Annotated in this window: 57 protein-coding genes and 1 pseudogene; 16 read left to right on the top strand and 42 right to left on the bottom strand. The window is 66.2% G+C overall.

From position 1 onward, the window contains the following. Positions 1-388: 388 nt before the first annotated feature. From ASE63_RS03570 to ASE63_RS03605, 8 genes are all read right to left on the bottom strand, one after another. Positions 389-1,543: a CoA transferase gene (locus ASE63_RS03570; protein ID WP_056796704.1), complete on the bottom strand. Its 1,155-nt coding sequence runs from the start codon at positions 1,541-1,543 to the stop codon at positions 389-391. After that, positions 1,543-2,703, bottom strand: a complete 1,161-nt coding sequence (locus ASE63_RS03575) for an acyl-CoA dehydrogenase family protein (protein WP_056797084.1) — start codon at positions 2,701-2,703, stop codon at positions 1,543-1,545. Before ASE63_RS03575 ends, ASE63_RS03570 begins: the two co-directional genes overlap by 1 nt. A gap of 35 nt (positions 2,704-2,738) precedes the next feature. After that, entirely contained in the window at positions 2,739-3,644 is a 906-nt protein-coding gene (locus ASE63_RS03580) for an isocitrate lyase/PEP mutase family protein (RefSeq protein WP_056796708.1), read from the bottom strand. A gap of 101 nt (positions 3,645-3,745) precedes the next feature. Further along, the gene (locus ASE63_RS03585; RefSeq protein ID WP_056796710.1) at positions 3,746-4,489 is read right to left on the bottom strand and encodes an ABC transporter permease subunit; all 744 of its coding nucleotides are present in this window, start codon (positions 4,487-4,489) and stop codon (positions 3,746-3,748) included. Further along, positions 4,486-5,238, bottom strand: coding sequence for an ABC transporter permease (locus ASE63_RS03590; RefSeq protein WP_056796713.1), 753 nt, complete (start codon positions 5,236-5,238; stop codon positions 4,486-4,488). The genes ASE63_RS03585 and ASE63_RS03590 overlap by 4 nt, the downstream gene beginning before the upstream one ends. Further along, entirely contained in the window at positions 5,235-6,068 is an 834-nt protein-coding gene (locus ASE63_RS03595; protein WP_056796716.1) for an ABC transporter ATP-binding protein, read from the bottom strand. The genes ASE63_RS03590 and ASE63_RS03595 overlap by 4 nt, the downstream gene beginning before the upstream one ends. Beyond that, a complete protein-coding gene (locus ASE63_RS03600) occupies positions 6,065-7,063 on the bottom strand; it encodes an ABC transporter substrate-binding protein (protein WP_082609633.1) in 999 nt (332 codons plus the stop codon). Before ASE63_RS03600 ends, ASE63_RS03595 begins: the two co-directional genes overlap by 4 nt. Before the next feature lie 166 nt (positions 7,064-7,229). Then, positions 7,230-8,228: a LysR family transcriptional regulator gene (locus ASE63_RS03605; protein ID WP_082609634.1), complete on the bottom strand. Its 999-nt coding sequence runs from the start codon at positions 8,226-8,228 to the stop codon at positions 7,230-7,232. 128 nt (positions 8,229-8,356) lie between these two features. On the opposite strand from ASE63_RS03605, the gene ASE63_RS03610 reads away from it, so the two are divergent. The 6 genes and pseudogenes from ASE63_RS03610 to ASE63_RS03635 all read left to right on the top strand — a co-directional run. After that, complete coding sequence (locus tag ASE63_RS03610) at positions 8,357-9,622, top strand: aconitase/3-isopropylmalate dehydratase large subunit family protein (RefSeq protein ID WP_056796726.1); 1,266 nt, start codon at positions 8,357-8,359, stop codon at positions 9,620-9,622. Beyond that, complete coding sequence (locus ASE63_RS03615; protein WP_056796729.1) at positions 9,619-10,140, top strand: hypothetical protein; 522 nt, start codon at positions 9,619-9,621, stop codon at positions 10,138-10,140. Before ASE63_RS03610 ends, ASE63_RS03615 begins: the two co-directional genes overlap by 4 nt. Before the next feature lie 469 nt (positions 10,141-10,609). Beyond that, entirely contained in the window at positions 10,610-11,080 is a 471-nt protein-coding gene (locus ASE63_RS03620) for a MarR family transcriptional regulator (RefSeq protein ID WP_244491268.1), read from the top strand. An 11-nt stretch (positions 11,081-11,091) separates the two neighbouring features. After that, a complete protein-coding gene (locus tag ASE63_RS03625) occupies positions 11,092-12,285 on the top strand; it encodes an efflux RND transporter periplasmic adaptor subunit (RefSeq protein WP_056796732.1) in 1,194 nt (397 codons plus the stop codon). Further along, a complete protein-coding gene (locus ASE63_RS03630; protein ID WP_056796736.1) occupies positions 12,282-15,407 on the top strand; it encodes an efflux RND transporter permease subunit in 3,126 nt (1,041 codons plus the stop codon). The genes ASE63_RS03625 and ASE63_RS03630 overlap by 4 nt, the downstream gene beginning before the upstream one ends. A gap of 315 nt (positions 15,408-15,722) precedes the next feature. Beyond that, positions 15,723-15,929, top strand: a pseudogene (locus ASE63_RS03635) (alpha/beta hydrolase); the annotation flags it as partial. Between the two features lie 113 nt (positions 15,930-16,042). On the opposite strand, the gene ASE63_RS03640 reads toward ASE63_RS03635, so the two are convergent. The 5 genes from ASE63_RS03640 to ASE63_RS03660 form a co-directional block, all read right to left on the bottom strand. Further along, positions 16,043-16,489: a PaaI family thioesterase gene (locus tag ASE63_RS03640; RefSeq protein WP_056796741.1), complete on the bottom strand. Its 447-nt coding sequence runs from the start codon at positions 16,487-16,489 to the stop codon at positions 16,043-16,045. A gap of 492 nt (positions 16,490-16,981) precedes the next feature. Next, complete coding sequence (locus ASE63_RS03645) at positions 16,982-18,274, bottom strand: TRAP transporter large permease (protein ID WP_056796744.1); 1,293 nt, start codon at positions 18,272-18,274, stop codon at positions 16,982-16,984. 2 nt (positions 18,275-18,276) lie between these two features. Then, positions 18,277-18,777: a TRAP transporter small permease gene (locus tag ASE63_RS03650; protein ID WP_056796747.1), complete on the bottom strand. Its 501-nt coding sequence runs from the start codon at positions 18,775-18,777 to the stop codon at positions 18,277-18,279. Positions 18,778-18,874: 97 nt separating this feature from the next. Then, a complete protein-coding gene (locus tag ASE63_RS03655; RefSeq protein ID WP_162261712.1) occupies positions 18,875-19,870 on the bottom strand; it encodes a TRAP transporter substrate-binding protein in 996 nt (331 codons plus the stop codon). Between the two features lie 86 nt (positions 19,871-19,956). Further along, the gene (locus ASE63_RS03660) at positions 19,957-21,315 is read right to left on the bottom strand and encodes a Gfo/Idh/MocA family oxidoreductase (RefSeq protein WP_056796753.1); all 1,359 of its coding nucleotides are present in this window, start codon (positions 21,313-21,315) and stop codon (positions 19,957-19,959) included. Positions 21,316-21,471: 156 nt separating this feature from the next. Between ASE63_RS03660 and ASE63_RS03665 the strand changes: the two genes are divergently transcribed. Then, positions 21,472-22,521, top strand: a complete 1,050-nt coding sequence (locus ASE63_RS03665; protein ID WP_082609636.1) for a LysR substrate-binding domain-containing protein — start codon at positions 21,472-21,474, stop codon at positions 22,519-22,521. A 625-nt stretch (positions 22,522-23,146) separates the two neighbouring features. Continuing rightward, entirely contained in the window at positions 23,147-23,365 is a 219-nt protein-coding gene (locus ASE63_RS03675) for a hypothetical protein (protein ID WP_056797090.1), read from the top strand. 123 nt (positions 23,366-23,488) lie between these two features. On the opposite strand, the gene ASE63_RS03680 is transcribed toward ASE63_RS03675, so the two are convergent. Then, positions 23,489-23,692 carry a CsbD family protein gene (locus ASE63_RS03680; RefSeq protein ID WP_056796763.1) on the bottom strand — a complete coding sequence of 68 codons (204 nt, stop codon included), beginning with the start codon at positions 23,690-23,692 and terminating at the stop codon, positions 23,489-23,491. 77 nt (positions 23,693-23,769) lie between these two features. Beyond that, on the bottom strand, positions 23,770-23,967 hold the full coding sequence (locus ASE63_RS03685; RefSeq protein WP_056796766.1) for a hypothetical protein: 198 nt from the start codon (positions 23,965-23,967) through the stop codon (positions 23,770-23,772). A 447-nt stretch (positions 23,968-24,414) separates the two neighbouring features. On the opposite strand from ASE63_RS03685, the gene ASE63_RS03690 reads away from it, so the two are divergent. After that, positions 24,415-24,642 carry a hypothetical protein gene (locus ASE63_RS03690; RefSeq protein ID WP_156410174.1) on the top strand — a complete coding sequence of 76 codons (228 nt, stop codon included), beginning with the start codon at positions 24,415-24,417 and terminating at the stop codon, positions 24,640-24,642. 27 nt (positions 24,643-24,669) lie between these two features. Here the strand turns inward: ASE63_RS03690 and ASE63_RS03695 are convergent, their stop codons facing one another. Next, on the bottom strand, positions 24,670-25,290 hold the full coding sequence (locus tag ASE63_RS03695) for an alpha/beta hydrolase (protein WP_056796771.1): 621 nt from the start codon (positions 25,288-25,290) through the stop codon (positions 24,670-24,672). A 70-nt stretch (positions 25,291-25,360) separates the two neighbouring features. After that, on the bottom strand, positions 25,361-26,293 hold the full coding sequence (locus ASE63_RS03700) for a ring-cleaving dioxygenase (RefSeq protein ID WP_056796773.1): 933 nt from the start codon (positions 26,291-26,293) through the stop codon (positions 25,361-25,363). Positions 26,294-26,495: 202 nt separating this feature from the next. On the opposite strand from ASE63_RS03700, the gene ASE63_RS03705 reads away from it, so the two are divergent. Together ASE63_RS03705 and ASE63_RS03710 are read left to right on the top strand one after the other, a co-directional pair. Further along, positions 26,496-26,921, top strand: coding sequence for a DoxX family protein (locus tag ASE63_RS03705; protein WP_056796777.1), 426 nt, complete (start codon positions 26,496-26,498; stop codon positions 26,919-26,921). A gap of 69 nt (positions 26,922-26,990) precedes the next feature. Next, on the top strand, positions 26,991-27,974 hold the full coding sequence (locus tag ASE63_RS03710; protein WP_244491269.1) for a LysR family transcriptional regulator: 984 nt from the start codon (positions 26,991-26,993) through the stop codon (positions 27,972-27,974). Positions 27,975-28,177: 203 nt separating this feature from the next. Here ASE63_RS03710 and ASE63_RS03715 read toward each other — a convergent pair whose 3' ends face one another. Beyond that, positions 28,178-28,681 (bottom strand): ferritin-like domain-containing protein, encoded by a 504-nt coding sequence (locus ASE63_RS03715; protein ID WP_056796778.1) that lies wholly within the window; start codon positions 28,679-28,681, stop codon positions 28,178-28,180. Positions 28,682-28,894: 213 nt separating this feature from the next. On the opposite strand from ASE63_RS03715, the gene ASE63_RS27050 reads away from it, so the two are divergent. Then, a complete protein-coding gene (locus ASE63_RS27050) occupies positions 28,895-29,059 on the top strand; it encodes a hypothetical protein (protein WP_156410175.1) in 165 nt (54 codons plus the stop codon). Between the two features lie 10 nt (positions 29,060-29,069). Here the strand turns inward: ASE63_RS27050 and sugE are convergent, their stop codons facing one another. Continuing rightward, positions 29,070-29,384, bottom strand: a complete 315-nt coding sequence (gene sugE, locus ASE63_RS03720) for a quaternary ammonium compound efflux SMR transporter SugE (RefSeq protein ID WP_056796781.1) — start codon at positions 29,382-29,384, stop codon at positions 29,070-29,072. Between the two features lie 217 nt (positions 29,385-29,601). Between sugE and ASE63_RS03725 the strand changes: the two genes are divergently transcribed. Continuing rightward, the gene (locus ASE63_RS03725; RefSeq protein ID WP_056796784.1) at positions 29,602-30,081 is read left to right on the top strand and encodes a hypothetical protein; all 480 of its coding nucleotides are present in this window, start codon (positions 29,602-29,604) and stop codon (positions 30,079-30,081) included. Positions 30,082-30,088: 7 nt separating this feature from the next. Here the strand turns inward: ASE63_RS03725 and ASE63_RS03730 are convergent, their stop codons facing one another. From ASE63_RS03730 to ASE63_RS03755, 6 genes are all read right to left on the bottom strand, one after another. Further along, positions 30,089-30,553 carry a MerR family transcriptional regulator gene (locus tag ASE63_RS03730; protein ID WP_056797096.1) on the bottom strand — a complete coding sequence of 155 codons (465 nt, stop codon included), beginning with the start codon at positions 30,551-30,553 and terminating at the stop codon, positions 30,089-30,091. A 35-nt stretch (positions 30,554-30,588) separates the two neighbouring features. Further along, on the bottom strand, positions 30,589-30,903 hold the full coding sequence (locus ASE63_RS03735) for an integration host factor subunit alpha (RefSeq protein ID WP_056796787.1): 315 nt from the start codon (positions 30,901-30,903) through the stop codon (positions 30,589-30,591). 188 nt (positions 30,904-31,091) lie between these two features. Continuing rightward, positions 31,092-32,069, bottom strand: coding sequence for a beta-ketoacyl-ACP synthase III (locus tag ASE63_RS03740; RefSeq protein WP_056796790.1), 978 nt, complete (start codon positions 32,067-32,069; stop codon positions 31,092-31,094). A 12-nt stretch (positions 32,070-32,081) separates the two neighbouring features. Beyond that, on the bottom strand, positions 32,082-33,173 hold the full coding sequence (plsX, locus tag ASE63_RS03745; RefSeq protein ID WP_056796793.1) for a phosphate acyltransferase PlsX: 1,092 nt from the start codon (positions 33,171-33,173) through the stop codon (positions 32,082-32,084). 115 nt (positions 33,174-33,288) lie between these two features. Then, positions 33,289-33,843, bottom strand: a complete 555-nt coding sequence (locus ASE63_RS03750) for a DUF177 domain-containing protein (RefSeq protein ID WP_056796796.1) — start codon at positions 33,841-33,843, stop codon at positions 33,289-33,291. Beyond that, positions 33,833-34,387: a ubiquinol-cytochrome C chaperone family protein gene (locus ASE63_RS03755; protein WP_056796798.1), complete on the bottom strand. Its 555-nt coding sequence runs from the start codon at positions 34,385-34,387 to the stop codon at positions 33,833-33,835. Before ASE63_RS03755 ends, ASE63_RS03750 begins: the two co-directional genes overlap by 11 nt. A 141-nt stretch (positions 34,388-34,528) precedes the next feature. Between ASE63_RS03755 and ASE63_RS03760 the strand changes: the two genes are divergently transcribed. Further along, on the top strand, positions 34,529-35,023 hold the full coding sequence (locus ASE63_RS03760; protein ID WP_082609637.1) for an outer membrane protein assembly factor BamE: 495 nt from the start codon (positions 34,529-34,531) through the stop codon (positions 35,021-35,023). A 94-nt stretch (positions 35,024-35,117) separates the two neighbouring features. Here ASE63_RS03760 and ASE63_RS03765 read toward each other — a convergent pair whose 3' ends face one another. From ASE63_RS03765 to ASE63_RS03775, 3 genes are all read right to left on the bottom strand, one after another. Further along, positions 35,118-35,435, bottom strand: coding sequence for an Atu4866 domain-containing protein (locus ASE63_RS03765; protein WP_056796802.1), 318 nt, complete (start codon positions 35,433-35,435; stop codon positions 35,118-35,120). Between the two features lie 89 nt (positions 35,436-35,524). Further along, positions 35,525-35,995, bottom strand: a complete 471-nt coding sequence (locus ASE63_RS03770) for a nuclear transport factor 2 family protein (protein WP_056797102.1) — start codon at positions 35,993-35,995, stop codon at positions 35,525-35,527. A 135-nt stretch (positions 35,996-36,130) separates the two neighbouring features. Next, a complete protein-coding gene (locus tag ASE63_RS03775; RefSeq protein ID WP_056796808.1) occupies positions 36,131-36,853 on the bottom strand; it encodes an SDR family oxidoreductase in 723 nt (240 codons plus the stop codon). A 93-nt stretch (positions 36,854-36,946) separates the two neighbouring features. Between ASE63_RS03775 and ASE63_RS03780 the strand changes: the two genes are divergently transcribed. Then, complete coding sequence (locus ASE63_RS03780; protein ID WP_056796811.1) at positions 36,947-37,834, top strand: LysR family transcriptional regulator; 888 nt, start codon at positions 36,947-36,949, stop codon at positions 37,832-37,834. A gap of 52 nt (positions 37,835-37,886) precedes the next feature. Here the strand turns inward: ASE63_RS03780 and ASE63_RS03785 are convergent, their stop codons facing one another. The 13 genes from ASE63_RS03785 to glyA form a co-directional block, all read right to left on the bottom strand. Next, on the bottom strand, positions 37,887-38,822 hold the full coding sequence (locus tag ASE63_RS03785) for an EamA family transporter (RefSeq protein ID WP_056796813.1): 936 nt from the start codon (positions 38,820-38,822) through the stop codon (positions 37,887-37,889). 216 nt (positions 38,823-39,038) lie between these two features. Next, entirely contained in the window at positions 39,039-41,195 is a 2,157-nt protein-coding gene (locus tag ASE63_RS03790; RefSeq protein ID WP_056796816.1) for a sodium-translocating pyrophosphatase, read from the bottom strand. Between the two features lie 219 nt (positions 41,196-41,414). Next, entirely contained in the window at positions 41,415-42,215 is an 801-nt protein-coding gene (gene allE / locus ASE63_RS03795; protein ID WP_056796819.1) for a (S)-ureidoglycine aminohydrolase, read from the bottom strand. 52 nt (positions 42,216-42,267) lie between these two features. Next, positions 42,268-43,473, bottom strand: coding sequence for an MFS transporter (locus ASE63_RS03800; RefSeq protein WP_056796822.1), 1,206 nt, complete (start codon positions 43,471-43,473; stop codon positions 42,268-42,270). A 42-nt stretch (positions 43,474-43,515) separates the two neighbouring features. Then, positions 43,516-44,517: a thiamine-phosphate kinase gene (gene thiL, locus ASE63_RS03805; RefSeq protein WP_056796826.1), complete on the bottom strand. Its 1,002-nt coding sequence runs from the start codon at positions 44,515-44,517 to the stop codon at positions 43,516-43,518. A gap of 100 nt (positions 44,518-44,617) precedes the next feature. Beyond that, on the bottom strand, positions 44,618-45,085 hold the full coding sequence (gene nusB, locus ASE63_RS03810; RefSeq protein ID WP_056796828.1) for a transcription antitermination factor NusB: 468 nt from the start codon (positions 45,083-45,085) through the stop codon (positions 44,618-44,620). Continuing rightward, the gene (ribH, locus tag ASE63_RS03815) at positions 45,082-45,591 is read right to left on the bottom strand and encodes a 6,7-dimethyl-8-ribityllumazine synthase (RefSeq protein ID WP_056796831.1); all 510 of its coding nucleotides are present in this window, start codon (positions 45,589-45,591) and stop codon (positions 45,082-45,084) included. Before ribH ends, nusB begins: the two co-directional genes overlap by 4 nt. A gap of 184 nt (positions 45,592-45,775) precedes the next feature. Continuing rightward, positions 45,776-46,423, bottom strand: coding sequence for a riboflavin synthase (locus ASE63_RS03820; RefSeq protein WP_056796836.1), 648 nt, complete (start codon positions 46,421-46,423; stop codon positions 45,776-45,778). Next, positions 46,423-47,571, bottom strand: a complete 1,149-nt coding sequence (gene ribD, locus ASE63_RS03825; RefSeq protein WP_056796839.1) for a bifunctional diaminohydroxyphosphoribosylaminopyrimidine deaminase/5-amino-6-(5-phosphoribosylamino)uracil reductase RibD — start codon at positions 47,569-47,571, stop codon at positions 46,423-46,425. The genes ASE63_RS03820 and ribD overlap by 1 nt, the downstream gene beginning before the upstream one ends. Then, positions 47,564-48,067 (bottom strand): transcriptional regulator NrdR, encoded by a 504-nt coding sequence (nrdR, locus tag ASE63_RS03830; protein WP_056796843.1) that lies wholly within the window; start codon positions 48,065-48,067, stop codon positions 47,564-47,566. The genes ribD and nrdR overlap by 8 nt, the downstream gene beginning before the upstream one ends. Positions 48,068-48,076: 9 nt before the next feature. Continuing rightward, entirely contained in the window at positions 48,077-48,544 is a 468-nt protein-coding gene (locus ASE63_RS03835; RefSeq protein WP_056796845.1) for a PIN domain-containing protein, read from the bottom strand. Further along, positions 48,541-48,762: a hypothetical protein gene (locus tag ASE63_RS03840; RefSeq protein WP_056796849.1), complete on the bottom strand. Its 222-nt coding sequence runs from the start codon at positions 48,760-48,762 to the stop codon at positions 48,541-48,543. Before ASE63_RS03840 ends, ASE63_RS03835 begins: the two co-directional genes overlap by 4 nt. 88 nt (positions 48,763-48,850) lie before the next feature. Beyond that, complete coding sequence (glyA, locus tag ASE63_RS03845) at positions 48,851-50,149, bottom strand: serine hydroxymethyltransferase (protein ID WP_056796852.1); 1,299 nt, start codon at positions 50,147-50,149, stop codon at positions 48,851-48,853. Between the two features lie 679 nt (positions 50,150-50,828). Between glyA and ASE63_RS03850 the strand changes: the two genes are divergently transcribed. Beyond that, on the top strand, positions 50,829-53,333 hold the full coding sequence (locus tag ASE63_RS03850) for an autotransporter outer membrane beta-barrel domain-containing protein (RefSeq protein WP_162261713.1): 2,505 nt from the start codon (positions 50,829-50,831) through the stop codon (positions 53,331-53,333). Positions 53,334-53,491: 158 nt separating this feature from the next. On the opposite strand, the gene ASE63_RS03855 is transcribed toward ASE63_RS03850, so the two are convergent. Continuing rightward, on the bottom strand, positions 53,492-54,733 hold the full coding sequence (locus ASE63_RS03855; RefSeq protein WP_082609641.1) for a L,D-transpeptidase family protein: 1,242 nt from the start codon (positions 54,731-54,733) through the stop codon (positions 53,492-53,494). Positions 54,734-54,932 lie beyond the last annotated feature (199 nt).

Here is a 54,932-nt window from a genome sequence, read left to right on the forward strand (position 1 = left end):
TACAAGCCGCCAGCACCGCCCGCCGTGCTCTGGCCGGCTGCACAAACCCAACCCACTTCGCGGGCCATCTCAACCGTGGCCGCCAAGCCCACCATGCATTAGATTAAAACCGGGCCACCTGATGGGGGCAGGCCAAACGCAGCCTCGAGCATTTCCGACGGATCGAGGGTCTTGTGAAAGCTCTCGACGACGTCTCAACGCCTCAGGATCGCGACCGCGTTTAGGGCGAAGTTATTCGGGGCGTCGGGTTCCCATACAGGTTTCTCGCCGGCGCGCCTCAGATCGTTAAGCAGGCTGACTCGGATCCACATCAGGACGCCGCAATGTCCGCTTTCTCGCGATCAGCCAATGTCAGGAAGTGGCGCGGTTGTTCGCGGCAGCAGAGTGATCAACCACCGCCACGCCGCGACGGCCCTGTCGGAGGTACTCTCTGCAATTTGGTTGTGGAACGGCTGAATTTGATCGGCGAACCGATTCCACGATAGCCGCCCCTCTCGATGATCATCTCACGATGCGCACTATGAGGATGAGCTAATGCCTGCGCGACGCTGAGCACTGGCGAGCATGGCACGCTATGACGGATTAGCTTTTCGGCAATGGTGACTGCGTCATCTTTTCTGAATGCGTCTTCCAAGATCTCCCTCAGCGCCTCGCGGTTTGAAACGCGGCTGCGATTGCAAACGAAGCGTTTATCCTCGGCAAGACCATTGAGGCCCAGGATCTCACATAGCCCTCTGAACTGGCGGTCGTTTCCGACGGCCAGGAAAATCTGGCCATTACCTGTGTCGAAGCTGTCATAGGGTGCGATGTTGGGGTGGGCGCTGCCGGTCCGCTGGGGCTCGAGCCCCGAGAACAGAAAGTTCGCCCCCTGCGGATGGAGCAGGGATAAAGCACAGTCGTACAGCGCGATATCAACGAACTGTCCGCGCCCGCTGGACCGTCTTTCCTGCAAGGCCAACATGATCCCGAGCGCCGCGTTCAGGCCGGTCGTGAGGTCGACCACCGGAATGCCGATCCTTACCGGCTCGCCACCTGCCGCGCCATTGAGGCTCATGAGTCCTGAAATGGCCTGGATCGCCGCGTCATAGCCGGGCAGGCCGCCGAGCGGCCCATCGGCGCCAAAGCCGGATATCGAGCACTGCACGAGGCTTGGAAACCGCTCCGAAAGTTGCTGGCGTCCGAAGCCCCAATTCGCCAGAGTGCCCGGCTTGAAGTTGTCGATCAGGACGTCGGCCTCGACGAGGAGTTCGGAGAGCTGGGCGCGGCCCCCCTCGCTCGCAAGATCGAGCACCATGCCCCGCTTGTTGCGATTGACGCCCTCGAAATAGGCGCTGCTCTCACCCCCGACGAAAGGCGGGCCCCAGTTGCGCGTCTCGTCCCCCTGCGGCGGCTCGATCTTAAGAACGTCGGCGCCATGGTCGGCGAGGATCTGCGTGCAATAAGGGCCCGCAAGAACACGGGTAAGATCAATCACGCGCAATCCGGCGAGGGCGCCCGCAGCCTCCAGTTGAGATGTGACATCGGCTCCGAAGCGCGCATCCATCAGTATGACCTCGGCAGATCCAGAACTTTCTCCGCGATGAAGTTCTTGATCATCTGCGGGCTCACCGGCGCGAGGCGGGGGATCAGGCACTCACGTAGATAGCGCTCGACGTGATACTCTGCCGCATAGCCCATGCCGCCGTGCGTGAGGATGGCGGTCTCGCAGGCGCCGAAGGCCGCTTCGGCTGCGAGATATTTCGCCGAATTGGCCTCGGCGCCGCAGTCCCGGCCGGCGTCATAGAGCTCGGCGGCACGGCCGACCATCAGATTGGCCGCCTCCAGCTGCATCCAGTTGGTCGCCAGCGGATGCTGTATGGCCTGATTCTGGCCGATCGGCCTGTCGAAGACGATACGCTCGCGGGCATAGCGCGTCGCCCGGCGCAGCGCGGCCCTGCCGAGCCCCACCGCCTCGGCCGCGATCAGGATGCGCTCGGGGTTGAAGCCGTGCAGGATCTGGCGAAAGCCGTCGCCCTCGACTCCGATCAGGTCGGCGGCAGGCACCGCCCAGTTCTCGAAGATCAGCATGTTCGAGTCGACCGCATGCCGGCCCATTTTCTCGATTTCCCGGATCTCGACCTGGCTGCGGTCGAGATCGGTGTAGAACAGGCTCAGCCCGTCCGTCGGGCGTCGGACCGCCTCAAGCGGGGTCGAGCGCGCCAGCAGCAGGACCTTGTCAGCGACCTGCGCCGTCGAGATCCAGATCTTCTGGCCGCTCAACAGGTAATGATCGCCCTCGCGGCGCGCGCGAGTCCGCAGCTTCGTGGTGTTGAGCCCGGCATCGGGCTCCGTCACGGCGAAACATGCCTTCTGCTCGCCCCGGATCAGCGGCGGCAGCATGCGCTGCTTCTGGGCCTGGCTGCCGAACACGACCACAGGCTGCAGGCCGAAGATGTTCATGTGCACCGAGGATGCACCGCTCATCCCTGCGCCGCTTTCGGCGATCGTGCGCATCATTGTCGCGGCCGCGGCCATTCCCTGGCCGGCTCCGCCGAACTCGACAGGCATCGCGATGCCGAGCCAGCCGCCATCGGCGATCGCACGGTGGAACTCCTCGGGAAACCGTCCCTCGCGATCGCAGCTCAGCCAGTAATCGTCGCCGAAGCGCGCGCAGATCTGCGCGATCGCCGCGGCGATCTCCTCATGCGCGAGCTTTTCCTGCATGTCCGCACCCGGCTCAAGCGTGGAGGCCGGGGCGATCATTCCGCCGCCTGCCTGCCGCTACGATCCCAGCGCGCCTCGAATTCCCAGACGTCCGGAAAGCCCATCAGCTTGTGCATCTCGGCGGTCGGGAACATCGGCACGGGCATGTCGGTCTGGATGCCGTGCCGTTGCAGATGGCCATAGGCCGACTGCAGGGCCCCGGCGGCCGCCTTGTGTGCCATGCCGGCATAGATCGCGATGCTGTAGCCCATTCGCTTGAGCTCGGCTGCGGCGATGTCCGGCGTGCGCCCGTCATAGACGCAGTTGAGCAGGAGATGCGCGCCGCAGCCGCCCAGCTCGGCGGGAATGCGCGCGATCTCGGCCAGCGTCTCCGGCGCTTCGATGAAGATGATGTCTGCGCCGGCCTTGGCATAGGCGACTCCGCGCCTCAGGGCTTCGTCGAGACCGAGGCTCGTGCGGGCGTCGGTACGGGCGACGATGATGGTATCGTCCTTCTGCCGCGCCTCCAGCGCCACCTCAATCTTCAGCACCATCTCCTCGATCGGGATCACGCTGCGGCCCAGCGTGTGCCCGCACTTCTTGGGCATGGTCTGGTCCTCGATCTGGATGCCGGCTGCTCCGGCCGCCTCGTAGCCCCGCACGGTCCGCCGCACGTTCAGGAGCCCACCATAGCCGGTATCGGCATCCGCGATGAGCGGGGTCTGTGTCTCGCCGCCGAGCCTGGCGACGCGCTCGACCATCTCGCTATAGGTGGCCAGGCCCGCATCGGCGATGCCGAGGGAGGAGGCGACGACGCCATAGCCCGTCATGTAGAGCGAGCTGAAGCCCATGGCGTCGGCTATCCGTGCCGAGATCATGTCGTAGACACCGGGCGCGATCACGAGCTCGTCGCCGTTCAGGGCCGCGCGCAGCCTGCCGGCCTTGCTTTGATCCTTGCTCATTGCCGTCTCCTTTCGTCTTGAGGTTCCGGATCGCTGGGCGATCGGCGCAAAGCTCCGCCGGCGGCCTTGTACGGCCACCGTCATCGCCGGCTGCGAGCCCGTCAGGTCACGTGGCGCAGTCGTTTCTCGATCGCGAGCAGAATTCCGGCGAGCACGAGAACGAACACCGTGATCAGGAGGACGATCGCACTCACGAGCTGGATGTCGTTGCGGTGAATCGCGCCGATCAGCAGGAAGCCGAGCCCCCGCTGCGAGGCGAACAGCTCGCCGATCAACGTGCCGAGAAAGGCCAGGGCGATGCCGATCCTGACCCCGGTGAAGATCTGCGGCAGCGCCGCCGGGAGCAGTACGTGACGCGCGGTCTGCCAGCGCGACAACCGCATGGCGCGCGCGCTGCGCAAGAGGATCGGGCTCGTGCCGTGGACCGCGTTCATCGAGAAGATCAGGATCGGGAATATCCCGTGCAAGGCGCCGAAGGCGATCTTGGCGGAGATGCCGAGCCCGAAAATCAGCAGCGCGATCGGGTACAGCGTCACCTTCGGCAGCGAATAAAGCGACATGATGATCGGCTCCATCACCTCGCGCGCCATCGGCCGGGCACCCAGCACGAGGCCGAAGCCGATACCGAGGACGATCGCGATGATCGCGGCCAGGACGAAGGCCTTCAGCGACTCCGTCGCATGCGGCAATACGGTCTCGTCTTGCAGAAGGTCGAACGCGATCGCCACGGCCCGTGCCGGCGCCACGACGGCGCTGGTGCCGAGCCACAGATGCATGAGCTGCCAGGATATCAGCACGATCACGCAGAGCAGGAGGAACGGGCCCTGGCGCTGGATCAGCGTCATCGCACACCTCCCCCGGGCAGGCGGCGCTCGTAGAAGCGGAAGCAGGAATTGATCAGCGCCGCGATCACGCAGGTCAGCAGGATCAGACCGTACATCCGCGTGGTATCGTAATTGTCGTAGGCATAGGCAATCTCGTAGCCGAGGCCGGCCGTCGACAGGATGAACTCGCCCGCGACCACGCCGATGAACGAGTAGACGAAGGCCAGCTTCAGCCCCGTCATCAGGTGCGGCAGCGCGGCCGGCAGCGTGATCAGCCTGATCCGCGCCAGGGCGCCGAGCTGCGCGATGCGGGCCACCTTGTCGAAGACGCGCCGTTCCTTGTCGAGCCCGTCGATCGTCGCCGCGATCATGCTGACGATGGCGAGCTTGACGCCCAGCGCGACCAGCGCCGGCCGGCCGAAACCCAACAGGACGATGAACAGCGGATAGAAGGCGAAGCTCGGGATCGCATACCATGCCGCGAGGATCGGCGCCGTGGCACGGCGCAATACGTCGTAGCGATGGATCAGGAGGCCTAGCACCGTGCCCAGGGTCACCGAAATCGCATAGGCCCCCAGGATGGTGAGCACCGTCATCGACAGGCTCGCATAGATCTCGCCATCCGCCATGATCCCTGCCAGCGACAACGCCATCTCGCTCGGCGCGATCATCGTGCGGGCATTGATCCAGCCGGCGCGGCAGGCGATCTCGAGCCCCAGCACGAAGCCGGCGACGACGGCGAAACGGATCCAGGCGACGCTGCCCCTCATTTCGTCATCCCGAGGGCGATGCGGGATTCCTCGCGGAGGAGGCTCCAGAGGCGCGCCGTGAGCTGGCCGAACTCGCCGCGCTCGGCCAGGCGGGAATCGCGCTCGCGCGGCCATCCCGTCTCGATCGTGTCGATGATCCGGCCCGGCCGGGCCGACATCACGCCGATGCGGTCCGAGAGCAGGTTTGCCTCGTCGAGCGCATGGGTGATGAAGAACACGGTTGCGCCCGTCTCGCGCCAGAGACGCAGCAATTCATCGCCCATCAGCAGGCGCGTCTGCTGGTCGAGCGCGCCGAAGGGCTCGTCCATCAGGATGAAGCGCGGCTGCATCACCAGGGTCCGGCCGATGCAGACGCGCTGGCGCATGCCGCCCGACAGTTGCGCGGGATAGGCCTTCTCGAAACCGCGAAGCCCCATGAAGCCGATCGCGTAGTCGACACGACGCTGGATCTCGGCCGGGTCGGTGCCGGTGCGGCGCAGGGTAAAGGCGATGTTGTCGCTCACGGTCAGCCAGGGAAACGAGGCGTCCTCCTGGAAGACGACGCCGATCCCGGGTGGAACGGTTCCGCTTATGTCCTGCCCCTCGAACCGGGCCCGGCCCTGGCTCGGCGCCGACAGCCCCGCCAGCAGGTCGAGCAGGGTCGACTTGCCGCAACCGGAGGGGCCGACCACGCTGAAGAATTCCCCCTTGCGAAGCGAGATGTCGAGGCCGTCGAGCGCCGTGACCGGACCTTGCCCGCCACTGCCCGGAAAGGTCTTGCTGACCCCCAGGAGCTCGGCATGCACGCTCGCAGCCACGACCTTCGGACGCAGGGCCGCCACGCTCGTCATGAGCCGGTCTTCAGGTCGGCCGGCAGGAAGCGCCGATCGATCATCTCGTCGAGATTGACGGGACGCTCGATCTGCCCGGCCTTGACCATGTCGTCGATGACCGTCTCCATCGCCTGCCGGTCGAAGGCGCCCTCGCTCCACCAGCGCTCGGAGACCAGGCTGACATTCTTGATCATGCTTTCGACAATGTCGGGATCAAGCCGCATGTCCTTGGAGGACAGCTTGGCGGTTTCGGCGAGGTTCTCGTAGATGAACTTCACCCCGCGGCGCCGCGCCTCGATGATGCGCCGGATCTCGTCGCCCTTCTTTTCGATGTTCTCGACGGTGGCGATGCCGACCGTCTGCATCGGTGGCGGCACGTCGCGGTCGACCCAGCGGATCGGCTGGAGCTTCATCCCGTTCCGCAGCGACATCGTGTAGGCGGGCTCGGTGGCCAGCGCGATATCGGCCTTCTTGTTGACGAGTGCCGTGATGCCCGGCGCGATGTCGCCTGCCGCCAACATCTTGACGTCTGACAACGGCACCTTGTGCAGGTTCAGGAAGGAGATGACCTGCGCCTCGGAGGAGGAGCGAGGCCGCGAAAACGCGATGGTCTTTCCCTTCAGATCGGCGGGCGTCTCGATCTTGTCGCCCTCCCGGATGACCCAGAAGCCGTTGCGGCCGATCGTGCCGGCGTTGACGATCTTGATCGGGAAGCCTTCCTTGATCGCGGAGATCGCGGCGGTCAGCGCAACCTCGCCATAGACCGTCCCGCCCGCCATCAGGTTGCGCACGCTGGTACCGCCGCCCTTCGAGGTCAGGATACCCTTGACGTCGATGCCCGCTTCCTTGAACCAGCCCTTCTCCAGCGCCACGGAATAGGGAATGCCGTACATGCCGGCACCGTAATGGGTGACGACGATCTCGGTCGCCGTAGCAGCCGCAGGAGCCAGCGTCACGGCGCCGGCCACGGCCATCCCTCGCGCCGATCGCGCGATCATCTTCAAGAAGCGCATTCGTTTCCTCCTCGGGTCGTTCCCTCGGTCTCCGGTCTGGTGCCGGATGATCCGGCCTTCATGCGAGGCCGGCTCTTGCGGAAACTATGGCGGGGCGACGCCCTGCTCCGCCAGCGCTCGCCTGCCACTACCAGCTATACATGCTGAACATAGGAGAGGCGCTGGATCAGGCCCTGCGCCGCGTCGCTCCGCCATAGGCGCGGCCCCGCAGGGCGCCGGCAGCGACATGGCCGCAGACGGCCTCGCGGACGAGATCGATCAGGATCCTCGTGGCGGCGCTGATGGGGCGGTTCAGCGCCGTCGCCATGACGAGCTTGGCCTTCATATGCGGAGAGGAAAGCTGGATCGCGCTCAACCTGCCCTCGGCCACCTCGCGATGCACCGCCCCGAAAGGCAGGATCGTATCCGCTTCTCCCCGCTCGGCCAGCTGCTTCAGCGCCGTGACCGAATCGATCTCGAGATATGTCGGTTGCGGAATGCCCTCCGCCTGCACGGCCAGGTCGACCACCCGTCGCAGGCCGTGCCCCGCCCCGACCAGCGCCAGGCGCGAGAAGTCCAGCCCCTTCGTCGCCAGAGTCGATCTCGGGGCAGGCACGCCGGCGGCACGTACGAGGAACAGGTCCTCGAGCAGAAGCGGCGTCACGTTCGTGGTGCCGCCGCGCCGCGCGTCGTACAGGATCGCGAGATCGACCTCCCCGGCCTCGATCCACTCGGCCAGCCGGCCGCTGAAGCCTTCGAGCACGCGCAACGACGCCGCCGGGCAGGCCTGGCGGAATGTCGAGACCAGCGGCGCGACGATGGTGGCGCCGATCGACGGCGGAATTGCGAAGGTGACGACGCCGCCCGGCGCATTCGCGTGCTCGGAGATGTCGAGGCGAACATCGTCGAGCTGAGCCAGCACGGGAACGACGGTCTCGTAGAAGCGCTTTCCCGCGTCGGTCAGAGCGATGCCCCGGCCGTGGCGATAGAAGAGCTGCGCCTTCAAACTCTGCTCGAGCCCCTGAATCTGCCGGCTCACCGTCGGCTGTGCCAGGCCCAGCCGCAACGACGCTCGCGAAAAGCTGCCGGCATCCGCGATCGCCACGAAAGTGCGTAACTCCTGAAGGTCCATCGGTTCGGCGTTTCTCCCGCCTGCAGCAAACCATGCGGGCGGGGGCCGGTCCATAGCGAGCGGTAATAGCTGGTGTGTTCCGAGGCGGCGATGCGCCGGCCCGGGGCATGCCCGATAGTGGCCGGAAAGGCGAAGCAGGCCCGCAGAGGCCGCGCATGAGGAAACGCCCGGGAGAACTGCCGATGGGCATGACGATCATCGAGAAGATACTTGCCCGCGCCAGCGGCGCTAAAGAAATCCGCGCGGGCGACCTGGCCGTGGTGAATGTCGATACGGCCGTGATCCTGGACACCAATTTCTACTGGACGGTGCGACGAGACATCAAACGGCTGCACGATCCAGAGAAGGTCGTGATCATCTACGACCACATGGTGCCGGCGCCGGACCAGACCGCGGCGGAGGCGCACAAATACGGGCGCGAATTCGCCAAGCGGTTCGGCATCAGACGTTTCCACGACATCGGGGCGCGGCAGGGCATCAGCCATGCGGTCGTGGCGGACAATGCCTACGCGCTGCCCGGCAGCGTACTGGTCTGTTCGGATTCGCACACCTGCGCGGCGGGCGCGTTCAATGCCGCGGCGCGCGGCATCGGCGCCCCCGACATGGTCTATGTGCTGACGACCGGCCAAACCTGGTTCCAGGTCGGCGAGACGATCCGCTACGATCTCGTCGGCGAATTGCAGCCCGGTATCTCGGCCAAGGACATCTTCCTTCATCTCGCCGGCATCTATGGCGATCACGCCAATCAGAACATCGAATTCGGCGGTCCGGCGCTGGCGGGTCTGAGCCTGAACGCCAGGCGCACCCTCGCCACGATGGGGGCGGAACTGTCCGCGGAGTTCGTCACCTTCGAGGCGGACGCCCGCCTGACCGAATATGTCTCCGCACGCAATCCGGCCGCGTTCGAAGCCCAAGCGCCCGACGCCGACGCGGTCTATGGCGCCAGGCACAGTATTGACCTTTCCCGGATCGAGCCGCTCGTCGCGCTGCCGGACACGGTCGTCAAGAATTCCGTCGCGCTCGACGCGGTGGCAGGCCAGTCGATCCACCAGGCCTTCATCGGCTCCTGCGCCAACGGCACGCTCGACGATCTCGCTGAGGCGGCCCGGGTCGTCGCGGGCCAGCAGGTGGCCCCGGGCGTGCGTTTTATCGTGACGCCGGGATCGCAGGCCATCTACAACGACGCCCTGCGCGCGGGTTACGTGCAGACGCTGATGGATGCGGGCGCCATCGTCACCACAGCGACCTGCGGTGCGTGCTTCGGCGGCCATATGGGCGTACTTGCGCCGGGCGAGATCTGCATCACGGCGAGCACTCGCAACTTCAAGGGACGGATGGGCGACCCTACGTCGCGCATCTTCATGGCGTCGCCGGCGACAGTTGCCGCCTCCGCCGTCGCCGGCACGATCGTGGCCGCAGGCCGCCAGCATGAGGGGAGCGCGACATGAGCATCGCCGGGAACGTCTGGAAGTTCGACGACAACGTCAACACCGACCTGATGGTGCCGGGGTTTGTGCTCTATGCGACCGAGGCAGAACAGGCTCGCGCCGTCTTCTCGGCCAATCGTCCAGGCTGGGTCGACGAAGTGCAGTCCGGAGATGTCATCGTCGGCGGTCACAATTTCGGCATGGGCTCGAGCCGCCCGGCCGCGCGCTCGCTGAAGAATTGCGGCGTCTCGGTCCTGCTGGCCGAGACGATCAACGGGCTGTTTTTTCGCAATGCGGTCAATTTCGGGTTCCTGGCGATCGAGTGCCTCGGCGTCCACGACGCCTTCGAAGAGGGCGACCGCGCGGAAGTCGACCTCGACAGCTGGACCGTGCGAAATCCGCGATCGGGCCTGGAGCTCAAGGCCAAGCCGATCCCCCCGGCATTGCTTTCCCTGATGCTCGAAGGCGGCATATACCCGCATCTCGAGAAACGGGGCCTGATTGGAGGGCGAGCTAGCGATCCTGCGGCCCGCCAGTGAGTAAAGCTAGACCACCCAGAAGCGAGCGCAACCATTCCTCGAAAGGTTTTTTGCTCGCCTAGCCAAGCGAGCGGGGGAAAGCATTCGCGGCGTTCAGCCCCGAAAGAGGCCGCACTTGCGCGTCCGCGTCCGGGCAACTCGCTAATGTCTGGTTGGGGCGCACTGGAACATCGCGGTGTCCTTCAAATCATCGCCCCGATGTGCGGCTGCACACCACAGATTCCGCGCCAGCACGTTAGGCAAGACTGTCGACTGTCGTCGGTCTCGAGAACGCTGATCTCTCCCGGGTTCGCCACGTGCGGGCGCCCCAGAAGCGTCCCTATACGGGAGGCTGTCGTCCGCCGTCGGACGCTGTGCGTCACTGCCGTGAGGTTCGCCATTTAAGACGCCACCCGATTCCCTCCAACCTCCCGCAGAAACGCCGTAATGCGGCTCGATAGTAAGCCTGCTTATAATAAGGAGACTTGGGTTGGTCACGCGCTCGCTCCGCCGCGAATTGATCTTCCAGCTCGTCGAGACGGCGCGCCTCATGCGCGGCCATGTCGACCAGCGCGCCCGCCAGCGCGGGACCACGCGCGCGCAATGGGGCGTGCTTTCGCGGCTGCGCCGCAACGAAGGCATGAGACAGGCGGAACTCGCCGACATCCTCGACATCCAGCCGATCTCGGTGACGCGCATGGTCGACAGGCTGGAGCAGCAGAACCTGGTCGAACGCCGGCCCGACCCCGCCGACCGCCGGGCCTATCGCCTCTATCTCACGAGCGAGGGGCTCACGCTCGTCGACGAGCTCGACCCGTTGCGGCAGGACATCGCCGATAACCTGCTTGCCATCGTCGACGACGCCACGATCACGACGATGCTGACCGCGCTGGCCAGCATCCGCGAGCAGGCTCGGCCTACCGCCTCGGAAACGGCTCCCGCCATCGAAACAACCGCGTGACGAGGACGCCCATGAAGCCCGTGCACCTCCTGATCATGACCTGCCTGGCCGCGGCGGCCGCTGGCGGCATCTGGTTCGGCAGATCGCATGGGGCGGTCGAGCCCGCGACGCTTCGTCAGGCACGCGGCTCCGAGGGTGTTCCGGTGGCGGTGGTCACCGCGGCGGCCGAGGCGGCCGACATGCCGGTCGTGAAGCGGGCGATCGGCTTCGTCGAAACGCCGGCAAGCGTGGTGATCCGCTCGCGCATCGACAGCCAGATCGTCGAGCAGCACGTCACGGACGGGCAGTTCGTCAAAAAGGGCGACCTGCTCTTCACGCTCGACGACAACGACATCAAGGCCCAGATCTCCAAGGACGAGGCGGCGCTCGCGCGCGACGAGGCTCTCCACACGCGCAGCCAGAGCGACCTGTCGCGCTACCAGCAGCTTCTCGCCCGCAATGCGGGCACGCAGGCGCAACTCGACCAGGCCACCGCCGACGAGCGCTCGAGCGCGGCCACGATCCAGTCCGACAGGGCCACGCTCGAGGCCGACCGGCTGAAGCTCGGCTATACGCGCATCCTGGCGCCGATCGATGGCCGCGCCGGGGCCGTTCAGGTCACGCCCGGAAACCTCGTCGCCGCCAATGCGTCGGGCACGGCGCTCGTGACATTGACGCAGATGAAGCCGCTGCGCGTCGCCTTCACCTTGCCGGAGCGGGAACTACCGGTCCTGCAGGCGGCGCTCGATCGCGGCGCTCCGGTCCCCGTGCTGGCGCGCATACCCGATTCCGGCAGCAAGCCCGCCCAGGGCGCCCTGAACTTCGTCGATTCCAGCGTCGACACGACATCCGGCACGATCACCGCCAAGGCCGCCTTCGCGAATGACGACCTTTCGCTCTGGCCCGGGCAATATGTCGATGTCGAGGTCGATGTCGACGTGCTGCGGAATGTCACGCTGGTCGCCACCGTCGCGGTACAGCCCGGCCAAAAGGGCCCTTACGTCTATCTCGCCAAGGGCGACGGCACCGTTTCGCTGCGGCCGGTCAAGATCGCGCTGGCCGATGGCGGCCGCACCGCGCTGAGCGAGGGCGTCAAGCCCGGCGAACGCGTCGTCGTCGATGGGCAGTTGCTGCTGAAGGACGGCGCGAAGTTCCGCGAGCGCGATCCGCAAACGCCTGCTGCCAGGCCCGGCACGGCAGCCATCGCCGAAAGAAGCGCGCCATGAACGTCTCGGCATTCTGCATCCGCCATCCCGTCGCGACGATCCTGATGTCGGTCGCGCTCGTCCTCGCGGGGGCCTTCGCCTATCGCGTCCTGCCGGTCGCGGCGTTGCCGCGCGCGGAATTCCCGGTGGTGAACGTGTCGGCGCAGCTGCCCGGCGCCTCGCCGGACACGATGGCGACATCCGTCGCCACGCCGCTGATCAAGCAGTTCGCGACGATCGCGGGCATCGACAGCATCTCGACGACGAACTCGCTGGGTGCGACCTCGATCGCGATCCAGTTCGTGCTCAACCGCAACATCGACGCCGCCGCGGCCGATGTGCAGGCGGCGATCACGCGGGCACAACGCCAGCTCCCGCAGGAGATGACCACGCCGCCGAGCTATCGGAAGGTCAATCCGGCCGATGCGCCGATCATCCTGATGGCGCTGAAGAGCGACGTCATCCCGCTCTCGCAGCTCGACGCCTTCGCCCAGCAGGTGATCTCGCCGGCGCTGTCGACTGTCGACGGCGTGGCGCAGGTGCTGATCTTCGGCAGCCAGAAATATGCGGTGCGCGTCCAGATCGACCCCGTCGCGCTCGCCTCGCGCGGCATCGGCGTCGACGAGTTGCAGCTTGCGATCACGGCGAGTAACGCCAATACGCCGGTCGGCACGCTGCAGAACAATGCGCAGCAGCTAACGATCCAGGCGCGCACGCAGCTCGCCGACGCCAGCCAGTTCGCGAATGTCATCATCGCCACCCGCAACGGCAAGCCGGTGCGGCTGGGCGACGTCGCCAAGGTGATCGACTCTGTCGAGAACACGCAGACATCGAGCGCCTATGACGGCACGCCCGCGATCGTGCTCGCGGTCCAACGCCAGCCCGACGCCAACACAGTCGAGGTGGTCGACCGCGTCAAGGCGATGCTCCCCGCCTTCGCCGGACAGATGCCGGCCGCCGCCTCGATCTCGTTGCTGAACGACCGCTCGACCTCGATCCGCGCCGCCGTCGAGGACGTGCAGTTCACGCTGGCGCTGACCGTCGCGCTCGTCGTGATGGTGATCTTCGTCTTCCTGCGCCGGGTGGCCGCGACCTTCATCCCCGCGATCGCCGTGCCGATCTCGATCGTCGCGACGCTGGCCGCGATGTATCTCTTCGGCTTCGCCATCGACAACATCTCTCTGCTGGGCCTGACGCTGTCGGTGGGGCTCGTCGTCGACGACGCCATCGTGATGCTCGAGAACATCGTGCGCCACATGGAAGAAGACGGGCTATCGGCCTTCGACGCGGCCCTGAAGGGCTCCTCGGAGATCGGCTTCACCATCGTCTCGATCTCGCTCTCGCTCGTCGCCGTGTTCATCCCGGTCCTGCTGATGGGCGGCGTGATCGGCCGCATCTTCAACGAGTTCGCCGTGGTGGTGACGGTGTCGATCCTGGCCTCCGCCTTCGTCTCGCTGACATTGACGCCGATGCTGTGCGCGCGCGTGCTCTCGGGCTATGGCGAGCATCACCGGGAGAACGCCGTCGGACGCGCGCTGGAGCGCGGCTTCTCGGCGCTGGTCGCGGGCTACGACCGGGCGCTCGGACTGTGCCTGCGGGCCAAGCCGCTGATGCTGCTGTGCTTCTTCGCCACCATGGCGGGATCGGTCTGGCTGCTGCAAACCGCGCCGAAGGGCTTCTTCCCGCAGGAGGATATCGGCCAGCTCCAGGTTTCGACGGAGGCACGCCAGGACATCTCCTTCACCGCGATGAAGGAGCTTCAATCGCAGGTCGCCGAGATCTTCCGCAAGTCGCCCTATGTCGCCCATGTCGTGCAGAGCGTCGGCGGCAGCGGGCCGGCTTCCGCCGCGCTCAATTCGGGCCGTCTCTTCGTCGAGCTCAAGCCGAAGAAGGAGCGCCCACCCCTGCAGAAGGTGCTGGCCGATCTGCGCCGCGAACTGACCCAGGTCGCCGGGATCACGGCCTTCATGACGCCGGTGCAGAACCTCAATATCGGCGCACGCTCGTCCAAGAGCCAGTACCAGCTCGTCGTGCAGGGGCTGGACCAGGGGCTGATGAACCAATGGGCCGTGAAGCTCGCCGACGCCATGGGCCAGGACCGCGCTCATTTCATCGACGTCACCACCGATCTGCAGAACAACGCCTCCGAGGCGACGCTGGTGATCGACCGCGACAAGGCGAACCAGCTTCGGGTCGGTGCCGATATCCTGCGCTCGACGCTCTATTCCGGCTTCGGCGTGCGCCAGGTCTCGACGATCTATACGGCCGGCGACAGCTACGAGGTCATCGTCGAGTTCGATCCGCGCCATGGCTGGTCGCCGGACAGGCTCGACGAGATCCGCGTCCGCGCCGGCAACGGCCAATTGGTGCCGCTCGGCGCCTTCGCCAGCGTCAAGCGCACCGTGGGCCAGCTCACCGTCAACCAGCTCGGCCAGATCCCTGCCGTGACGATCTCCTACAATTTGCCGGCCGGCGTCGCGCTCGGCGACAGCGTCACCCGCATCGACGCGATCAAGGGCTCGCTCGGCTTCCCGGCCGCACTCTCGACCACGCTCGCCGGCACGGCCAAGACCTTCCAGGATTCGCTCGCCAACCAGGGCTGGCTGATCGCCGGCGCAATCCTCACGATCTATATCGTCCTCGGCATTCTCTACGAGAGTTTCATCCATCCGCTGACGATCCTGACCGGGCTGCCCTCGGCCGCTATCGGGGCTCTCGGCGCGCTCAGGCTCTTCGATCTCGACCTTTCGGTCATCGCGATGATCGGGCTCCTGATGCTGATCGGCATCGTCAAGAAGAACGCCATAATGATGATCGATGTCGCCCTCGTCCTGCAGCGCGATGGTGCCCCGGCGCAGGAGGCGATCCACCGCGCCTGCATCCTGCGGTTCCGGCCAATCCTGATGACGACGCTGGCGGCGCTCATGGGCACGTTGCCGATCGCGCTCGGCGCGGGCGCGAGCGCCGAATTGCGCCAGCCGCTCGGCATCGCGGTCGTCGGCGGGCTGCTGATCAGCCAGGTGCTGACGCTCTACATCACGCCCGTGTTGTTCCTTTACCTGGACAAGCTGGGCGATACCGTCTCGCGGCTCTCCGGCCGGGGAGCAGCGCCTGGCGCCGCCGCCTCAACGCCGGCGGAATGATCCGCCAATTCGGCAGCCGGCAGCCGGCGAGACTTCGGATCGCACCTAGGCTGCGCTTCAGCTCGGCCAAGCAGCCGCTGCTGACCGATTTGGGCAGATGATGCCGCCGAGCGGCCTCACTCCAGAGAGCCTGCTTCCGCGATTGCAATGAATGTCTGGACGCCGTCGAGCTTCAACATCGTTCGACTTTCCCGGAAATGAGTTTCGCTTGCACGACGCTAATCCGAACGGAAATCGCATGCTACGTCGCGTCATGCCGACGGGTTGACAGCGACGGTCGCAGCGACCGCCCTGCCGGCAGGCGGGAGATGTCCCATGTTGAAAGCTGCATTCGCGCTCGTCGCGTTTGCCGTCGCCGCTCCCGCGGCTGCCCAGGTCCCAGCCTTCCCGAACGCGTTCAAGGTGCAGGAGATCGCCACCAACGGTGCGACCATCCATGTCCGTGTCGGCGGTCAGGGGCCGGCGGTTGTGCTCCTTCATGGCTACGGGGAGACCGGCGACATGTGGGCGCCGATGGCGGCTACTTAATCCGAAGGCGATTTTTGTCGACGTCTTCAAGTTTCGACCTCGCGCCTATGGTCATGCACGATATCCGATTATGGGACGGGACTCCCATGACGGGTCGGAAGCTGCCGCTAGTCGGCGATGCCGTCTCGGCCCTCGATAGCCATGAGTGTCGCCGTCAGAAGGGCAATCAGCCGCTCGCTTCCACCCTTGATTGCAAAGACTTCGGCCTGAGCGAGCGTCAGCGTGCGCCCTGCCTTCACGACCTTGCCGCGGGCGACAATGCGGTCACCAATTCCGGGGGCAAGCAGGTTGATCTTGAATTCTGTGGTCAGCACCCCGCGGCCCAAGGGCATCATGCTGAGCGCTGCGTAACCAGCCGCGCTGTCCGCAATCGCACTGACTGCCCCGGCATGAACGAAGCCGTGTTGCTGCGACACCTCCGGCCTGGGCAAGAGTTCGATCACCACATGCCCCGGCTCCACGCTGGTCACGGCTGCGCCGAGCGTCTTCATGAGCCCTTGCTTTGCGAAGCTGGCCCGAACTCGCTGATCAGCCCGCGCCGGCTCGACATCCATTTCAGCACCTCCGCGATCCAGCGTGGCAGGTAAAGGTGATGGCAGCAACGGGTCGCGAGCTGCCATCCCGAACCCGAGCCGGAACGTCCGCTTCCGGGCATCGAACCAATGTCCGGAAGTGGCGCAACTGAGCCTAGGATCGGAAGTTTGGAAACGCTATTTTCGCCCGAACATGTGTAAGAGTTCCCATGCAAACAACTCAAGCCGAGCACAGGGAGTCCGTAGATCAGCGGGCCATGGATCTCTAAAATCGATCATGCTGCAGCCCGGAAGCGAGAACGCGATGGTTAGTCATAGGCAGCCTACTCCTTCAGCGCCTTGACGGCGCGCCAGTCGACCTCGAGCCCGAATCCCGGCGTCTCGGTCAGGCAAAACTGTCGGTCGCGATAGGTCGCACCGCCCTAGAAGGTGCGACGGTCGATCAAGTGCAGCGCGTCGCGGCCGACAGATGGGCGGCGAATGCCACGTCGCCTGCCTGCTCCGTCCAAGCGTCTACAGTCCGTAATCGACAAGCAACCGCGGCAGCCAGAGCACGGTCGCGGGGAACAGCGAAATGATCACAAGCACGATGAAGCCGGCCCCGAGGAAGGGACCCAGTTCCCGGCTCTCCTCCTCCAGCGTGACGCCGGCGAAGTTGGCGCAGATGTAGAGCAGGATGCCGACTGGCGGGGTGATCAGCCCGAGGCAGAGATTGAACACCATCACCAGTCCGAAATGGACCAGGTCGATGCCGACGGCCTGCACCACCGGCACCAGCACCGGGATCAGGATGAACATCGCCGGCAGCGGCTCCATGAAGATGCCGATGATCAGCAGGAACACGTTGATCATCATCAGGATGATCGTCGGATCGGAGGAGACCGAGCCGATCCAGCTCGCGATCGCGCGCGGAGTGCCGGACACGGCCAGCAGCCAGCCGAAGCCCGACGACAGCGCGATGATGAACATCACCAGCGCGGTGTCGAGTGCGGTCTGGATCAGGATCGGCCAGATCGTCTTCAGACTGAGTTCCTTGTAGACGAAGAAGCCGATGAAGGCTGCGTAGAGCACCGCGACGGTCGCGCTTTCGGTGACCGTGACGACGCCGCCGGTGACGCCGATCAGGATGATGACCGGCATCATCAGGGCCCAGCTGGCCGGCATGATCAGCCGGGGAATCTCGCGGATTGGAACGGCTTGCGAGACCGGGTAGTTTCGCCTCACCGAGATCCAGTAGGCTGCGATCATCAGCGAAAGCGCCAGCAGGATGCCCGGCACGATCCCGCCCAGGAACAGCGCGATGATCGAGACCCCCTTGCCAGCCGACAGCCCGTAGATGACGAGCGGGATCGAGGGCGGGATGATCGGCCCGTTGACGCAGGCGGAGGCCATCAGAGCGGCGGCAAAGCCGCTGCCATAGCCCTGCTTCTTCATGGCCGGGATCAGGACCTTGCCGATCGCAGAGGCGTCGGCTGCAGCCGAGCCCGAGAGGCCGGAGAAGATCATCGCCGCCGTTACCGAGGTCAGTGCGAGACCGCCGCGGAACCGGCCGACCATGGCATTGGCAAGACTGATGATCTGGTTGGTGATACCGCCGCCATTCATCAGGTTTCCGGCCAGGATGAAGAACGGGATGGCGAGCAGCGCGTAGGAATCGGCGCCGACGAGCGTGCGTTGCGCCAGGATCGACATCGGCAGCGAGCCATGGGCCATGATCGCGGCGATGGTGGCCAGCCCCATCGCGAACGCGATCGGGACGGAGAGCGCCAGCAGCAGGAAGAAGCTGCCGATCAGAATCGTGCTCATCGTCAGAATTCCCCCGCGAAGCCTTCAGGCTGCCTCTTCGAGGGATCGACGATCTTCTCGACGAAATAGAGCATCATCATCGCGCAGGAGACCGGCGCGGAGAAATAGAACCAGGCCGGCGTGATATCGAGCGCGCCATAGGTGTTGGGCAACACGTCGATGGAGAGCTTCACGCTGTAGATGAACAGCACGATGACGAAGGTCAGGTTGGCGATCTCGATCACCCAGAACATGATCTGTTGGGCGCGCCCCTTGAGCATGCCGATGAACATGTCGACGCCGATATGCAGTTTCTGGCGATAGAGGACGGCGGCGCCGATGAAGGTGATCCAGATGAACAGGATGTTGGAGACCTGCTCGATCCAGGAGATCGGGGCGTTGACGACGTAGCGCCACCAAACCGCCGCCAGGGTGATCAGTACGATCGCGGCGACGCAGAGGCCGAGCACGAATTTGGCGATTTCGGTAACAGTGTTCGATAGGCTGCCGATGACCGCCTTCATGCAAAGCTCCGCTGTCTGTCCGGGGATTCTCGGAGACGCCCGCGCGCCGCCACGGCCGGAGCCGAAACGGCGCGCGGGCGCGGCAACGCTGAGCGCGTCAGGCGATCTGGCCGATGCGGTCGGCCCATTTCTTGCCGGCCGGGAACTCGGTGGTGAGGCTCTTCACGGTTGCGGTAAAGGCGGCCTTGTCCACCTCGGAGATCACGATCTTCTTCGCCTTGATCAGCTCGAGGATGCGGACGTCGTCGGCGATCACCTTCGGCCGCATCTCGGCCTCCATGTCGCGCGCCGCCTGGTCGACCGCCTGGCGGAGTTCCGGCGTCAGCTTCTGATAGGCCTGGTCGCCCATCAGGATGCAGTTGTCCTGCATCATGTGCTCGGTCAGCGAGAGATGGGTGTTGGCGTCGAAGATGCCTGAATTGTAGGTCAGCCCCATTGGGTTCTCTTGGCCGTCGATGACGCTCGACTTCAGGGCCTGGAAGACCTCCGGGAAGGGCAGCGGTGTCGGCGAGGCGCCGAAGAGCTCGAAGGTTCGGCGCCACAGGGCCGTCTCCGGCACGCGGATCTTGAGCCCCTTCATGTCGGCAGGGATCTTCACCACCCGGTTGCAGGAGAGCATGCGCGGCATGCGTGGGATTGCGCCGAGAGGGCGCAGATTCGCGGCCTTGGCGATGTCCTCCTGATATTCGGCCCGCATCGTGTCCCAGACGCGATCCTTATGGGCGACGTCCTTGAACAGATAGGGATGGGTCCAGACCTCGGCCGGACGATACCAGCCGGCGACGACGCCCTGTCCGGGCGTCGCGATCTGGATCGCGCCCTGCAGCACGGCCTCGACATGCTCGCGCTCGCCGCCGAGCGCGCCGCCATGATGGCTCGTGACCTCGATCTGGCCCTTGCTGAGTTCACCGAGGCGCTTGCCGTAGAAGTCGAGGCTGATGCCGATGAAATCCTGCTGCGAGGCGGCATTGGCCCCGATCCAGCTGATCTTCTGCGCCCTGACTATGCTCGGCATGGCAACGAGCGCCGCACCGGCCGCAAACCCGCCGAGCGCTGCGCGGCGGGTTGGAAAGCTTCGTCCCTTGGTGGTCATGATAGTCTCCTCCTCGGTTATGAACGGCCCGTTTTCGGACTCGGTATGCGCTGCCGGCGCGGCTGAGCGTGCCGGCAGAGTCGTCGTCACGCCGCCTGGGTGTTGGGGCGCGCGAAGGCTGCCTCCATCTCGCGCCGGACCTTCACGGCGGTGTTGGCGGGGTCGTAGGCGACATCGCTCCATTTCAGGCGCTGGCCCTCGGCGATGTCGGTCTTCAGCTTGACGTTATGGGCGAGGCCGAGCGGCAGGTAGCCTTCGTCGAGCGAGGCTGAGGCCGGGGTCTGCTTGCCCCAGACGCAGAAGCCGCCTTCGCCGTCGAGCATCTCGCCGGCTTTCAGCGGTCGCTTCGCGGTGGCGACGACGTCGGAGTTGAACGTCACCGGCGCGCCCGTCGGCTCCTTGCGCAGGGCGGCAGAGGCCACCGAGATGCCGAGCTCGAGGCCGATCATGTGGATCGGCCGGTAGAGGCAGGCGTACTTGCCCGATTTGTCCGGCAGCATGCTGTACTCCCGGAAGCACTCTTCGCTATAGGCGCTGTCGCTCTCGAACACGACATAGGTGCCCATCACCAGCGAATGCGGCACGTCCGTGCCGTTGCGATAGACGGAAGAGGTGACCTCGGTGACGCCCGCCCGTTCGAGCACGCCGCCATCGGCCTTGGGCTTGCAGATCTCTGCATGCTCAAAGCGCGTCGCCGGCGGGAAGGACAGGCCCTCCGCCTGCGCGTGAAGGCCTGTCGCATTGCAGACCGCCGTCATCTCGATGCCCGACTTCGTGCCGTCGACGAAGGAGTTGAACATCTTGGGATTGATCGAGTTGCGGTCCTTGATCTTCATGTATTTGTCGAGGATGTCCCAGACCGTATCGGGCGTCGACTGGTGGTAGGTCGGGTGATAGCGCGTGCCCTTGCCGGCGCAGACGACCTTGAAGCCGGCCGCGCGGGCCCAGTCGACATGGTCGGCGATCAGTGCGGGCTGGTCGCCCCAGGCCAGTGAATAGACCACGCCGGCGGCTTTGGCCTTGCGCGCCAGGATCGGCCCGGCGACGGCATCCGCCTCTACATTGACCATGATGATATGCTTGCCGTGCTCGATCGCCTTCAGCGCGAAACGGATGCCGGCGCCGGGATCGCCCGTCGCTTCAATCACAACCTCGACTCCGGGATGGGTGATCAGGCTGTCAGCATTGTCCGTGATCATCGTCGCGCCGTTCTTGAGCGCGCCGTCGATCGTCGTGGCCGCGTACTGCTCTTCCGGCCAGCAGGCTAGCTTGAGCTGGGATCGGGCCCTGTTGGTGTTGAGGTCGGCGACGCCGACGATATGCATGCCGTCGGTGGAGCGGGCCTGCGAGAGGAACATCGTACCGAACTTTCCGGCGCCGATGATGGCGACCGTGACGGGCTTGCCGGCCACCTTCCGTTCAAGGAGCATGCGATGCAGGTTCATGTCTTCTCAGCCTTCCGCCTTGGGCCGATCGGAGATCGGGCCAGCCTCATCGAGCGAGGAAATCGACGAACGGAAAGGCGAGCGCAGCGCCGGATCTGCGCTAGCGGCGAGCGAACAGGGGGCCCGGCGCCCTCCCGCCGACCTTAGTTCCCCGCTATGCGGGCAACGTCTCCTCCCGAGCATCAGCAGCTTCTTTTGATGAGCTGCATTCCTCATTCATCAGTGCTAGCATGGCAAAATGCCGTTCCAAAAACGAATAAGGATGCCGTTATCGATGAGCCTCATTTGTCGATGATCGGTGACCTTCCGCCCTTGCAATGGCTTTCGACCTTCCGGGCCGTGATGGAGGCCGGCAGCTTTGCCGGCGCGGCCAAGCTGTTGAACCTCACCCCCTCGGCGATAAGTCACCAGATGCGTGCGCTCGAAGGCATGCTCGGTCGCCGGCTGTTCCTGCGCGTCAAGCGGAGCGTCGTGCCAACTGAGGAAGCCCTGACCTACAGCGCCTCGATCGGCGAGAGCTTTGCCCGCCTCGTGACCGCCACCAGCCGCGTCGCATCGGGAGCCGGCGTGCGCCGCCTGCCGATCCACGCCTCACCCAGCTTCGCGACATTGTGGCTGGTGCCTCGGCTCGGACAGTTCATGCGCGAGCACCCGGCGATCGAGATCGCGCTCTACGCCAGCCACGAGCCTGCGCGGCTCGGCGAGGACGGCATCCTCGTCGACATCCAGTATGCGCGGCCGGTGCCGGAGTCCTGCGAGGCGGTGCCGCTGGCCGAAGAGTTGATCACGCCGTTGGCGAGCGCGGACTTCATCGCCGAGCACCGGCTGTCGACCCCGGCCGACATCACCCGCGTGCCGCTGATCCATTCGCTGCGCTGCGTGGTGCCCTGGGACCAGTGGTCGGCCAGGCACGCGCCGCTGGTGCCGCTCAATCCGCGCGGCCTGCAGTTCGATCGCGCCCATCTCGCACTCGCTGTCGCGGCAGACGGTCTCGGCCTCGCGCTTGAGTCAACCTTGCAGGCGCACGATCATCTGCGGCGCGGCACGCTTGTTATGCCGTTTGGGCCGCTGGGGATTTCCGCGATCGCACATCGCCTGCTCTATCGCCGGGAGGATCGCACCAATCCAGACATCGTCGCTTTCGTCGACTGGATCACCCGCATGCTGGCGCACGAACACCTACGGACCAGCGCGAACGTCCTGTGACGGCGCAGGATCAGCTTGCGAAAATTGCACGCGGACTGGTCGAGACGCTGTCCTCGTAGGGCTGGAAAGCGGCCGATCAACGACTTCCCTCAAGCGATATCGCTCCCACTCGCCGCGCATTCAAGCTGTCAAACGGCACGCAATGTTGAGCGCGCGATCCTCGATCGGTCGAGGTCCCGTTGGTCGATGCTGGCGCTCGCTTCAATCGCGCTTCTGGCGCTGGCTCTGAACCTCTGGATACTTGCAGGCGTCCCGGCCGACGGGCAGCACGGCACTGGCGCGATCGCGGCCCGGCGGGGGCCGACCTGCCCGGAATGGGGACCGGTGACGATGTCTGCCACGCCGGGGCTGACGACAACGGCGCATGTGGCGCTGATCCGGGCAGGCGAGAGACACCATTTTTCGTAATGAACAGTCTACATCACGATGTCGTATAAGGTTCGAATCCTCTCGCCCCGACCATTCATCATCTGAAATCAGAATCCTGGCGGCGTCCTTCGGCGACGCGCCTTCGCGTCCTGAATGGAATCGCGCCTCCCCTCACCTGCGCGACCTCTTGGATTGTCCGGCGCAGCAACCTACGCTGCCCTCAGAAGCACTGCTTCCGCCAGTCATGGAGCCCGTGATGACCGAGGTCACTGCCGAGCCCTTCGCCGTCGATACTGCTCTGTCGCATCCAGAGGAGATCCGGTCGGAATTCGATCTGCGCGTGGGCAAGCACATCACCCTGCAAGGGAAGCTGCGGATCACGCCGGCCGGACTTGTCTGCAGCGGGCTCGCGGTCGCGACGATGACCTTTGCGCTGGGTTACGTCGCCCGCTCGATCCCGCGCCGGCGCTGGTAACCTTCGCGGTCAGCAGCCTCGCTGCGGCATCAACAAAAAAGGCCCGGCGCCTCCTGGAAACGCCGGGCCCATCGCCTACGAGAGCCGTTAGCTGGGGGAGCATGCCGGCTCGACCGCCGGCGATTACCAGCGCTGGCGGCCGTACCAGGTATCGACGTCGGACTTCACCTGGTCCTTCGCGATGCCGTAGCGCTCCTGAATCTTGCCTTCGAGCTGATCGCGCTTGCCGGCGATCACGTCGAGATCGTCGTCAGTGAGCTTTCCCCACTGCTCCTTGATGTTGCCCTTGAGCTGCTTCCAGTTTCCTTCAACGCGGTTCCAATCCATTCGGACGCTCCTTCGTTCGAGATCGGTGAACTGAAGGAACGCGCGAAAGGCGGTTTGGTTCACGGCGAAGGCGTCCGCTAGGCCGGCCCCTTGCTCTCCAGCGCCTCGCGCCGCCTGAGGAGATCGTCCAGTTGCGACTGCAGCTGATCGAGCCGCGCCGCCAGGGCCTCCTCGGCGCCGGCGCCGGCGGCAGCCGCCGCCTGCTCCGTCAGATCGGCGATGTTCCGGCGCGCCAGTGCGATCCGCTCGTCGAGATTGTCATGGGCGTCGGACATCGGCTTCTCCCTTGGTGTTGCCGCCATCGCGCGGGCTCGCCCGAATCTGCCAGAGACGCCGCAGGATACGGGCTTGTTCCGGCCTGCGCTCCGGGCGCCGGCATCAGGATGGACCTTTCGAGAGCGCCTGCAAGCCAAGATTGTCCACAGCGTCAGTGGGGAAGCCGGCTTGCGCCGCCCGAAGACGCGACGCAACCTTAGGGCAAGCTGTTGCCGGGGTGGTCGTGATGCGAGTTGCTGCGCGTTCGTTCGATATCCGGAGTTCCGGCCACCGGGCCGTGCTCGTGCGGGCCCTGGCAGTGCTGGCGATCGCAATGGCGATCATCCTGCCGCTGATCGACTGAGCCGCCGTTTTTCCGGCAACCCGCAGACGAACGATGCGTCTCGTATCCGCCCGCATTCGCGCGTAAGCTGTAGCCATTAGCGTGTGACAGAAGGAATGCAGCGATGGCAGCAGACGGTCGAGGAACACGCGCCTGGCACGATGTGAACACCGTCCAGGAAGCCCCACGCGAAAAGCAGAAGTCGACCGGCCGAATCGCCGCCGAGGAGGCCGCCAACCGCAAGAAGATCGAGGCCCTGAAAGCGCTCCGCCTGGCGAAGCAGGCGGCCGAACCGCCGCCGCCTCCGCCGGCCGCGAAGGGTTCGAAGCGCAAGGCCGCCGCGGCGCCCTGAAGCGCCGCGACGGCGGCTCGCCTTATGTCACGCCTGGTCCAGCCAGGCCTTGAGCAGGCCGATATCGGGCTGCGACAGGCCGTGGCCGGCCGGCAGCACCCGGTGATCGACGCTGGCACCGTTGCCGGACAGGGTCTGCGCCAGCCGCTCCGCATCGTCGGCCCGGACGATCGGGTCCATCGCGCCGGACAGGATCAGCACGCGCTTGCCCGCCAGATCGGCCTGCGGCGGCGTCCTGAAGGGTGACATCGCCCGCAGCAGAGCCGCGCCGGCAAGCGCCTCGGGGCGCAGCAAGAGCAGGCTCGCGGCGATGTTCGCCCCGTTCGAGAAGCCGACCGCGACCGGCGCGGCGAGGCCATGGCGTTCTCGTACCGAGGCGACGAAATCCGCCAGCTCATGCGTGCGGCGGCGCAGATCGTCCTCGTCGAAGACCCCCTCCGACAGCCGCCGGAAAAAGCGCGGCATCGCGCCCTCCAGCACCTTGCCGCGCGGCGAGAGCAGGCTGGCTCCGGCTGCGACCATCCGGCCGAGGCCGAGCAGATCGCGCTCGTCGCCGCCCGTGCCGTGCAACATGAGCAGCGGCGGCCGGGCAGTGTCGATGCCGGGCTCATAGACATGGACGAAGTCGGTGGTCGCAGCGGCGTCCATCGCAGTTCTCCTTTCATTTGGATAGCCGCCCGGCGGGCTCAGAAAACCCGCAGGGCGGCGTCAGGTCAGATCAGGCGAGCGCGGGCAGCACCGCTTCGATGCGCGCGCGCTCCCTCTCGAGGCCGGGCGGGAGCTTCAGCGCCTGGCCGAGGCTTTCCGCAGGCTCGTCGAGGGCAAAGCCCGGAACGTCGGTCGCAATCTCGAAGAGAACGTGGCCGGGCTCGCGGAAGTAGACGGAGCGGAAATAGTTCCGGTCCCTCTGCTCCGTGGTGCGGATGCCGTGGTTCTCCGCGAGTCTGCGCACCATCTCCTCCTGCGCCGCGTCATCGGCGGCGCGGAAGGCGATGTGGTGGACAGAGCCCGCCCCCTGGCGCGCCGGCAGGAAGCCGCCGGCGATGCGCAGGTCGACGACATTGCCCAGCGGCGCCCCTTCCGCCCGGTAGCGGATGAGCGTGTCCTCGCGACCGATCTCGCGGAAGCCGAAGACGTCGCTCAGGATCGCACCCGTGGGAGCCGCGTCGGCGACCAGCAGGCTGACGCCATGGAAGCCGCGGATCGCATGCTCCACCGGCACTTCCGTGCCGGTCCAGGCGGGTTCGGCCTCGATGCCGGGCACGCCGACGATCGACAGGCGCATGCCGTCCGGATCGCGGAAGGCCAGCACCGTCTCTCCGAAGCGCTTCACCGGCACGTCATGCGGCACAGCCTGCTCGACGAAGCGATGAGCCCAGTAGCCGATCGCCCCCGCCGGAACACGGAACACGGTCTCCTGCGTTTCGCCGACGCCGAGCCGGCCAGGAGCAGCATGCTCCCAGGGGAAGAAGGTCAGGATCGTGCCCGGCGCACCCGCGGCATCGCCATAGTAGAAGTGGTAGGTGCCGGGATCGTCGAAATTCACGGTCTTCTTGACCATCCGCAGGCCGAGGACGCGGCCGTAGAAGTCGAGATTGCGACGCGCCGGACCGGCGATCGCGGTGACATGGTGGATGCCGTTGATCTGCATGACTGCATTCCTTCCGTCGCTTCGAGGCCGTTCGAGAACGCCTCGTTGGCCAGGAAGATCGGCCCGGGGCGGCCAAAGCGCCAGAGGCATATCATTGCATGAGCGCAATGTAATTTTTGATGTATCGCCATTTGCATTGCGATCGGGAGAGAGCGATCTCTTGCGACGAGACCGAACCGGTCCCGTCACGGAGACTGCCATCATGATCGACAATCGCCTCGCCCCTTATGGAGCCCTCGCCCTTCGGGTTGCGCTTGGGTCGATGTTCATCGCCCACGCCTATCTCAAGCTGGTGATCTTCACCCCTGCGGGTTTCGCCGGCTTCCTCGGCCAAATCGGCCTGCCGGCCTTCCTCGCCTGGCCTATCATCCTGGCCGAACTGATCGGCGGCCTCGCGATACTGACCGGCTTCTACGGCCGCTACGTCTCGCTGCTGCTCCTGCCGGTGCTGCTCGGCGCGCTCGCCGTCCATGCTCCGAACGGCTGGTTGTTCAATGCCCCCAATGGCGGCTGGGAATATCCCGCCTTCCTGGCACTGGCCGCCCTCGCCCACGGCCTGATCGGTGACGGCGCGCTGGCGCTGAAGCCCGCCCGCCTGCCGGCGCTGCGTGCCCCCGTCACCGCCTGAGCGATGCGCCCGCGCCTTCCCGCTTCCGCTCCGTCATCAGGGCCTGCAGGCCTTGATGACGGCGCTGCCATGCCCGACACTGCCGGCATGACCGCATCGATGAAGACTCTCGCCTGGGACGATTTCCGGCTGATCAAGGCGATTGCCGACCGGCGAGCCCTGCCGGCGGCGGCGAGTTCGCTCGGGCTCAATCACTCGACCGTGTTCCGCCGCCTCGGCCAGATCGAGGAGGCGCTCGGCGTCAAGCTGTTCGAGCGGCATCGCAGCGGCTATGTGGCGACGCCGGCCGGCGACGAGATGGCGCAACTCGCCGAGCGGGTCGACGGCGACATCACCGCCTTCGCCCGCAGGCTCGCCGGGCAGGAGATCAAGCCGGCGGGCGAGTTGCGCGTCACCACCAACGACACGCTGCTGGTCGACCTGCTGACGCCGGTCTTCGCTGCCTTCCTGGTGCAGTGCCCCGACATCCGCCTCGACATCCTGCTCAGCAACCAGTCGCTCAACCTGTCGCGGCGCGACGCGGATGTTGCGATCCGGGCGACCGACAACCCGCCCGAGACGCTGGTCGGCCGCCGTCCCGCCCGCATCGCCTGGGCGCTCTACGGCCGCGGCGCCGATTTCGCCGATGGCGGCGAAGTGGCGATGGAAAGCCTGTGGCAGCGAAACTGGGTCTCGCTCGGCGAACAGTTCGGCGCCCTCAAGGCCGTGCGCTACCTCCACCAGCATGTCGCGCCCGAGCGCATCGTCTACAAGGTCAACACCGTGCTCGGCCTGGCCGAGGCGGTCGAGGCCGGCATCGGCGTCGGCTTCCTGCCCTGCTTCATCGCGGACACCAGGCCGGGCCTGACCCGCCTGGCACAACCCGATCCGGGCTTTGCGGCCGATCTCTGGTTGCTGACGCATCCGGATCTGCGTCATTCCCCTCGCGTGCGGCTTTTCCTTGACTTCATGGCCGGCGAACTCGCCCGGATGAAGCCGCTGATCGAAGGCGCGCTGGCGATCTCGCCGCGCGTGACAACCGCCTCCGCGCCAGACGAAGTCCTCACATCATGACCGGCGACTGGAGTTTCCTCCCTTGGCTGTTGCTGGTCGCGATCCCGCCCGGCTTGGCGTTGGCCGGCTACTGGGCGCGCGGACGTGCTCGCGACACCCCGCCAAAGGTCCCACCGGGCGACCCCGGCAATCCGACCTGAACGAAAAATCACCCGCGACGGAGAGCCGTCGCGGGTGATTCAGGAATCGGGGGACGATGCGGGTTACGCCGCCTTGCGGTTGATGCCGTCTTCGGCAAGCTTGGATAGCTTGTCGTCCGCCGCGTATTCCTCGTCGAGATTCTGCTTCAGCAGGCTGGCGCAGTCCTCGCGCCCGAGCTGCTTCGCCCAGGCCGCGAGCGTGCCGTAGCGGGTGATCTCGTAGTGCTCCACCGCCTGGGCGGCGGCGATGATCGCGGCATCGAGCACCTGCTTGTCGTCGACCTCGCCCGCGACATCGTCGGCTTCCTTCAGGATGCCGTCGATGGCCGGGCAGTTGACGGCCTTCACCTCGGCGCCGTGCTGCTTGAAGACCTGCTCGAGGCGCTTGATATGGCCTTCGGTCTCCTTGCGATGCGCTTCGAGCCCCTGCTTGAGCTTGGCGTCGGTCGCCTTGTCGATCATCTTCGGCAGCGATTTGTGAATCTGCTTCTCGGCGTAATAGACGTCCTGCAGCTGATGGACGAAAAGATCGTCCATCGTCTTGATGTCCTTGGAAAAAAGACCCATGTCGCGCTCCTGTCGGTGATCGCTGGAAAGAACGAACCGGCATGCCCGCAGGCGATGCGCTTCCCCTTCCCGTCGAACGTCGGCCACCGCGATGGGTTCCGCTGTCCGGCATATCTTTCCGGCCGGTGGGAGGCTCAAGACGGCTCGCTGCGAGGGCGATGCCGTGTCGCGGTTCCATCCGGCGCCCGCCTGCTCTAGGCTTGCCGCATGGAGATGCTCGTACCCCTCATGATCGGCCTGACACTGATCTGGCTGATCGGCCGCGGCACGCCTTGGAACGCCAAGCTGCTTACCCTCGCCGTCACGCTCGCAGTGATCGTCCTGATCGTCCTGCTGGAACGTGGCGGCTACTGGCCCGAGGCCTTCCGGCGCGGCTGACGGCATCGCCTCAGGCGACCAACTTCAACCCGACGATGCCGGCGACAATCAGGGCGATGCAGGCGAGCCGCAGCGCGCCCGCAGGCTCACCCAGCAGGACGATGCCCAGCGCCGCGGTCCCGATCGTGCCGATTCCGGTCCAGATCGCATAGGCGGTCCCCACCGGCAGGCTCTTGAGAGCGAGGCCGAGCAGGCCGAGGCTGACCACCATGCTGGCCAGCGTCAGGACGGTCGGCACCAGGCGGGTGAAGCCGTGGGTGTATTTCAGGCCGATGGCCCAGCCGACCTCGAACAGTCCGGCGATGAAGAGATAAAGCCAGGCCATGGCGACGCTCCTCGGCAACAGGGCGCGAACGAGCGCGCCTGACGGAAGGCAGTCCCGAGGTCGTCCCCGGCGCACAAGCGATGTTGTCGCCTTACAATGGCATCAACACAATCGGCCGGCCTCCCCCGGAAGTTGTACACAGCCGGATCCGGTCTCGATCTTGCCCGCGCATCTGCTACCGACCTAGCTATGCCGCTGGGGAACGTCTGGGGCTAACATGCTGAAAATTCGAATTCTTGTAGTGGCCGCCACGGCGGCCGCTCTGGGCGGCTGCGCGACCGTCACCCGCGGCACGACCAGCCAGGTGACGATTACGAGCGAGCCGGCGGGAGCCGAGGCCCGCTCGTCACTGGGACATGCCTGCACCGCGACACCCTGCACGTGGGAGGTCAGCCGCAAATCGGAGTTTGTCGTGAACTTTTCGAAGGACGGCTACACCGAGACGCAGGTTCCGGTTTCGACGCGCGTCGCCGGAGCGGGCGCGGCCGGCTTCGCCGGCAACGTGCTGATCGGCGGTCTTGTCGGCATGGGCGTCGATGCCGCGACCGGCTCGACGCTGGAGCATTATCCGAATCCGGTGCTTGCCAGCCTGCAACCGCTCAAGAAAGCCGCTGCCGATCATCGTAGGCAACGGCCGCTGGTTCGCCGAGCGCCCGCCGACCGTCCGAGAGCCGAGCCGGGCGTGCCGCAGAGCTGACGACAGCTCAGGCGGGCTCGGCCGGTGGCTGGAGAGCTCTGTCGAGGATGCGCTTGCATTCGCCGAGCTCGGCCAGCACGGCGGTCAGGAGCGTCATGTCGTCGAGCCCCGGCGGCACCGGCGCCCGCGACGGGCCGTCCTGCCGTGGCATCCCATCGGCCCCGGAACGGGCGACCTCCGGCGGCGGGCCGATCGGCGCGCCGCGGCCGATCGCCTGGACATGGCGCGCGCCCTGCTCCTTGAGGATGCGCTGGAGCCCCTTGATCGTGTAGCCCTCGCCGTAGAGCAGCCGGCGGATGCCCTTCAGCAGCGCGACGTCGTCAGGGCGGTAATAGCGTCTGCCGCCGCCGCGCTTGAGCGGCTTTATCTGGGAGAAGCGCGTTTCCCAGAAACGCAGGACATGTTGAGGAATATCGAGGTCTTCGGCGACCTCGCTGATGGTGCGGAAGGCATCTGCGCTCTTGGTGTCCATCTCGGCCTCTTCATCGCCGTTGTGGAACTCCAGGCTCACTCGTCCTCGCCCTCACTCAACTGCCCGTTGATGCGGGCCTTCAGCACGTTCGAGGGCTTGAAGACCATGACACGACGGGGCTCGATCGGGACCTCGACTCCCGTCTTGGGATTACGCCCGATTCGCTCGCCCTTGTCGCGTACGACGAACGAGCCGAACGACGAAAGCTTGACGTTCTCGCCGCGGGCGACCGCATCGCAGATCTCGTCGAGCACGGATTCGACAAGCTTCGACGACTCGGTCCGCGACAGGCCGATCTTCTGATACACGGCCTCGCACAGATCGGCCCGCGTAACGGTTTGCCCCGACATTCATATCCTCCAAGGCGTTAGTCGGCGGTGGGCGTGCCACCTGCTCTTCGCCATTACGGACGGCGGACGCTAGGCGTACCCGCGGTCCCGGTCAATCCTCGAACGGCCAGAATGAGGCCCACCCGAGAGAAATCGGACGAAAAATGGCGATAATTCGTCTAAATTCGACGGGTTTCTCGCCTAACGGCTCACCAGCGGATCAAGGCGGAGCCCCAGGTGAAGCCGCCGCCCATCGCCTCGATCAGCACGAGCTGGCCGCGCTTGATGCGGCCGTCCGCATGCGCCTCGGCAAGGGCCAGCGGAATCGAGGCCGCCGAGGTGTTGCCGTGCCGGTCGACCGTAACCACGACGCGCTCATGGCCGATGCCGAGTTTGTCTGCAGTGGCGTCGATGATGCGGCGATTGGCCTGGTGCGGCACGAACCAGTCGATGTCGTCCCCGCTCAGCCCGGTTTCCTCGAAGGTGTGACGCACCGTCTCGGCGAGCTTGACGACGGCGTGCCGGAAGACCTCCTTGCCCTCCATGCGGAGGAAGCCGACCGTCTTGGTCGAGCCCGGCCCGCCATCGACATAGAGCTTGTCGGTGTAACGGCCATCCGAGCGGATATGGGTGGCGAGCACGCCGCGGTCCGCAAGCGTGCCATCGCCGGGCGCCGCCTTCATCACCACCGCGCCAGCCCCGTCGCCGAAGAGCACGCAGGTGGTGCGGTCCTCCCAGTCGAGGATGCGGGAGAAGGTCTCGGCGCCGATCACGATCGCGGCCTTGGCAGCGCCGCTGGCCAGGAACTTGTCGGCCGTGGCCAGCGCGAAGACGAAGCCGGAGCAGACCGCCTGCAGGTCGAAGGCGGCGCCGCCCTCGATGCCGAGAGCAGCCTGGATCTGCGTTGCGGTGGCGGGAAAGGTGTGGTCCGGCGTTGCGGTCGCCACGATGATGAGGTCGATCTCGTCGGCCTCCATGCCGGCATCGGCAAGCGCGGCCCGTGCCGCCTTCAGCCCGATCACCGAGGTCGTCTCGTGATCGGCCGCGACATGGCGCTGACGGATGCCGGTGCGCTGCACGATCCACTCGTCGCTGGTGTCGATACGCTCGGCCAGCTCGGCATTGGTGACGATGCGAGCGGGAAGATAGGAGCCGCAGCCCACGATGTGAGAACGCATTTTGGACAAGGACGCGTTTCCCTATTGGATGGCGGCCGACGGGGCGGCCGCTTCCTGCTGCGCCGCGGCTTCTTTCTGGGCCGAGGCTTCCTGCCGGGCAGAAGCGGCGACCATCTCGCGTACCTTCGCCATCAGGTTCTCGCGCGCCATCTCATAGCCAAGCTCCGTGGCGCTCGCGAAGCCGACTGCATCCGTGCCGCCATGGCTCTTGATGACGATCCCCTCGAGGCCGAGAAACACGCCGCCATTGACCTTGCGCGGATCCATCTTGTCCTTCAGCGCCGCAAAGGCGCCGCGCGCGAACAGATAACCAATCTTGGCCATCAGCGAGCGGCTCATTGCAGCCTTTAGATAGGAACTGATCTGGCGAGCGGTACCCTCTGCCGTCTTCAGCGCGATGTTTCCGGTGAAGCCCTCGGTGACGACGACGTCGACCGTGCCCTTGCCGAGGTCGTCACCCTCGACGAAGCCGTGATAGCTCAGATGCGGCACGTTGCCTTCGCGCAGGATGCGCCCGGCCTCCTTCACCGCCTCGACGCCCTTGATCTCCTCGACGCCGACATTCAGCAGGCCGACCGTCGGGCGGTCGAGGTCGAAGACGACGCGGGCCATGGCCGCACCCATTACCGCCAGATCGACGAGATGGCGGGCATCCGCACCGATCGTCGCGCCGACATCGAGGACGATGCTCTCCCCGCGCACGGTCGGCCAGAGGCAGGCGATGGCGGGGCGGTCGACCTCCGGCATCGACTTCAGGCAGAATTTCGACATCGCCATCAGCGCGCCGGTATTGCCGGCCGAGACGGTCACGTCCGCCTCCCCGGTCTTGGTCGCGTCGATGGCGCGCCACATCGAGGATTTGTAGCGGCCATAGCGCAGCGCCTGGCTGGGCTTGTCGTCCATCTTCACCGAGACCTCGGTGTGGTGGAAGGTCGTCACCGCCTTGAGCTTCGGGTGCTGGTCGAGCAGTGGCAGGACCTGCCCCTGATCTCCGAAGATCACGAAGCGGGCATCGGGCCGGCGCTCCAGCGTCAGCGCAGCACCTGGGATGACGATGGCGGGGCCGTGGTCCCCGCCCATCGCATCGAGCGCGATTGTAACCGGTCGTGTCATGGAGTGATGGTTGATCCCAGGAGCGGCCGACCTTCAATCCGGGGCGGCTCGATGCGGGCGGGACAATAGCGACTTGGACGCTCGCTGCAAGCCGCGGCGACGCCGTGACGGAGCGTCACTCGCTGCGCTTCAGCCGCGCCAGCGCCGCGAAAGGCGACTCGGGCGGCTCTTCCGGCGCCGGCTCGGCGAAGGCCACGCCGGGCTTGCGCGGATAGGGGTCGAGCGCGAGGGCGAGGAACTCCAGCGTCACCGCGCCGAGATCGATCACGCCATCGACGATCGGCTCGGGGGGGTCTTCCTCGTTGAGCCTGACCTCGATGTCGATCTCGCCGGCATCCTCGCCCGCCTTGCGCCGCGGCGCGTCCGGCTCTTCCGGCGCAAAATCGAGCTTCAACGGCGCGACCAGGGAAACCGGAAACGGCTCGAGCGTGACGACGCAGAGCTGGTGCAGCGCAGCCTTGATCTCGCCTTCGAGCTTGACCCGCTCGCCGCTGCGCGAAAGCGTGTAGCGGGCATCGAGCGACTCGACGGATGGCAGGTCCAGCATCCCGGCGATGCCCTCGCGCTCCGAAGCTTCCGCCTGCACGGAGATGACGGTGCCGCGCAGCTTGATCGCGTCGACCTTGACGGGCCGCTGCAGCGGCAGCGGCGATGCGGATTCAGGCGCCATGGTTCGCCTCCGTCTGGGTGAGGGCCGGGAACAGGGCGGCGCCGGACAGGATGGCGTCGAGATCGAACTCAGCAAGCTTGTCCTGCGCCCGGCGGGCGAAACCGGCGAGCAGGATGGCCCCTTCGCCGGACTGCGGATCCGGGCTGGCGTTGCGGCGCAGGGCCTCGACCAGTTCCTCCGGCTGCTGCGCCAGCAGCGCCGCCTCGTAGGCCTGCAGGCGGCCGTAGAACATCTGGCCGATCTTCTTCATGCGCTTGGGCACGGCGATGTCGCTGACGCCGCCATTGCGGAAGCCGAGCTCGAGATAGGCGAAGCAGGCATCGACGAGCTCCTGCGCCAGATCGGCTGCCGGCGCCGGCAGCTTGCGCAGGCGCCGCAGCACGAGGAAGACATGCAGCGTCAGTGATTCGAAGCGGCCTTCGAAACTGTCGGGCACCCCGCCTTGGAGATAGAGCGCAGGCTGGCGCGAGGCCTCCGCGATCTGCGCGAACAGCGCATCGACCGGAGCCCGCCTTTCCTGGCGCTTGCCGAAAAAACCGAACATTATCTAAGCATCTCCGGCCGGCGGTTCCGGGAACGTCCGTGCCTTGCCAAAGCCATCCTCGGGCGTTACGCCAACCTCCACCTGTTTGACAAGCGGCTTGGGGTTTGCCCCATTGCCGCAGTGCCACTGGATGCCCTCCCCATGATCTCCCTTTCCCGCCGCACCGCCCTCTTCGGCGCTCTCGCGACGTCGAGCCTCGCCCTTGCCGGCTGCGGCCCCACTGCCGGCGGCTTCAAGCTCTCCACGTCGAGCGGCCTCAACGAAGAGGTCCAGCGCGGCTTCATCGCCGACGATGCGCTGATCAGCCAGATCAAGGTCGGTATGGACGTGCAGCAGGTGCTGCAGATCCTCGGCACGCCCTCGACCACCTCGACCGTCGGCAACCGCACCTTCTATTACATCAGCCAGACGGTGCGCCGGCGCTTCCAGTTCCAGGAGCTGACCGTCGTCGACCAGAAGGTGCTGGTCATCTATTTCAACAAGGGCTTCAAGGTCGAGCGCATCGCCCATTACGGGCTGCAGGACGGCGTGATCTTCGACTTCATCAGCCGCACCACCGCAACCGGCGGCGAGGAGCAGAGCTTCGTGCGCAACCTCTTCCGCGGCGTAACGCGGTTCAACCCGCTCGGCAGCTGAGCGGAAGACCTTACGAGAAAAGCCCCGCTTGGCGGGGCTTTTCTGTTTGAGACGGGCGCGTGGCTACCGTATCCCCGATGCCGGGCAAGTCACCTCAGCGGCGGCGAAGGACCATCCCGGCGTGATGCAGGATGTCGTCCTTGAAATCGCCGTCCGCCGTGAAGCCGGTATCGTCCCAATACTCGATATGCGTGCCTTTGACCCGGTATCGGCCCTCATAGGCCCGCTCGCGCGTGCCGCGGGCTTCGACATAGCGGCCATTGGATAGGAGCTCATGTCGGATGTATCCGTCGGCCGTGACCCATAACCCAACATAGGGGTGGTCGGCTTTGGGTTGGTCGGCTTGCGCATCCGGCCGTGCCGGGGCCGCCAGGAGCACGGCCGTCGCCAGTGCCAGGAAGGCATGCTTCATGGTTCGAGTCCTTGCTTGAGGTCGGATTGCCGCCGGCACGAGGCCAGCAGGGCATCGAAGCGCACCGCGCCGAACGAGCGCGGCCGCATTCAGGGGCGGCGGGGCTCGTTGTTGTCGACGACCCGCTGATAGGCCGCGAGATCGAGAAAGGCTTCGGCCTCGACCACGGCCCCGTCGTTCATCCGGAAGATCCAGACGAACTGATTACTGTAGGGCGCTCCGGACGTCGTCGTGGCGGTGGCGTCGAAGCGGATGACGATCCGATCGCCGCCGGACCAGATATGATGGACGGTCGGAGTGAGCGGCGTGGCCAGGCGACTGACGAGAGGAACCGACGCGCGCTCGACGAAGTCCTTGAGGCCGCGATAGGTGCCCGCGACCGGACCGGAGCCGTGGATGGTCCAGACCAGATCGGGCGACAGCAGATCGGCGAAGACGTTTCCGCCCGAGCGCCACTTGTCGAAGGCCTCGCGGACGATCGTCTCGTTGCGCGTTTCAAGGGGCGTCCGGCCGTCGCTGGCACTGCCGTGGCCGGGCAGGAGCATTGCGCCCAGCAACATCAGGACGGGCAAGGTGGCCGTGCGGGTCGGGCGACGGCCTGAGGCGGTGATCGAGCTCATGTGACAATCCTCTCATTGAAGGGCGAGACGGTTCGGCTCGCATTCGTTGGGGTTCGGTCGAGGTGGAAGCGTTCGTCAGTGTTGCGATGCCGTGGGCCGGATGGTGATCTCGCTGGTGTCCACCTGTGGCGGGGCCTCGATCAGGTGCCGGACGGCCCGGGCGATATCCGCAGGCTGGATGGAGACGGATCGATAGTCCTCCATCACAGCCATCGTCGGCTCGTCGGTGATGGTGGAAGCCAGTTCGCTTTCGACCACGCCCGGATTGACGCAGGTGACGCGGATATGCGTGCTTTCCTGCCGCAGCCCGTCCGAGATCGCGCGGACCGCGAATTTGGTCGCGCAGTAGACGGCGGCAGTGGGCACGACCGACAGCGCGCCGATCGAGCCGATGTTGATGATCTGGCCCGAGCGCTGCTCGTTCATGATCGGCAACACGGCGCCGATGCCCCAGAGCACGCCCTTGATGTTGACGTCGACCATGTGCTCCCACTCGTCGAGCTTGCCGGCGGCAAGCGGCGAGAGCGGCATCACGCCCGCGTTGTTGACGAGTACGTCGATCCGCCCCCAGGCATCGACCGCAGCCTGCGCGAAGCCCGCCATCGCCTTCCTGTCGGTGACGTCGAGCCGGTATGTCAGCGCCGTCCCGCCGGCATTGCTGATCTCGGCGGCGATCGCCTCGATGCGGTCCGTCCGGCGCGCGCCGAGCAAGACCCTGGCGCCGGCCGCACCGAGCTCGCGGGCGATGCCCGCACCGATACCGCTGGAGGCGCCGGTGATGAGGATGACCTTGTCCATGCTGTTCTCCCTGTTGCAGGGCTCAATATGGACGCGGGTCATTGTCGCGGGTATCCAGCAATCACTGGACTGAATGGTAAGAGACACTAAACAATGAAGGTCGATCTCAACCTGCTGACGCTGTTCCTGGCGGTGGCCGAAGAGCGCAATTTCCGCGCGGCCGCCGATCGCCTGGATGTCACCCGTTCCGCCGTGAGCCAGGGGATCAGACGGCTCGAAGACAGCTTCGGCACGGCGCTGCTGCTGCGCACGACGCGCTCGGTGCGCCTGACCGAGGCCGGCGAGCGGCTGCGGCAGGCCCTTGCCCAGCCGCTATCGGATATCGGCACCGCGCTCGATCATGTCGGCGCAGAGCGCTCACCCCATGGCCTCCTCCGCATCGCGGTGACGTCGATCGCCGAGCGTTTTCTGTCGGGGCCGCTGATTGCCGCCTTCGCGGCGGCCTATCCTGAGGTGACGATCGACGTCACGGTCACCGACGAGGAGTTCGACATCGTCGCAGCCGGCTTCGATGCCGGAGTGCGCCTCGGAGAGGTGATCGAGCAGGACATGATCGCGATCCCGCTCACTGGCGATCAGCGGGAGGCGGTCGTGGCTGCCCCCTCCTATCTGGCCACGCATGGGGCGCCGCAGCATCCGCGCGACCTGATTCATCACCGCTGCATCAGCTGGCGGCGCGCTCCCAACGTCGCGCCGCATCGCTGGGAATTCGAGGAGAACGGGGTTCCGTTCGACGTCGCCGTCCAGGCTCGGATCACCACGAACGATCTTCGGCTGATGCTGCGAGCGGCGCTCTGCGGGGCCGGCATCACCTTCGCGACAGAGGAAACCTTCCGGCCGTATCTCGATAGCGGCGAACTGGTCTCGCTGTTGCCCGAGTTCCTGCCGCCCTTCGCCGGCTTCTATCTGTACTTTCCTCAGCGCCGCAACATGGCCCCGAAGATGCGCGCTCTGGTCGACCACATCCGCCAGTGGCGGTAGTGGCAGCCGGCCGGGCCCCGCAAAGCGAAAAACCCGCGGATGTGGCGGCGCCTCAAGACGCTCCGTCAGGCCGGCCCTGCCGGCGCAGCGGCAGGGTCATCGCCAGCACGCCGACAACGACCAGGACGAGCCCGGCCCAGGCCGTCGGAGCCAGCGCCTCGCCCAGGAATACCATGCCGATCAGCACCCCGGCCGGCACGCGCAGATAGGCGACCGATGTCGTCGCGACCGAACCCAACCTTGCGATCAGGCGGAAATAAATCACGAAGGCCAGCGCCGTGGACAGCGTCGAGAGCGCGATCAGCGCCTGTATCGATCCGACCGAGGGCGCGAGCGCCCAGGGCCGGTCCAGCGCGAGGCTGAGCGGCAGCAGGACGAGCGCACCACAGACGAGCGAGCCAGCGGCCGGCATGATCGGGTCGAGCCCTTTGAAGCTCCGGCCGAACAGGGCTGCGCCCGCATAGCAGATGCTCGCCGCGACCAGCGCGAGCTGCGCCGCCAGCAGCTCACCGACACCCGAGATCGCCTGCATGCCGACGATCAGGACGGTGCCGGCGAGGCCGGCGGCGACCCCCGCCAGTCGAAGGCGCGGGAGGCGCTCAGTGCTGGCGGACAGGCAGGTCAGCAGGACGACGAAGATCGGGCTGGTCGAGCTCAGGATGGTCGCAAGCCCGGCCTCGACGCTACGCTCGGCCCAGGCGATCAGCGTGAAGGGCACGACGCTGTTCAGGCAAGCCTGGACGAGGAAGAGCCGCCATGTGGCGAGATCGCGCGGCAGCCGCAGGCCGCGCCAACGGATCACGACGAGCAGGATCGCACCGGCAAGCAGCGTCCGAGCCGCGATCAGGGTCAGCGGCGGGATGGTTTCGACAGCGATCCGGATGAAGCTGTAGGAGCCGCCCCAGAGCAGGGCGAGCAGCAGCAGGAGGGCGAGTTCGGTCGCGCGGTTCGATGCCGCGACCGGCGGCGCGGCGACGTGAGTGGTCATGGGGTCGCTCCTTGTTCGGAGGGACCATGCCCGCCGACACGCCGGAGGGCTTGCTCGAACGCTACGGGCGATGCGGTAGCTTCGGCCCGCTCCAGCGAGCCCGGTCCGCACTGCACGGCCCGATTCAAGAACCAGCCGCAAATGGTTGCTACGCAAGCAAAACCCCGCGGATCGCTCCGCGGGGTCGGATCGGCGTCTGATGCCGATCAATGCGTCTCAGGAATGCGCCAGGATCGCCAGCAGCAGCAGCGCGATGATGTTGGTGATCTTGATCGCAGGGTTCACGGCGGGGCCCGCCGTGTCCTTGTAGGGGTCGCCGACGGTGTCGCCCGTCACCGAGGCCTTGTGCGCTTCCGAGCCCTTCATATGGCGCACGCCGTCCTTGTCGACGAAACCATCCTCGAAGCTCTTCTTGGCGTTGTCCCAGGCGCCACCGCCCGAGGTCATCGAGATCGCGACGAAGATGCCGGTGACGATCACGCCCATCAGCATCGCGCCGACGGCCGCAAAAGCCTGGTTCTTCCCGGCGATGGCGTTGATCGCGAAGAAGGTCACGATCGGCGCCAGCACGGGCAGGAGCGACGGCACGATCATTTCCTTGATCGCAGCCTTGGTCAGCAGGTCGACGGCGCGGGCGTAGTCGGGCCGGTCGGTGCCTGCCATGATGCCCGGCTTCTCGCGGAACTGCCGGCGCACCTCCTCGACCACGGAGCCCGCCGCACGGCCCACCGCCGTCATGGCCATGCCACCGAAGAGGAAAGGTATCAGGCCGCCGAGCAGCAGGCCGACGACGACGAAGGGGTTGGACAGCGAGAAATCAACCGTGACGCCCTTGAAGTACTGGAACGTGGTCGAGCCCGCCTTGTTGGCCTCGGCGATGAAGAAGTTCAAATCCGAGGTATAGGCCGCGAAGAGCACCAGCGCGCCGAGGCCGGCCGAGCCGATCGCATAGCCCTTGGTGATCGCCTTGGTGGTGTTGCCGACGGCGTCGAGCGCGTCCGTCGAATGGCGCACCTCCTTGGGCAGGCCCGCCATTTCGGCAATGCCGCCGGCATTGTCGGTGACCGGGCCGAAGGCATCGAGCGCCACGACCACGCCGGCCAGCGCCAGCATGGCGGTGGTGGCGATGGCGATGCCGAACAGGCCGGCGAAGCCGTAGGAGACGATGATGCCGGCGATGATGACGATGGTCGGCAACGCGGTCGATTCCAAGGATACCGCGAGGCCCTGGATGACGTTGGTGCCGTGCCCGGTGACAGAGGCCTGGGCGATCGAGACCACCGGGCGCTTGCCGGTGCCGGTATAGTATTCGGTGATGACGACGATCAGCAGCGTGACCGCGAGGCCGACCAGCGCGCAGGCGAAGAGCCCGCCCGAGGTGAAGGTCACCCCCTGCCCCGTGGTGAAGGAGGCCGAGAAGCCGCCGAACATCAGGTGGTTCACCGCCGCGATCGCGCCGACGGAGAGCACGCCGGCGGCGATGAAGCCCTTGTAGAGCGCCCCCATGATCGACTGGTTGGCACCGAGCTTCACGAAGAAGGTGCCGATGATCGAGGTGACGATGCAGGCCGCGCCGATCGCCATCGGATAGAGCATCATCGTGCCGAGCGCGGGCTGCCCGGCGAAGAAGATCGCCGCCAGCACCATGGTCGCGACCAGCGTCACCGCATAGGTCTCGAACAGGTCGGCCGCCATGCCGGCGCAGTCGCCGACATTGTCGCCGACATTGTCGGCGATGGTCGCCGGATTGCGCGGGTCGTCCTCGGGGATTCCGGCCTCGACCTTGCCGACGAGGTCGGCGCCGACATCGGCGCCCTTGGTGAAGATGCCGCCGCCGAGACGGGCGAAGATCGAGATCAGCGAGGCGCCAAAGCCGAGCGCGACCAGCGAATCGATGACGACGCGGTCGGACGGGCTGAAGCCGAGCATCGAGGTCAGGATGCCGTAGTAGACGGCGACGCCGAGCAGAGCGAGGCCGGCGACCAGCATGCCGGTGACCGCGCCGGCTTTGAAGGCCACGTCGAGGCCGTCACCGAGCGACTGCATCGCGGCCTGCGCCGTGCGGACATTGGCGCGCACCGAGACGTTCATGCCGATGAAGCCTGCCATGCCCGAGAGCACGGCGCCGATCAGGAAGCCGATCGCGACCCAGCTGCCGAGCAGCCAGAAGAGCGCGACGAAAAGCGCGACGCCGACCATCGAGATGGTGACGTATTGCCGCTTGAGATAGGCCTGCGCGCCCTCCGCGACGGCTGCAGAGATTTCCTGCATGCGCTGGTTGCCGGCGTCGCGCTTCATGACGTCGGCATAAGCCCAGACGCCATAGGCGATGGATAATGCGCTTAAGACGATAATGATAAGCAGAGCTGACATTCGATTTCCTGACCTTGAGCTTCCGACCGATCGGGAGCGCTGTCGCTCCTCATTTGCCGTTTTGGACGTCAGGCACAGGAAAAGCGGGCCAAGAGACTCAAGGCCCGCTTCGCGTCGCCAGTGTCAGGCGAATTTGTGGCAAGTTTCGCGAGGAAGCGCAAACGAGACGTTACGCAGCTGACGCAAGGTCGGGGCGCCTTCCGGTGCAGGTCGCCGCCCCTACAACGCCACGTCGCGGTTGACGTTCTTGTAGAGCAGGTAGCAGGCGTCGTCGAAGCCGGTGGGATAGAACTGCTGCGGGCAGTAGCCGCCCATCCAGATGAAGTCCTGCGCCCAGATCTCGTGCCAGTCCCGGCCGAGGAAATAGAGCCCCTGCCCTTCGAGCATGTAGAGCCCGTGCTCCATCACATGGGTCTCGACATCGGGGAAGCTGGCGCCGGGCTTGAACCACATCAGGTTCATCTCGAAATCGAAGCGCAGGTCGCCGTAGGGCAGCAGGAACTGGAAGCCGCGCCCCTCCATCCCGGTGTGGTTGGTCACCGGCACCTTGTCCTGATGCGAGAGGATCGGCTCGGGCACGCTGAAGCCCGGTGCGGGCTCGTAGCGCTTGCGCAGGGCGAGCACACGCACCTTGTCGGGGCTGTCGTTGCGCAGCGTGAAGGAGGTCCCCGGCGGGATGTAGGCGAAGCTGCCCTTCGCGAAGGCCGTGGTAGGCTGACCGTCGAGCGCGAAGGCCGCCTCGCCGGAGAGGGCGTAGTAAAAATGCTGGATGCCCTCCTCGGCGAAGGGCGCGCGCGTGCCGCCGCCGGGCTCGATCTCCAGCACGTATTGCGCGAAGCGCGCACCGAGCACCGGCGCGGCGAGGATGCGCACGATCGTTTTCTCGAAATGCGGCAGGCGGCTGACGAGGACGCCTTCCGGCGGCATGAAGGCATAGTTGCGCGCCACGACGCCACGGTTGTGGCCGATCGCACCGACGGCGGGGCGGCCTGGCACCTGGGGAAGCTGATGGGGGCGCATTGCGGGTCTCCGTCGTCTTGGCTCGAAAGTCTTGGCTCGAATCGGCCAGCGCTCAGGCTGCCACGGCGCGCCGGCCAAGTCCCTGCCAGGCGACCAGCGCCATGGCCACCACGACCGGCGGGAAGACGAGCCAGTTGACGCTGTCCCAGCCGCCGGCATGGAGCAGGCCGCCCGAGGAGAAAGAGGCGATGGCAACCGAGCCGAAGACGAGGAAATCGTTGGCGGCCTGGACCTTCACGCGCTCCTCCGGCCGGTAGCAGTCGGTGACGAGGGCGGTCGCGCCGATGAAGCCGAAGTTCCAGCCAATGCCGAGCAGGATCAGCGCGACCCAGAAATGCGTGACGCTCAGCCCTGAAAGCCCGACGATCGCGGCAATTGCCGTCAGCAGCAGGCCGGCGATGGTGACCTGGGCCTTGCCGAAGCGAGCGATGAGGCGGCCGGTGTAGAAGCTCGGCGCGAACATGGCGAGCACATGCCATTGGATGCCGAGCGCCGCGTCGCCCACCGAATGGCCGCAGCCGATCATGGCGAGCGGGGCTGCGGTCATCAGGAAGCTCATCAGCCCGTAGGTAACGAGCCCGGCCGTGACAGAAGCGATGAAGCGCGGCTGGCGCATGATCTCGGACAAAGGCCGCCCGCCCGATTGCGGCACCGGCGCGACCGGCGGGGCCCGCAGCTGCAGGATCACCAGCATCGCGATCAGCGCGAAGCAGCCCTGGGCGAGGAAGCTCGCGGCGAAGGGTGCGTCCGGCGTGAGGTCGCGCGTCCAGTACACCGCCTGCGGGCCGATGACGCCCGCCGCGATGCCGCCCATCATCACCCAGGCGATGGCGCGGGGCCGGAAGCTGTCGGTCGCGGTGTCGGCGGCGGCGAAGCGATAGCTCTGCACGAAGGCGCCATAGAGCCCGCACATGAAGGTGCCGAGGCAGAACAGCCAGAACAGCCGCGCACTCGTGCCGGCAGCGGCGATGCTGGCCGCGGCCGCGCCGATCAGCGCGCCGAGCAGATAGGCGTTGCGGCGCCCGAGCCGCCGCATCAGCATGGCCGCGGGGATGACGCCGAAGGCAATCCCGAGCTGCATCAGGCTGACGGGGACCGTCGCGAACGCCTTGTCCGCGACCAACTGCGCCCCGACGATGCCGCCCAGCGAGATGACGATCGGCGGGCTCGAGCCGCCCAGCGCCTGGGCGCAGGCGAGGACGACTGAATTGCGCTTGGCGAGAGTATCGCCATCCGCGACCGGAACATGCTGGTTCATGCGTCTGCCGCCCTTAACGGGACGGCGCTTCGACGGCCGCCCTCAAAAGTGAGCGAAGGAGCCCTGCGCGAAGCTGCGCGCCCTGCCCTGTTCGCGATACCGTGCCACGCTGGCCTCAGGCGTCACGCGACCGATCGGGGTCAGCGCGATTCCGGCGGCCTGCGCCGCTGCGGCCAGAGCAGGATATTCTCCCTCGGAGGCCGCGCAGAGAATTTCGTAATCGTCCCCTCCGGTCCAGGCCAGTTCCGCCAATGCGGGATCGGCCATGATCGCAGCGCGCGCCGCCGGCGACAGCGGCACCGCGTCCAGATCGATCTCCGCCCCGGCACCTGAGGCTTTCAACAGCTTGGCGAGGTCGCCGACGAGCCCGTCCGACACGTCCATCGCGGCCGAAGCGTGATTTTGCAGCGCATCAGCAAGGGCGAGACGCGGCTGTGGATGGAGATAGCGGTCCGCCAGGAAGGCGCGCTCCGGCTCGCCCAGCCGCGACACCCAGGCGGGTGCGGCCGAGCCATGCACCTTCAGGCCAAGCGCGCCGTCGCCGATCGTGCCGGAGACGAGCACGAGATCGCCGGGCTTCGCGCCCGAGCGCAGCACCATGCGGCCGGCTGGCACGCTGCCGAAGGCGGTGATCGAGAGCGTCAGCGGGCCGGAGGTCGAAACCGTGTCGCCGCCGATCAGCGGGCAGTGGTGCTCGCCGGCGACGGCGGCGAGGCCCGCGGCAAAGGCCTGGAGCCAATCCTCGGTCCAGTTCCTGGGCAGGGCGAGCGAGAGCACGAAGCCGTCCGGCCGGGCGCCCTTGGCCGCAAGGTCGGAGAGGTTTACGGCGAGCGCCTTGCGCGCAATCGAGGCCGGCAGGTCGTCCGGAAAGAAATGGCCGCCGGCTACGAGCGCGTCGGCGGTGACGACGAGCTCATAGCCGCGCGCCGGCCTGAGCAGCCCGGCATCGTCAAGCAGGCCGAGCGCGCCGCTGCCGGCGATCGGCGCGAAATGGCGGGCGATCAGCTCGAATTCGCCGGGGCGTTCCTTACCTTGCGCGGTCATCTTCGCCCTCCTTCGTCATTGCGAGCGCAGCGAAGCAATCCAGGAGACGTAGAGCTCTGCCGCCCCTGGATTGCTTCGCTGCTCTCGCAATGACGCGCAATCACGCCGCCGGGGCGTCGAACTCGTCCGAGCGGAAGTCGCGGGCGAGCTTGTCGAGCACGGCGTTGACCATGCCGATCTCCTCGCCCTCGTAGAAAGCGCGTGCCACGGCGACATATTCCGAGATCACGGCACGGGCCGGCACGTCCTTGCGGAAGGCGAGCTCATAGGCGCCGGCGCGGAAGATGGCGCGAACTACCGCCTCGATCCGCTTCAGCGGCCAGCCCTCGGCCAGAAGCTGGTCGACCGAGCGGTCGACCAGGCGCTGTTCGCGCACGACGCCGCCAAGCAGGTCGCGGAAGAAGGTGATCTCGGCCTTGGGCAGCTCGATGTCCTCGACCTCCCGGCCGATCCAGAACGCTTCGAACTCGGCCATGGCCTCGACCACGCCGCGCCCGCCGATCTCCATCTCGTAGAGCGCCTGCACGACGGAGAGCCGTGCGCCCCGCCGCATTTCGGCCCGGCTCATTTCGATTGCTCCCCGAGGGAACGCTTGTAGCGCAGCACGGCGAGCGCTGCTTCCGCGGCGCCGCCGCCCTTGTCCATCTCCGACCGGTTGGCGCGAGCCCAGGCCTGCGCCTCGCTCTCGACGGTGAGGATGCCGTTGCCGAGCGGCAGCGCGAAGGCGACGGACAGGTCCATCAGCGCACGCGAACTCTCCCCGGCAACGATGTCGTAATGGCCGGTCTCGCCGCGGATGACGGTGCCGAGCGCGATCACTGCCTCATAGGGATCGACCGCCTCGTCGGCGGCGCGCATGCCGATGACGATGGCCGAGGGGATCTCCAGCGCGCCGGGCACGGTGACGACGTCGACGCGGCATTCCGCCTTGTCGAGCACGGCGAGCGCGCCTTCCAGCAGCTCGTCGGCGAGCTTGTCGTAGAAGCGCGCCTCGACGACGAGCACGCGCGCGCCGTCCAGCGGGACGGCAGGAGTTGCGGCCTGATCGGCCGAGGTCTGCCGGGGTCCGGCCATGGTTCTTGTCCTCTCGAATGCAGGGTGTGCCGGGCCCGCAGACCCGAAACACCAACAGCCCTCATCCTGCGGAGCCATTTCGTCAGAAATGGCGTCTCCAAGGAGGGTCCAGTTCGCTCTGGAGCATCCTTCGACACGCCGCGTTCCGCGGCTCCTCAGGATAGGGCTGAGTTGAGACCGGCTCTTAGCCCTGCCCGCGCGCCTCCGCAAGCCGCGCGGCATAGCGCGCCATCAGATCGACCTCGACATGGACCGGATCGCCCTCGCCCCGCGCCCCCCAGGTGGTGACGCTGAAGGAATGCGGGATCAGCAGCACAGTGAAGACGTCGTCCTCCACGGTGTTGACGGTCAGCGAGGTGCCGTCGAGGCAGATCGAGCCCTTGGCGGCGATGAAGCGTGGCAGGCCTTGCGGCGCGCGGATGTGGAAGCGGGCCGTGGCGCCCCAGGGCTCGTCCGGATCGGGCGCGATCGGCTCGATCTTGAGGATGCGGCCGACGCCGTCGACATGGCCCGTGACCAAATGGCCGCCGAGCTCGTCGCCGACCTTGAGCGAGCGCTCGAGATTGATCGCGGTGCCCGGCTCCCAATCGCCGACCATCGTCTTGGACAGGGTCTCGGCCGCGGCCTCGACCTGGAAGATGCAGCCCGGCTCGCCATCCGCGCGGGGCTTCAGCGCCGTCACCGTCAGGCAGACGCCGGCGCAGGCGATCGAGGCGCCGATCTCGATGCCGGCGGCGTCATAGGGGCAGGCGATGGCGAGCCGCTTCAGGCTCGGCCCCTTGCGCTCGGCTTCGACGACCGTGCCGATGGCGGTGACGATTCCGGTGAACATCAGCCTGTCTTCCTCACGAAATAATCGAAACGGTCGTGGCCGATCAGGCCGGTCTCCGCAAGCCGATACAGATCGGGATCGGCCAGCAGCGCCGCAAGTGGCGGGCGCAGGGCGACTATACCGGGCTCGCCGAGCGACTTCGGCGAGGTCGAGACGATGACCTCGTCGAGCAACCCGGCGAGGCCGAGCTTCTCGGCGACGCCCGGCCCGCCCTCAGAGAAAACGCGGGTGATGCCGCGGGTCCCCAGCAGCCGCAGCGCCTCGCCCAGATCGAGATGGCCATCGCCATCGGCGGACACGCGCATCACCTCGACGCCTGCCGCGACCAGCGCCAGCTCGCGCTCGACCGACGCCCCCTCGACCGCGATCACCCAGACCGGCACTTCGGCCGCAGTCTTTACCAGCTGCGAGCCGAGCGGCAGGCGCAGCTGCGAATCCAGCACGACGCGTATCGGCGAGCGACCCGCCATGCCGGGCAGGCGCACGGTCAGCATCGGGTCGTCCGAGAGCACGCTGCCGATGCCGAGCATGATGGCGTCGTGATGGGCGCGCTGGAGATGGACCCAGCGTCCAGCCTCCGGGCAGGAGACATTGATGCGCGTCCCGCCGGGCCCGCCGGCATAGCCGTCGGCAGTACGCGCGATCTTGAAGGTCACCATCGGCCGCCCCTGCGTGACGTTCAGGACATAGCCGCAATGGGCGCGCTGCGCCTGGTCCTCGAGTACGCCGGTCGCGACCTCGAGCCCGGCCGTCCGCAGCAGCGCGAAGCCGAGGCCGCGGAAGCGCGGGTTCGGATCGGCCATCGCCGCGACCACGCGCCGGACGCCCGAGAGAATGGTGCGCTCGACGCAGGGCATCGCGGCGCGGATCGTCCGGTGCGAGCAGGGTTCGAGCGTGACGTAGAGCGTGCCGCCGGCCGCGGCGTTCGGCCCGGCCTTGTCGAAGGCGTTGGCCTCGCCATGCGGCCGCCCGCCGGGCTGGGTGTGCCCGCGCGACACGATCACGGGCCCGTCCGGGCTGTCCTGCGTCACCACGGCGCCGACGCATGGGTTCGGCCAGGTCGTGCCCTGCCCGCGCGCCCCGAAATCGAGCGCCTGCTGCATGAAGGCCAGGTCGATCGCGGCCTGGCGTCGGTCGGGCTCAGTCATCGTTGCGGGGCGGCGCCGCCGGCGCCCTGGCTTCGGGATCGGCTTCGTCGGAGCCGAGCTGGCCGAGCAGATCCTCGAAGTCCTTGGCCTCGCGGAAATTCCGGTAGACCGAGGCGAAGCGGACATAGGCGACGTCGTCGAGCGACTTCAGCCCCTCCATGACGAGCTCGCCGATGGCGGAGCTCGCGACCTCGGCCTCACCCGAACTTTCGAGCTGGCGCACGATGCCGTTGACCAGCCGCTCGATGCGCTCGGGGACGACGGAGCGCTTGCGCAGCGCATGCTCGATCGAGGTCTGCAGCTTGTCGCGGTCGAAGGGCGCGCGCCGGCCCGAGCGCTTCACCACCGTCAGATCGCGCAGCTGGACGCGCTCGAAAGTGGTGAAGCGGCCGCCGCAATCCGGGCAGACCCGCCGCCGGCGGATCGAGGCATGGTCGTCGGTGGGACGGGAGTCCTTCACCTGCGTATCGAGGGAGCCGCAATAGGGACAGCGCATGGCGGGCTTTCAGCGTTCGACGGCGGGGGCCGCAGCTTCCTCGCTGAGGGCGGCGGCAAGGTTGGCGCTCGACCAGGACGGCCAGCCGGTGCCGGCGAAGTCGCGATCATGCGACCAGATGTCGGCATCGTAGGTCCAGGCGAGCGCGAGAACGTGAGCATCCTTTTCGCTGCCGTTTCGGGAGGCAGGCGCCAAACGAAGCGAGCGCTGAGCTGCCTCGATCTTCGGTACATATACGTGACGTTCGACCACCTCGATCGCCTGAAAGGATCGGATCAGGCGCACCGCGGCTCTTTCCTCGCCCGGCAAGACTCGATCGACAACGGCAGCGGCCTCGATCACCATATCGCGCGAGCAAATCAGGCTGCGGCTCATCGCGACGTCGGAAAGGCGGAAGGCATCGCTCCGGCCGAATACCGCCCCAAGCACGATGTTCGTATCGACGATCAGAATCGGCGTCGGAGACCGAGGACTCAAGCGTCCCCACCCGCGAAATATCGGTCGATCTTCGCCCGCATTTCCGGCGACAACGAATCGTAGTCGCGACGGGCCTCGTCTTCGATCTCTGTCAGCGCCGCAACATCCGGCCTCCTGACCGGAACGAGCAGGCCGATCGTCGCCGAACCGCTCTTGATCGGAACGGGATGCGGGAGGGCCTGGATGGCCCCCGCCGACAGCTTCTGAAGCTCACGCATGGTTACGCTCTGCCGGCTCATAGAAACCTCCTGCCGACATGTATGTAATCCCGTAGGGCGCTCTTCGCAAGCTCGTCGGATCGCACCCTCAATAGATCGGGAAGCGCGCCGTCAGCTCTTGCGCCTTGGCCTTCACCGCCTGCTCGACGGCAGCGTTGCCCTCTTCGCCATTGGCAGCGAGACCGTCCAGCACCTCGGCGATCAGCTCGCCGACCTTCTGGAACTCGGCGATGCCGAAGCCGCGCGAGGTCGCCGCCGGCGTGCCGAGGCGGATGCCGGAGGTGACCATCGGCTTCTCGGGATCGAAGGGGATGCCGTTCTTGTTGCAGGTGATGTGGGCGCGGCCGAGGGCTGCTTCCGCGGCCTTGCCGGTGATCTTCTTCGAGCGCAGGTCGACCAGCATCAGGTGGTTGTCGGTGCCGCCGGTGACGAGGTCGAAGCCCTTCGACTTCAGCGTCTCGGCCAGGGCCTTGGCGTTGGCGACGACGGCATGGGCATAGGCCTTGAACTCGGGCTGCAGCGCCTCCTGGAAGGACACCGCCTTGGCCGCGATGACATGCATCAGCGGGCCGCCCTGGATGCCCGGGAAGATCGCCGAGTTGATCTTCTTGGCCAGCGCCTCGTCATTGGTCAGGATCATGCCGCCGCGCGGGCCGCGCAGGGTCTTGTGCGTGGTCGTGCTGGCGACATGGGCGTGCGGGAACGGCGAGGGATGCGAGCCGCCCGCGACCAGGCCGGCGAAATGGGCCATGTCGACGAAGAGATAGGCGCCGACCTCGTCGGCGATCGCGCGGAAGCGGGCGAAATCCCAGTGGCGGGCATAGGCCGAGCCGCCGGCGACGATGACTTTGGGCTTATGCTCGCGCGCAAGGCGCTCGAGCGCGTCGTAGTCGATGACCTGGTCGACGACGCAGACGCCGTAGGAGACGACGTTGAACCACTTGCCGGACTGGTTGACCGGCGCGCCATGGGTCAGGTGCCCGCCGGCGGCGAGGTCGAGGCCCATGAAGGTGTCGCCGGGCTGCATCAGCGCCATGAACACGGCCTGGTTGGCCTGGCTGCCGGAGTTCGGCTGGACATTGGCGAAGCTGCAGCCGAACAGGCGGGTGGCGCGCTCGATGGCGAGCTTCTCGGCGATGTCGACGAACTGGCAGCCGCCATAGTAGCGCCGGCCCGGATAGCCTTCGGCATATTTGTTGGTCATCACCGAGCCCTGAGCTTCCAGCACGGCGCGGGAGACGATGTTCTCGGAGGCGATCAGCTCGATCTCGTCGCGCTGGCGACCCAGCTCGAGCTCGATGGCGCGGGCGATCTCCGGATCGGAATCGGCCAGCGAGGCACCGAAGAAGGAGTTCGAGAGGTGCTTGTCCAGCGCGGCTTCGGTCATGTCCGGCTCCTGAAGTTCAAAGGCCGGTCGGCGCCCGGCTCGGTCGCGGCGTCCCTATCACGCGGCCGGGGAGCAGTCCAAGCGATAGATGGCGGATCGTCGCGCGGCAAAAGGTTGCCGCGATTTCCGCTCAGGGCCGCATAGCGCCGTTCAACGTGGCGGATCCGCAACACTCAATAAACTGTCCCGGCCGGTACCTCGACACGCCATGCCGTTACGATAGGTTGGCCTTTCGCGACTGCACAGTCTGGCAGACTCGCCCCTCTAGAGGCCACTGTCCATGACGACTGCGAAATTTAAGAAAATAATCACTTGCGTATTCTACCCTTTTTCCTGCTTTTTACTTGTAAACACACCGGCAAAAGCGAACCTTTGCTCGACCTCCCAGATAAATTCCCATATTTTTTGCGGCCCCCTTCCCGGAGGAGCGCAAGCAACGCAAGGCTTTACAATACCCGAATTTCCTCGCTCTGTTTTAGTAGACATAGGAAAATCGACCACTGACACGCCGGCTCACTTCGGGGCGCCATTAAATATAATCGGCGGTCACGGCATCAGCGTAATGGGAAGACACACGACAGAACAGAGCACCTTCACAGGCAGTGGAGGAATTATCGTTTCTGCGAACGTTCCGCAAAATTGGGCCGGATCGATCAACATATCGAACATAAACGCAAGAATGTTTAATCTTACCGGAGATGGCATATCCGTCGATACGAATACAAGTAGCAACACGCATATTAGCACAACAAATCTCGGAACCATATCGGGCCACGCCTCAGGAATTACGTATAGAAACACAAATTCTACCGATCCCGGCCTCGTCAACATAACCGTCGGCGGAGATATCAATATCAGCGGCCTGACCGGCAATGCGGTCAGTGTGAATGCGCAATATGGGACGTCCACGAATAAGGTCACATTCAATGCCAACGCCGTCGGCGGCGTGCATTTCTTCTCGACAACTGCGACGTCGGTTGCCGCTATCCATATAGCTGGCGGTAAATCGCTGACGCGCGACGCCGCATCGACTCTGCCCGTCGTTTGGATCGAGGATCAGGCTCGAGCGACTCTCGCGAACTTCGGCACGGTGCGCGCCACCAACGCGCAGAACGCGCTGTCGTTTTCGCGGGCGTTTCCCGGCTTATCGAAGGTCACGATCGACAACAATATCGGCGCAACGATCGCGGCTGCCGCCGGGGGCTACGCTTTCGCGACCAGCGCCGGCATCGAATTGACCCTCAACAACAAAGCCGGCGCCCGGCTGCTTGGAGCGGGCTCCACGGCCGCGGGCTCGACGGCCGTCCTCAACAATGCAGGCGTGTGGGCTCCCAACCGCGACAGTTCGTTCAACGGAGCGGTCGTCCTGAACAATAGCGGCGTCTTCGACAACTATCTTCACGACACCAAACTCTCGGAGATATCGAACACTGGTTTGGTCATAATCGGCGCCGGAGGCTCGGTGGGCGCTGGCGGCGCCTACCAGCAGAATTCAGGAGCGATCATCGTCGACGGAACGCTGCGCATGCGGGCGACGATCGCCAGTGGCCAAGTCATCGGGTCGGGAACCATCGCCGGCCATCTGGCGATGCAAGGCGGAACGCTTTCCCCCGGCATGCTCGAAGGCGCCGGGACGATGACCGTGAACGGATCGCTCGTCATCGGCTCCGGCGCAACCTATCAGGTCGACGTCGAGGGCGCCGCGGCCGACCGCGTGAACGTCGCCGGCTCGGCGTCGCTCGGCGGCAAGCTGCAACTCATCCCCCTCGGCGGACCTTACACCTTCAACACGCCCTACACTCTGCTCAGCGCGAACAGCGTTGCCGGCACATTCGGAACGGTCGAGACGGTCGGGAGCTTCGGCGCAGCCGTCGAGTCCAAGATCAGCTACAGCAGGGATAAAGTCGAACTGACATTGAAGCCAACCTCGCTCACGGATGCCATCACGGCAGCTGGCACTGGCGACCAGCCGTATGTAAACCAACCGGCCCCCAGCAACGTCACATCGATCTCGCGCGCGATCGACCTCGCCATCCGCAACGGTGGCAACGCATCTGCCTTGTTCTCCGCTTTCGCGCAGCGCACCCCGGCACAAATCATCCAGGCGCTCGGCCAGCTGACGGGCGAGACGCACGCCGGCGCGCCCGCCGCCGCGGCGCAAACGGCCTCTGGCTTCATGCAGACGACGCTTGACCCGAACCTCGCCGGCCGCTCGAACGGCCCCGTCGACACCTCGGCTTCCGGACCGGAGATCGGGTTCGCCGCCTATGCCTCCTCGACCGGAAGCGGCGATTTGCCGACGCGCAAGGGGCCGAGCTTCTCCGCCTATCCGGAGCCCGCACGCAACTACGGTGTATGGGCAGCGGCGACCGGCAGCAAGACGCGTATCGATGGCGATCGCCTGACCGGCACCCGCAGCAATAGCGGCTCGAGCGGCCTGCTCGCCGTCGGCATCGACCTGAAACTGCTGCCGGACACCATCGTCGGAGTGGCCGTCGGCGCCGGCGAGGTGCGTTCGACCCAAAGCGATGGTCTTTCCAGCACGCGCGCCGACATTCTGCAGGCGGCGCTGTACGGGATGACGCGATTCGGCGCCTTCTCCTTCGGCGCGACGCTGGGCTACGCCTCGCTCGACACATTCACCACGCGTTCGATCCCGGTGCTCGGCCAAAGTGTCACTGGCGAGTATCGTGCGGAGGTCTGGGGCGGCCGGATCGAGGCCGGCTATGACGCTCTGCGGATGGCCGGCTGGACGGTGACGCCTTTCATGGCCGGTCAGTTTCAGTCCGTGCGCCAGCCGGGCTTTACCGAGCGCGACGCCGTCACGCAGCTGGCGGCCGGCGTCACCGTCTCGGGCCGCGACAGCCTGACCTCGCGAGGCGAGTTCGGCGCCAAGGTCCAGGCCGAGTTCGCGCTCGGCGGGCTGCGTTCAACCGCTTTCCTGCGCGCAGCCTGGGCACATTATTTCAAGCAGGACAATGTAATGTCGGCCTCGTTGACAGCACTGCCCGGGGCAGCCTTCGCCGTTCGCGGCGCTCAACCCGACCGCAATGCCGCGCTCGTTTCGACGGGATTGGACATCAAGCTTTCGCCGGCCATGACGGCCGGCGCACGCTTCGATGGCGAATTCTCCTCCAATGTCCGCAGCTATGCTGGGACAGCCAATCTGCGCTGGGCTTTCTGAGCTGAGCTGACGCGCGATCACGACGGCACAGAAGCCCCTGGCACACAGCAGCCGTCGACCTTCGGTCCGGCTAGCCTGTCGTCCAGGCGCCGAACTGAAATCGCAAAGGGCCGGCGGTCACCCGCCGGCCCTTCCCCATACAATCCGCGCGAAGCGGCTCAGATGTCCTGCTCGCCCTGCAGCGAGGCGACGGGCGCCGGGCCGAGGCCATCCTTGTTGTAGATGTCGTCGCGGAACTGCACGCCGCCATCCGGCGTCGCCCAGGCCGTGACATAGACCCAGTAGCAGGGCACCGGGTTGGCGATGCGGGCATTGATCCGCTCGCCGGACTGAATCGTCTCGTCGATCTTGGCGCGATCCCAGCCGGGCGTCTCCTTGAGCAGCCAGGCGACATAGTCGCGGACGTTCTGGATGCGCATGCAACCCGAGGAGACGAAGCGGAAATCGTCGCCGAAGATGCCCTTGGCCGGGGTGTCGTGCATGTAGACGCCGTGCGGGCTCGGGATGTTGATGCGCACGAAGCCGAGCGAGTTGAACTCGCCGCCCGGATCCTGGCGGAAGGTGTAGCGGGTCGCCTCGTCGGAGTTCCAGTTGACGCGCTCGGGCGCGATCTCCCCCTGCGGGCCGATGATGCGGATCTTGTTCTCGGTGAGGTAGGTCGGCTCCTTGCGCATCTTCGGGATCAGGTCCTTGCGGATGATCGATGCGGGCACCGTCCAGGTCGGGTTGAAGTTGACCTCGGGGATCCTGGTCTGCAGCAGCGGCGACTGGCGGTCGATCTTGCCGACGCCGGCGGCATGGCGGGTCGCGACCTGCCCGTTCTCCACCGTCTCGACCATCGCGGCCGGGATGTTGGCGACGACATAGCGATTGCCGAGATTGCCCGCCCAGGTGCGCAGCCGCACCACATTGGTCTCGAGCTGGCGGATGCGCCGATCGACCGGCACGTTCAGCGCCGCGATGGTGGAGCGGTTGATCGCGCCCGTGGTCGAGAGCCCGACGCGGGCCTGGAAATTGCGGACGCCCGCCTCGACATAGGAGTCATAGACATTGCTGTTGCCGGCATTGGCGGGCAGGTCGCCGGTGATGATCAGGCGCTGGCGGAGCGCGACGACGCCGGGGCCGCGCGAGCCGACGCCCATCTTCTCGGCGATCTGGACGGTGGGCCAGCCGCCGCGGGTCGCGAGGTCGCGATAGGCTGCGATCGCCTGTTCGGTCGCCTGCAGCGATTCGGCAGAGAGCATCGGGGTATGGGACCGGGCGACCGCGTTGCGTGCTCCGGAATCATAGCTTTGGCGCCACTCCGCCTGCTGGGCGAAAGCCGGCACGGCCGTGGTCGCTGCGGCGCCCGAAAGCAGCCCCAGAACGGTTTCTCGGCGGGTCAGGCTCGTCGTCGACATCGCAATCCTCTTCAAACTCGTCCGTCTCGCACGCCCACGCAGAAACGCCGCATGGACGCCCTCTCCCGCCTCGCACGGGAAAAGCTCGCGTCCAGGCGACGCTGCCGTAGCACGGTTAACGTCGCGTGATGAGAGCGGCGAATTTAGGGCGCTCCGCGCCCGGCGCGCATCGGCAAGAGGAATGCCGGTGGTTGTGGCC

The sequence above is a fragment of the Allobosea sp. Root381 genome, from assembly GCF_001429395.1.
Taxonomy (GTDB): domain Bacteria; phylum Pseudomonadota; class Alphaproteobacteria; order Rhizobiales; family Beijerinckiaceae; genus Allobosea.

Coding starts and splice junctions, on each gene's coding strand:
- ASE63_RS03570 (WP_056796704.1), bottom strand. CDS start 1,543: ATGGATGCGCGCTTCGGAGCCGATGTCACATCTCAACTGGAGGCTGCG.
- ASE63_RS03575 (WP_056797084.1), bottom strand. CDS start 2,703: ATGCAGGAAAAGCTCGCGCATGAGGAGATCGCCGCGGCGATCGCGCAG.
- ASE63_RS03580 (WP_056796708.1), bottom strand. CDS start 3,644: ATGAGCAAGGATCAAAGCAAGGCCGGCAGGCTGCGCGCGGCCCTGAAC.
- ASE63_RS03585 (WP_056796710.1), bottom strand. CDS start 4,489: ATGACGCTGATCCAGCGCCAGGGCCCGTTCCTCCTGCTCTGCGTGATC.
- ASE63_RS03590 (WP_056796713.1), bottom strand. CDS start 5,238: ATGAGGGGCAGCGTCGCCTGGATCCGTTTCGCCGTCGTCGCCGGCTTC.
- ASE63_RS03595 (WP_056796716.1), bottom strand. CDS start 6,068: ATGACGAGCGTGGCGGCCCTGCGTCCGAAGGTCGTGGCTGCGAGCGTG.
- ASE63_RS03600 (WP_082609633.1), bottom strand. CDS start 7,063: ATGCGCTTCTTGAAGATGATCGCGCGATCGGCGCGAGGGATGGCCGTG.
- ASE63_RS03605 (WP_082609634.1), bottom strand. CDS start 8,228: ATGGACCGGCCCCCGCCCGCATGGTTTGCTGCAGGCGGGAGAAACGCC.
- ASE63_RS03610 (WP_056796726.1), top strand. CDS start 8,357: ATGGGCATGACGATCATCGAGAAGATACTTGCCCGCGCCAGCGGCGCT.
- ASE63_RS03615 (WP_056796729.1), top strand. CDS start 9,619: ATGAGCATCGCCGGGAACGTCTGGAAGTTCGACGACAACGTCAACACC.
- ASE63_RS03625 (WP_056796732.1), top strand. CDS start 11,092: ATGAAGCCCGTGCACCTCCTGATCATGACCTGCCTGGCCGCGGCGGCC.
- ASE63_RS03630 (WP_056796736.1), top strand. CDS start 12,282: ATGAACGTCTCGGCATTCTGCATCCGCCATCCCGTCGCGACGATCCTG.
- ASE63_RS03640 (WP_056796741.1), bottom strand. CDS start 16,489: ATGGATGTCGAGCCGGCGCGGGCTGATCAGCGAGTTCGGGCCAGCTTC.
- ASE63_RS03645 (WP_056796744.1), bottom strand. CDS start 18,274: ATGAGCACGATTCTGATCGGCAGCTTCTTCCTGCTGCTGGCGCTCTCC.
- ASE63_RS03650 (WP_056796747.1), bottom strand. CDS start 18,777: ATGAAGGCGGTCATCGGCAGCCTATCGAACACTGTTACCGAAATCGCC.
- ASE63_RS03655 (WP_162261712.1), bottom strand. CDS start 19,870: ATGACCACCAAGGGACGAAGCTTTCCAACCCGCCGCGCAGCGCTCGGC.
- ASE63_RS03660 (WP_056796753.1), bottom strand. CDS start 21,315: ATGAACCTGCATCGCATGCTCCTTGAACGGAAGGTGGCCGGCAAGCCC.
- ASE63_RS03665 (WP_082609636.1), top strand. CDS start 21,472: ATGCGGGCAACGTCTCCTCCCGAGCATCAGCAGCTTCTTTTGATGAGC.
- ASE63_RS03675 (WP_056797090.1), top strand. CDS start 23,147: ATGACCGAGGTCACTGCCGAGCCCTTCGCCGTCGATACTGCTCTGTCG.
- ASE63_RS03680 (WP_056796763.1), bottom strand. CDS start 23,692: ATGGATTGGAACCGCGTTGAAGGAAACTGGAAGCAGCTCAAGGGCAAC.
- ASE63_RS03685 (WP_056796766.1), bottom strand. CDS start 23,967: ATGTCCGACGCCCATGACAATCTCGACGAGCGGATCGCACTGGCGCGC.
- ASE63_RS03690 (WP_156410174.1), top strand. CDS start 24,415: ATGGCAGCAGACGGTCGAGGAACACGCGCCTGGCACGATGTGAACACC.
- ASE63_RS03695 (WP_056796771.1), bottom strand. CDS start 25,290: ATGGACGCCGCTGCGACCACCGACTTCGTCCATGTCTATGAGCCCGGC.
- ASE63_RS03700 (WP_056796773.1), bottom strand. CDS start 26,293: ATGCAGATCAACGGCATCCACCATGTCACCGCGATCGCCGGTCCGGCG.
- ASE63_RS03705 (WP_056796777.1), top strand. CDS start 26,496: ATGATCGACAATCGCCTCGCCCCTTATGGAGCCCTCGCCCTTCGGGTT.
- ASE63_RS03710 (WP_244491269.1), top strand. CDS start 26,991: ATGCCCGACACTGCCGGCATGACCGCATCGATGAAGACTCTCGCCTGG.
- ASE63_RS03715 (WP_056796778.1), bottom strand. CDS start 28,681: ATGGGTCTTTTTTCCAAGGACATCAAGACGATGGACGATCTTTTCGTC.
- ASE63_RS27050 (WP_156410175.1), top strand. CDS start 28,895: ATGCTCGTACCCCTCATGATCGGCCTGACACTGATCTGGCTGATCGGC.
- sugE (WP_056796781.1), bottom strand. CDS start 29,384: ATGGCCTGGCTTTATCTCTTCATCGCCGGACTGTTCGAGGTCGGCTGG.
- ASE63_RS03725 (WP_056796784.1), top strand. CDS start 29,602: ATGCTGAAAATTCGAATTCTTGTAGTGGCCGCCACGGCGGCCGCTCTG.
- ASE63_RS03730 (WP_056797096.1), bottom strand. CDS start 30,553: ATGGACACCAAGAGCGCAGATGCCTTCCGCACCATCAGCGAGGTCGCC.
- ASE63_RS03735 (WP_056796787.1), bottom strand. CDS start 30,903: ATGTCGGGGCAAACCGTTACGCGGGCCGATCTGTGCGAGGCCGTGTAT.
- plsX (WP_056796793.1), bottom strand. CDS start 33,173: ATGACACGACCGGTTACAATCGCGCTCGATGCGATGGGCGGGGACCAC.
- ASE63_RS03750 (WP_056796796.1), bottom strand. CDS start 33,843: ATGGCGCCTGAATCCGCATCGCCGCTGCCGCTGCAGCGGCCCGTCAAG.
- ASE63_RS03755 (WP_056796798.1), bottom strand. CDS start 34,387: ATGTTCGGTTTTTTCGGCAAGCGCCAGGAAAGGCGGGCTCCGGTCGAT.
- ASE63_RS03760 (WP_082609637.1), top strand. CDS start 34,529: ATGATCTCCCTTTCCCGCCGCACCGCCCTCTTCGGCGCTCTCGCGACG.
- ASE63_RS03765 (WP_056796802.1), bottom strand. CDS start 35,435: ATGAAGCATGCCTTCCTGGCACTGGCGACGGCCGTGCTCCTGGCGGCC.
- ASE63_RS03770 (WP_056797102.1), bottom strand. CDS start 35,995: ATGTTGCTGGGCGCAATGCTCCTGCCCGGCCACGGCAGTGCCAGCGAC.
- ASE63_RS03775 (WP_056796808.1), bottom strand. CDS start 36,853: ATGGACAAGGTCATCCTCATCACCGGCGCCTCCAGCGGTATCGGTGCG.
- ASE63_RS03780 (WP_056796811.1), top strand. CDS start 36,947: ATGAAGGTCGATCTCAACCTGCTGACGCTGTTCCTGGCGGTGGCCGAA.
- ASE63_RS03785 (WP_056796813.1), bottom strand. CDS start 38,822: ATGACCACTCACGTCGCCGCGCCGCCGGTCGCGGCATCGAACCGCGCG.
- ASE63_RS03790 (WP_056796816.1), bottom strand. CDS start 41,195: ATGTCAGCTCTGCTTATCATTATCGTCTTAAGCGCATTATCCATCGCC.
- allE (WP_056796819.1), bottom strand. CDS start 42,215: ATGCGCCCCCATCAGCTTCCCCAGGTGCCAGGCCGCCCCGCCGTCGGT.
- ASE63_RS03800 (WP_056796822.1), bottom strand. CDS start 43,473: ATGAACCAGCATGTTCCGGTCGCGGATGGCGATACTCTCGCCAAGCGC.
- thiL (WP_056796826.1), bottom strand. CDS start 44,517: ATGACCGCGCAAGGTAAGGAACGCCCCGGCGAATTCGAGCTGATCGCC.
- nusB (WP_056796828.1), bottom strand. CDS start 45,085: ATGAGCCGGGCCGAAATGCGGCGGGGCGCACGGCTCTCCGTCGTGCAG.
- ribH (WP_056796831.1), bottom strand. CDS start 45,591: ATGGCCGGACCCCGGCAGACCTCGGCCGATCAGGCCGCAACTCCTGCC.
- ASE63_RS03820 (WP_056796836.1), bottom strand. CDS start 46,423: ATGTTCACCGGAATCGTCACCGCCATCGGCACGGTCGTCGAAGCCGAG.
- ribD (WP_056796839.1), bottom strand. CDS start 47,571: ATGACTGAGCCCGACCGACGCCAGGCCGCGATCGACCTGGCCTTCATG.
- nrdR (WP_056796843.1), bottom strand. CDS start 48,067: ATGCGCTGTCCCTATTGCGGCTCCCTCGATACGCAGGTGAAGGACTCC.
- ASE63_RS03840 (WP_056796849.1), bottom strand. CDS start 48,762: ATGCGTGAGCTTCAGAAGCTGTCGGCGGGGGCCATCCAGGCCCTCCCG.
- glyA (WP_056796852.1), bottom strand. CDS start 50,149: ATGACCGAAGCCGCGCTGGACAAGCACCTCTCGAACTCCTTCTTCGGT.
- ASE63_RS03850 (WP_162261713.1), top strand. CDS start 50,829: ATGTTTAATCTTACCGGAGATGGCATATCCGTCGATACGAATACAAGT.
- ASE63_RS03855 (WP_082609641.1), bottom strand. CDS start 54,733: ATGTCGACGACGAGCCTGACCCGCCGAGAAACCGTTCTGGGGCTGCTT.